The following is a 55,090-nucleotide window of genomic DNA, read 5'->3' as shown; positions in this document are numbered from 1 at the left end:
CCCGGTCGTCCCGCCGGCCGGTGCCGGCGCCGCCCACCAGGCCAGGTACGCGTTCGCCCCCCGGGTGCTCGCGGTGCTGTTCCTCAACTTCATCGTGTTCTCCTCGGTGTTCGCGACGCTGACCTACCTGGTGCCGTTCCTGCAGCGGGTCACCGGCATCTCCGGCGGCGTGCTGAGCGTGTTCCTGCTCGCCTACGGCGCGGCCACCGCGGTCGGCTCGTTCGGCGGCGGCAAGTTCGCCGACCGGAACGCCCAACTCACCCTGATCATCGGCTCGGTCGGCATCGCGGCCTCCCTGCTGGTGCTCTACTTCGTCGGCTCGATCGCCTGGCTGGTGGCGCTCGCGCTGCTCGCCTGGGGCCTGTCCTTCTACAGCATCGTGCCCTCGTTGCAGGTCCGGGTGATCAGCCTGGCCGGCCCCGGTGGCCAGCTCGCCCAGTCGCTGCCGGTCTCCGCGGCCAACGTCGGCATCGCGTTCGGCGCCCTGGCCGGCGGGTTCGCGATCGACAACCACAGCGCCTCCGCCCCCGTGATCACCGGTCTGATCCTCGGTGTGGTCACCATCGCGGTCGCCTGGGGGACCAGCTACCTGAAGCCGCCGGTGGTCGACGAGTCGTCACCGGCCGCCGTCCAGTCGGTGCCCGAGCCCGCGTAACCGTCCGTCGGACCGCTCCTCGCAGCTTTCGGAAGCACGGTGGTGACCACCCGGTCCCGTCACCACCGTGCTTCCGAAACGCGTGTCCGGCCGCCCGGGGAGGTGGGCAAGGAAGGAGTAGTGACGGCCCTGACTGCGGTGGGAGCTTGGGGACATCCCCACTTCACCGACAGAAAAGGTGTGCCATGAACGACTCGCAGGCGGCACCGGGTCAAGGCCCGACCACCGAGGTGACCCACCGGTTCGTGGAGACCAACGGCATCCGGATGCACATCGCCGAGCAGGGCGGAGGACCGCTGGTCGTGCTGCTGCACGGCTTCCCCGAGACCTGGTACTCCTGGCGCCACCAGTTCGCCGCGCTCGCGGCGGCCGGCTACCACGTGGTCGCCCCCGACCAGCGCGGCTACGGCCGGACCGACCGCCCCGAGGCGGTCGAGCAGTACTCCCAGCTGCACCTGGTCGGCGACGTCGTCGGTCTGATCGACGCGCTCGGTGAGGAGCAGGCCGTCCTGGTCGGCCACGACTGGGGCTCGCCGGTCGCCTGGAACACCGCACTGCTGCGCCCCGACCGGGTCCGCGGCATCGCCGCGCTGGGCCTGCCCTACCTGCCGCGCGGCCCGGTGAGCGCGCTGGCCGGGATGACCCAGGGGCTCGGCCCCGGCTTCTACATGAACCACCTGCAGCAGCCCGGCGTGGCCGACGCCGAACTGGCCCGGGACCCGCGGGCCGGTGTGCTCCGGGTCTTCCAATGGGGCTTCGGCGACTCGCCGCAGGTGGCGGCGCCCACCCTGCCGCTGGTGCCCGAGGGCGGCAGCTTCGCCGACCTGCTGCCCGAGGCGGGCGCGCTGCCCGACTGGCTGACCGAGGCCGATCTCGACGTCTACGCGGCGGACTTCGCCCGGACCGGGTTCACCGGCGGCCTGAACTGGTGGCGGACGATGGAACTGAGCTGGGAGCTCACCGCGCCCTGGCAGGGCGCGCCGATGACGACCCCGGCGGTGTACCTGTACGGCGAGCGCGACGGCAGCGTCCAACTCCCCGGCCTGGACCAGCTGATCGCCAACCTCCAGGTGTTCGTGCCGAACCTGACCCGCACGGTGGTGCTGCCCGGGGTCGGGCACTGGACCCAGCAGGAGCGCCCGGACGAGGTCTCCGCCGAACTGCTGAAGTTCCTCGGCGGGCTCTGACCCTTCGGCGGCGGACGTTCCGTACCCGGACCGGCCATCGGTCCGCGCCGTACGGCGACCACGCATTCCCGCGCGCATTCTCCGGGTGTTCCCCGCGCACCGGGAATCAGGGCCTCCGGGCTCGGCAATGTGGGAGAAGCCCACGGCTGCGGCGCCCTGTCAGAGTCGTTCCCAGCCGACGGTGAATCGCCGCCCAGCCGGACAGCAGGGGAGACCTGCGACACGATTCCGCGCGGATACCGCCGATTCCGGCGGGGTTCCACTCCACTCCACTTTCCTTTCCCTGTCATCGAATTGAGGAGCACAGATGACGATCAACGAGGCGACACCGCAGGCCGAGCTCGTCGGCCGGGCCACGGAGCTGATCGAGGTGATCCGGAAGCACGTCCCGTGGCAGGAGGAGCACCGGGTCCTGCACGACGAGGTGCTGCAGGCGATCACCGACGCCGGGATCATGAAGATGCGGGTGCCGGTGCGCTACGGCGGCGCCGAGTCCGACGTGCGGACGGTGTCCGCCGTGATCTCCGAACTCGCCCGGGGCGACGGCGCCGTCGGATGGACCATCAGTACGTTCACGATGGGCTCCTGGCTGGCCGGCCTGTTCCCGGACGAGGTGCAGGACGAGATCTTCGCCGACCCGGGCGTCCGGATCTGCGGCGGCGTCAACCCGTCGGGCATCGCCACCCCGACCGACGGCGGCGTGATCCTGAACGGCCGGTGGCACTTCGTCTCCGGTGCGCCGCACAGCCAGTGGGACATGCACTCGGTGCTGCTGGCCACCGAGGACGGCGGGTTCGCCCCGGCCACCATCGCGGTCCCGATGGCGGACCTGACCATCGTCGACGACTGGCACACCGCCGGTCTGCGGGCCACCGGCAGTGTGACCACCATCGCGAAGGACCTGTTCGTCCCGCAGGCCCGCGTGCTGCCGATGATCCCCGTGATGATGCACGGCGAGCACCTCTCGAAGCAGAACGCGGACTCGCTCACCTGGAAGCTCCCGTTCGTGCCGCACGCCACCGCGGTGACCAGCTCGTCGGCCATCGGCATGGCGAAGGCGGCCCGGGAGGCGTTCTTCGAGAAGCTGCCGAGCCGCAAGATCGCCTACACCCACTACGAGCACCAGGCCGAGGCCCCGCTCACCCACCTCCAGGTGGCCGAGGCGGCGATGAAGATCGACGAGGCCGAGTTCCACGTCCGCCGCGCCGCCGAGCGCCTGGACACCAAGGTGCGGGCCGGCGAGCAGTGGTCGCTGGAGGAGCGCGCGCTCTCGAAGATGGACGCGGCGATGGGTTGTCTGCGGGCCAAGGAGGCGGTGGACGTGCTCAACACCGCCAGCGGCGGCTCGTCCATCTACTCCGACCAGCCGATGCAGCGGATCGAGCGCGACATCCAGGCGCTCAACCTGAACGGTGTCCTGCACCCGAACACGGTCGCGGAGACCTACGGCCGGATCCTGTGCGGCCTGGAGCCGAACACCGACCTCCTGTAGGCCACGGACCGACCTCCGGGTCAGGTGGCCGGGGCCGGCGCCCCGGCCACCTGACCGGACCTCCCCGACGAAAGGCGGCAGGCCCGTGCAACCGTTCCGGACAGACATCCCCCAGGCCGATCTCGACGACCTGCACCGGAGACTGGAGAACACCAGGTGGCCGGGCGAGGTGGCGGGCGCCGGCTGGTCACGCGGTGTCCCGGCCGACTACCTGAAGGAGCTCGCGGAGTACTGGCGCACCGGCTTCGACTGGCGGGCGGTGGAGTCCCGGATCAACCGGTACCCGCAGTTCACCACCGAGATCGACGGCGCGAACATCCACTTCCTGCACGTCAGGTCGCCCGAGCCGAGCGCCCGGCCGCTGCTGATCACCCACGGCTGGCCCAGCACCTTCGTCGAATTCCTGGACGTGATCGGCCCGTTGACCGATCCCCGGGCGCACGGCGGTGACCCGGCGGACGCGTTCCACCTGGTGATCCCGACCATCCCCGGCTTCGGCTTCTCCGGCCCGGTCCGCGAGGCCGGCTGGGACCACTACCGGGTGGCGCGGGCCTGGAAGGAGCTGATGGCCCGGCTGGACTACCGGCGCTACGTGGTGCAGGGCGGCGACTGGGGCATGATGGTGTCGCTGGAGCTCTGCCTGGCCGACCCCGAGCACGTGGCGGGCGTGCACGTGAACTCGCTGGTGACCTTCCCGCCGCAGGACCCGGCCGAGCTGGCCGACCTCGACCAGGCGGAGCTGGCCCGGCTGGGCAGGCTGGGGCACTTCGACCGGGAGCTGTCGGCGCACCTGAAGCTGCTGGCCACCCGCCCGCAGACGGTGGCCTACGGCCTCACCGACTCCCCGGTCGGCCAACTCGCCTGGATCATGGAGAAGTACCGCGAGTGGACCGACTCCGACCAGGTGCCGGAGGACGCGATCGACCGCGACCTGATGCTGGCCAACGTCACCGTCTTCTGGCTGACCGCGACGGCGGGCTCCTCGGCCCAGCTGTACTACGAGTCGCTGGACCGCACCCTCCCGAACATCGCCGCCCGGCTGGGCGGCCCCTGGGAGTTGACGATGCCGGCCGGGGTGGCGGTCTTCCCGCACGACGCCGCGCTCCCGCTCCGCCGGTTCGCCGACCGGGTGCTGCCGACCATCACGCACTGGTCGGAGTTCGACCGCGGTGGCCACTTCCCCGCGATGGAGGAGCCCGACCTGTACGTGGGGGACCTCCGGGCGTTCGCCCGCACGCTCTGGAAGGACTGAACCACCGAGGACCGTTGCGCACGTGAAGCGGGGCCCGGGTCGGCAGACCCGGGCCCCGCTCGCGTTCGTGATCTCAGATCAGGTGCGTGCCGGGCTCCAGCCCGCACAGCACCCGCCCGTACAGCTCCAGGTTGGTGTCCGGGTGCAGGACGCCGTGCAGGCTGATGGTCTGGATGTCGCGCTCGATCCGCTGCATCGGCTGGTCGGAGTAGATGGACGAGCCGCCGGCGGCGGTGTTGAGCACGTCCACCGCCTCCTTGGCCCGCCGGGTGGCCGCGCCCATCTCCATCCGGGCCAGGGCGCGCTCCTCGATCGACCAGTCCTCGCCGTGGCGGACCTTGCCGTCCACCTGGTCGGCGGCGCGGCGGACGTGGAACTCGGCCTCGTCGATCTTCATCGCCGCCTCGGCCACCTGGAGGTGGGTGAGCGGGGCCTCGGCCTGGTGCTCGTAGTGCGTGTAGGCGATCTTGCGGCTCGGCAGCTTCTCGAAGAACGCCTCCCGGGCCGCCTTCGCCATGCCCAGCGGCACGGCGGCGGCACCGGCGGCGGTGATCGGCGAGAACGGCGCCTGCCACATCAGGGACCCGGCGTTCAGCTCGGAGCGGTGCCGGTTCTCCAGCACCAGGGGGATCATCGGCAGGATCCGCCCCTCCGGGACGAACAGGTCCTCCGCCACGGTCGTCACGCTGCCGGTGCCGCGCAGGCCCACGGTGTGCCAGTCGTCGACGACGGTCAGCTCCGCCGTCGGGACGGCGAGCATCACGGGGGTGAACTCCTCGTCCGGGCCCGCCAGTACGGCCGAGTGGATGAACCACTGACTGTGCAGCACCCCGGTGCTGAACGGCCAGCGCCCGTTCAGCACCACCCCGCCCTCGGCCGGCACGGCCATGCCGTTCGGGCTGACGCTGCTGCCGATCCGGACGTCGGGGTCGGCGAAGATCTCGTCCTGCACCTGGTCCGGGAGCAGCCCGGCCAGCCAGGAGCTGATCGTCATCGTGCTCACCGTCCAGCCCACCGAGCCGTCGCCCCGGGCGAGTTCGGAGATCACCTCGCACACCGTCCGGACGTCCGACTCGAAGCCGCCGTACCGGGCCGGCACCCGCATCTTCATCAGCCCGGCCTCGGCCACCCCCCGGAGCACCTCCGGGTGCAGTGCCCGGTGCTCCTCCTGCCAGGCCGCGTGCCGGCGGATCAAGGGGATCAACTCGGTGGCCCGGCGGACGAGCTGAGCGCTCGTCGGCGCCTCGATGGTCGTCATCTGTGCTCCTCGGAATACGATGGCAGAGACACGAAAATGGGGCGGCCCTCATTCGGCTCGGCGCCGATTCTGCATGGCCGCAGTCACTCTGACACGGGCCGGCAGCCGGGAACTTCTCCCACGTTGCCAGGCCCGGTGGACGGGACAGGGCGGTCCATCGGAATGCCCTCCGGGCAATTCGCCGGCGGGTGGACGATTTCCCGTCCGTGTACGGTCTTCGTACCCCCTGGTGTCCTGCGGGCGGACCGCCGGGAATCCGACTGGAGCCGACTCGGGTTCGCACGCCGCCCGGTACGATGCCCCGTCGCACTGCCGTCACCTCTCCTGGAAGGACCCGGCCCTGAACCCGCTGTTCGCCGAGATCCTGTCGGTCACCCTGCTCCTCCTCGTCCTGGGCTGTGCGGTCGTGCGGCCGTGGGGCTGGCCCGAGGCGGTGGCCGCCGTGCCGGCCGCCGGTCTGGTGATCGTCACCGGCGCCATCCCGCTCGACCACGCCCGGGCGGAGGCGGAGCGGCTGGGGCCGGTGATCGGCTTCCTCGCGGCGGTGCTGGTGCTCGCCCAACTCTGCGACGACGAGGGGCTGTTCCAGGCCTGTGGGGCGTGGATGGCCCGCACGGCGGCGGGCCGGCCGGGACGGCTGCTGGTGCAGGTGTTCGCGGTCGCCTCGGTGATCACGGCGGTGCTCAGCCTGGACGCCACCGTGGTGCTGCTCACGCCGGTGGTGTTCGCCACCGCCGCCCGGCTGGGGGCCCGGCCGAAGCCGCACGTCTACGCCTGCACGCACCTGTCGAACAGCGCCTCGCTGCTGCTGCCGGTCTCCAACCTGACCAACCTGCTGGCGTTCGCGGCCAGCGGGTTGAGCTTCACCCGGTTCGCGGCGCTGATGGCGCTGCCGTGGCTGGTGGCGATCGGCGTCGAGTACCTGGTCCTCCGCCGGTTCTTCGCCGCCGACCTGGCCGCCGGGGCCGAGGCCCCGCCCGCCACCGGGGCCCCCGAGCTGCCGCTGTTCGCCCTGGTCACCGTGGCGGGTACGCTCGCGGGCTTCGTCGTCGCCTCCGCGGTCGGCATCAGCCCGGCGTGGGCGGCGCTGGCCGGGGCCCTGGTGCTCGCCGCCCGTGCCCTGGCCCAGCGCCGGACCGGTCCGGTGACGATCATCCGCGCCGCGAGCGTGCCGTTCCTCGCCTTCGTCCTGGGGCTGGGGATCGTGGTCCGCGCGGTGGTCGACAACGGGCTCGCCGACGCGCTCGGACACCTCGTGCCGGGCGGCGACGGCCTGTTGGCGCTGCTGGGGCTCGCGGCGTTGGCCGCCCTGCTGGCGAACCTGATCAACAACCTGCCCGCCGTGCTGGTACTGCTCCCGCTCGCCGCCCCGGCCGGGTCGGGCGCGGTGCTCGCGGTGCTGCTCGGGGTGAACATCGGACCGAACCTCACCTACGCCGGATCGCTGGCCACACTGCTGTGGCGCCGGATCGTGAGCGAGCACGGCGCCGAGGTGGACCTCGGGGAGTACAGCCGGCTGGGACTGCTGACCGTGCCCGCCTCGCTGCTCCTGGCGGCGGCGGCGCTGTGGGGGTCCCTCCAGGTGATCGGCGGCTAGGGCCTGTGGTCGAACTCCCGTCGTCGCCCGGAGGGCGGGCCTGCGGCGTCCGGTGCGTGCTCTCGGCGTGCCGGGCGGGAGCCCGCGTCGGGTCGCACCTGGGCTTTCGTCCGGTGCAGTGAGAGTGCGTGCCAGGCGTCGTGGGGCAGGCGGGAGTTCGACGACGGGCCCTAGGACGGGCCGACGCACCGCGAGCCGCCGGGAGTGATGCGCGTCACTGTCCGGGCGGCCGGGGGCGGGCATGCGCGATCATGATCGGTATGGACGCTCGCTTCGTTGGTATCCCCGAGCTGGTCGAGGCCCCGTCGGTGGCGGTGGTGGTCGACGTCATGCGGGCCTTCACCGTGGCGGCCTGGGCCTTCGCCCAGGGCGCGGAGAAGATCGTGCTCGCCGGGTCGCTGGACGAGGCCCTGGCACTCAAGGAGCAGCACCCGGACTGGGTGGCGCTCAAGGACGGCCCGGCCGCCCCCGGGTTCGACCTGGTCAACTCGCCGGGCCTGCTGCGGTCGGTCGACCTCGGCGGGCGGACCGTGGTGCAGAAGACCACGGCGGGCACGGTCGGCGCGCTCGCGGTCAAGGACGCGTCGCTGGTGCTGTGCGCAAGCTTCGTGGTGGCGGAGGCGACGGCGCGGGTCCTGCGGGGGAGCGACACGGTCACCTTCGTGGTCACCGGCGAGGACGGGCAGGCCGACGAGGACCTGGCGTGCGCCCAGTACATCGCCCGGCGGGCCACCGAGGACGGGACCGACGTCGCCGGCTTCGTCCGGCGCGCCGCCGAGTCGCGGGCCGCCACCGAACTGGCGGAAGGGGTGCGCGAGGGAGTCCACCCCGACGACGTCGCGCTCTGCCTCGAGGTCGACCGGTTCCCCTTCGCGATGGTGGCGGCCTCGGACGGCCCGCTGATGGTCCTGCGTCCACGCACGGTCCCTCCGGTGACCGAGGAATCCGCCCCAGCGACACGCGCCGGCCGTCCGGCCTGCTGAGTCCGTCCGGGTGATCCGGTCATCCGGACTCCGTGTCAGGTGATATGACGGTGCGGAGCCTGGAGGTGGTCCCCTGATGACCCGGTACTGCGTCGACCCTGCGCGACTCGAACTGATCGCCACCTGGGGGAGCGGGACCGGCGATCTGGCCACCCGTATCGCCGTCCTCCCGGCCGGCACCGATGTCGGTGCGCTCACCCGACTGGCCAGCGTGCTGACCCAGTTGTCGGCGGCGGCCTGGCACACCTACACCCACCCCGCCAGCGCCACCGAGTCGTTGGAGCCCAACACCGAGGGGTGGCGCAGGGAGCAGGAGCGCAAGGCGTTCGACGAGGTCGCCCATGCCGTGGCCGATCCGAACGTCCCGCAGGGCGGTTCGATGGTGGTCGCCTACAGCCCGCTGGTGGAGAACGCCAACCGGGTCGGTCGGGCCCTCCTCGCCCTGGGCGTACCGGAGTTGACCGAGGCGGTCCGCGCCGAGACCGTCCTGGAGCTGGCGGCGGTGGAGGCGGCCGAGCTCGGCGACCTGACCGGCCGGGCCCAACAGGCGGTGCTGCTCAGCCGTGAGGGCGCCTCCCCGGCGCAGGTCGCGGCCGCCGACCGCCTGCTGGAGCGGGACCCGTTCGGCCCGGCCGCGCTGTTCTGCGACGTCGACCCGACGGCGGCGGCGGTCGCGGCGGCGCACTGGCTGCTGGCGGCGGCGGAGGTCGCCTCGGGAGTCTCCGGGCACGCGCCGACCGCGGTGGTCCAGGAGGCGGACGACATCGAGTCGTTGGCGCACGAGACACCGACGCTGGTCCTGGAGCTCCTGGACGAGGGCGCCTCCCCCTACGACGCGGTCACCGGTCTGGTCCGGCACGCCATGCGCGTCGCCGACGGCATCCTGCCCGACCCCGACGCCTTCCGCGAGCAGTTGGAGGAGGCGCAGGAGATGCTCGCCGAGTACGGCGACGACGAGGAGGAGATGGAGCTGGCGGGCCTGCGGATCACCCCGCTCGACCCCCAACGGCCCGCCCGCGACCTGCTCGAAGACCTCCTCGCGGGCATCCAGGGCTGCTGGCTCCTGCACGACCAGTACGTCGAATCCGACGACGAGGACGACCAGGACGAGGACGAGCCGACCGGCTCGGACGAGGACAACCAGCGGGCCGAACGGCAGCAGGAGCTCAGCCGCGAAGCCTTCGCCACCCTCGTCCGGACCACCGCCGCCCGGCACCGCGACCGCCTCATCTGACGTGGCTCAGGGCTTCGGCAGGGTGTCCACGAAGTCGGTGCCGGCGCCGTAGAAGCCGTCCACGGTCTTCTGGACGTCCGCGTAGGAGACGGCCGCGGCGTCCTTGTAGTAGAACCAGTTGATCTTCAGGTTCCAGGTCCGCTGTCCACCGAGAGACGGCAGCAGGTCGACGAACCAGTTGCTGAAGTGGACGTCCATCTTCTCGCGCGGCACGTACTTGCCGGTGCTGGTGAACAGCTCCTTGCCGTCGATCGAGTAGGTGGCCTTCCCGTCCACGGCGGTGACCATCATGATGTGCCAGCCCTCGAAGTGCTGCTTGTGCGGCTTGGTCACCCGGTCCGCCGGATCGGCCTTGAACCAGCTGGTGGTGTCGAGCTGCGGACCCGGCGTGCCCCAGCCGCCGTTCGGCATGTACTCGTAGTCGAGCTCGCTGTAGTTCGCCGAGTCGTCCGCGGGGGAGATCGGGAAGTAGGACTGGACGACGTGGTCGCCGTTCTTGCCGTTGGCCGGCTTGTCGCTGAGGTAGACCCGGGCGGCGAAGGTGCCGTTGAAGAGCTTGCTGCCGGTGCTCTGGATCTCGACCTGCCTGGTGCCCTTCTGGGTGCCGTCGGTGGACGCCTGCAGCTGCAGGGTCCGGCCCCCCTGGGCGGTGGTGTCGGCGGGGAAGCTCGCGCCGGAGTCGGACCAGGAGTCCTTGATCCCGGGGCCGCCCTCGCCGGTGCGGATCTCCCAGCCGTGCGCGGTGAGCGCGGGGTCGGTCGGACCGGCGTAGCGGAAGCTGTCGAACAGGGTCCCCGGCGGGCCGGTCGGGGTCGGCGAAGCGCTGGTCGCGGACCCGCTCTTCGCCGTCGCGGTGGGGCTGTCGCCGCCACCGGCCGCCGGACCGCTCGAACAGGCGGCGAGCACGCCCAGCAGGACCGGGAGGGTCAGCACGCTCGACGCGCGGTGACGACGGGTGCGGCGGGGCTGACTCACGCGGGCTCCTCGGGGCGTACCGATCGCACCTGCGCACTGATCGGATGAGGGGGTCATCCTAACGGGGGCCCGCAGACCCCTCCGGCCCGCTGGCCTCTCCGGTGCGCCTCCGTCCGAGGTGCGTCCCGCCGCATCCGGAGGGGCGGAGTCCGAGGTCAACGGCACGCATGCCTACTTTCCGGCACCCGCCTACCGGCATTGCGATCCGATTACAACCCCTCGCCAGATCAGGTCAAATCCCCCCATCGAGCCCAATTCGATCCAGGTGGTGCACTAGCGTTCGCTCTACGCTCACGTGGTCTACGTACCCTGCTTGAAAGGCGTCGCAAGGTGCGCCCAGTCACCACCCCCATCGAACCCGGATCGGCGTACCCACCGGTGCCTGACGTGCACGAATCAAGTCTTGAAGAGGCCGCTCCCGCACCGGTGTTCGTGTCCCGGTCGGGTCTGCGCGGTCGGCTGCTGCGGTGCTTCGGCTGGCCGGTCTCGGTGGTCGGCGCACTGCTGGCGGTGGTCATGGCCAGCAGCCTGGTCGGCATGCAGGCGGACGCCCCGGCGATGGGGATACCCGTGCAGTCGCCCGCCCAGTCGCCCACCCCCGAGGCGTCGCCGTCACCGGTTCCGTCGCCCACCCCGTCACCTTCACCGTCGGCGTCGTCCAAGACGCCTCCGCGCTCCGCGACCCCTTCGACGAAGACCACGTCGAAGCCGACGACCACCGCGCCGCGTGGCGCGACGCCTTCGGGCCAGTCGACCAAGCACCCCTGAACCGCCGCCCCACCCATCTCCAGGAGCGCCATTGTCCCGCCATCAGCGCCGCCGGCAGTCCCCGCGCAGGCCGCGCCGACTGGCCGCGCCTCCGCTGCGCTTCTTCATGCCACTGTCCCTGTTGGCGTGCCTGCTCGCGCTCCTGGTCCTGCGCGGCCTGGCGACCAACGAGGTGTTCCACGACACCCGGGTCGCCGACTCGGCCGACAAGACGATCGTGCCGGAGAACCTGCTCACGGGCGGCCCGATCATCGACGCGCGCGGCAGCAACAACGACCACCCGGTGAGCTACAGCATCCCGGACCGCACCGTGGTCCTGAGCTTCGACGACGGCCCCTCGGACGAGTGGACCCCGCGGATCCTGGAGATCCTCGAGTCCCGCAAGGTCCGCGCCGACTTCTTCGTGACCGGCGCCATGACCGCCCGTCACCCGGACCTGATCCGCAGGATCGTGGCGGACGGCCACGAGATCGGCCTGCACAGCTTCACCCACCCCGACTTCGCCTTCCAGTCGCACGCCCGGATCAGCTGGGAGATGGCCCAGACCCAACTGGCGCTGGCCGGTGTCGCCGGGGTGCACAGCTCGCTGTTCCGCCCGCCGTACTCCTCCAACTCGGCCGCCCTGGACGACTGGAGCTACCCGGTGATCCAGTACCTGGGTGCCCGCGGCTACGTCACCGCCTTCATCGACCACGACACCGACGACTGGAAGCGTCCGGGGGTGGACGCCATCGTCAACGAGGCGGTGCCGGCCGTCCCCGGCGCGGGCGAGCTGATCCTGCTGCACGACGCCGGTGGCGACCGCTCCCAGACCGTCGAGGCGCTCGGCGTGCTCATCGACAAGCTGCAGGCCGACGGCTACCGCTTCACCACCATCTCCGAGGCGCTCGGCGCCGGCAGTGCCACCACGCCCGTGAGCGGTTTCCAACTGTGGGCGGGCAAGGGCTACATCTGGGCCACCCAGCTGTCCCTGCACACCCTGCCGGCGCTGATCGGGCTGTTGGCCGTGGTCGGCTTCCTGAACTTCGGCCGGTTCGCGCTGATGCTGGTCCTCGCGCCGATCCACGCCCGCCGCTCCCGGCGGCAGGACGCCTGGGGCGAGCCCGTCACCCGTCCGGTCACCGTGCTCGTGCCGGCCTACAACGAGCGCGAGTGCATCGCCAACACCCTCAACTCGCTGGCCGCCAGTGACTACCCGATCGAGGTCATCGTCATCGACGACGGCTCCTCGGACGGCACCGCGGACATCGTCGAGGAGATGAACCTCCCGTTCGTCCGGCTGATCCGCAAGGTCAACGGCGGCAAGTCCAGCGCCCTGAACGTCGGCATCGCGGCCGCCTCGCACGACATCGTCGTGATGATGGACGGCGACACCGTCTTCGAGCCGGCCACCGTGCGCGAACTCGTCCAGCCCTTCGCCGACCCCGGGATCGGCGCGGTCTCGGGCAACGCCAAGGTCGGCAACCGCGACACCCTGATCGGGGCCTGGCAGCACATCGAGTACGTCCTCGGCCACAACCTGGACCGCCGGATGTACGACATGCTCGGCATCATCCCGACCATCCCCGGCGCGGTCGGCGCCTTCCGCAAGGAGGCCCTGCAGGCGGTCGGCGGGATGAGCGACGACACCCTCGCCGAGGACACCGACATCACCATGGCGGTGCTCAGCGAAGGCTGGCGGATCGTCTACGCCGAGCGCGCCCGCGCCTGGACGGAGGCTCCCGCCAGCCTCCAGCAGCTCTGGTCCCAGCGGTACCGCTGGAGCTACGGCTCGATGCAGGCGATGTGGAAGCACCGCCGCACCGTCGTCGCCCGTGGGCCGGCCGGGCGGTTCGGCCGCCGCGGCCTGCCGCTCGTCGTGCTGTTCGGCGTGGTCGCCCCGCTGCTGGCCCCGCTGGTCGACATCTTCCTGATCTACGGCGTGCTGTTCGCGGACGCCGGGCTGACCCTCACCAGCTTCGGCGGCTTCCTGGCGGTCCAGGGCGTGCTGTCCTGGTACGCCTTCCGGCTGGACCACGAGAAGCCCTGGCACCTTATCAGCCTGCCGACCCAGCAACTGGTCTACCGGCAGCTGATGTACATCGTCCTGCTGCAGTCCGCCATCACCGCGCTGACCGGCGGCCGACTGCGCTGGCAGAAGCTCCGGCGCACCGGCGAGGTCTCCGCACCGGTGGAGGCGTGACCGTTCCCCGGGTCCTGGCCGCACCAAGGGCATACGCGCCTGACTGGTGACGGCCCGGACCGGGGGGAACGGTGAGCGTGGCCGGGGCGACCGAGCTCACCCACGGGGGCAGGCTCACGGCTCCTGGTCCCAGCGCCTCCGCCGCACCGCCGGGACCGCCGGGGCTCGGCCGAACAGCGGTGCGCCGGTCAGCAGTTGGTAGCCGAGCCAGGCCGGTAGGCCCGGGCCGACAACCTCACCCACCGTCAGATCGACCTACGTCGACGAACCTCCACGACCTCAGCCGCAGTGAGAATCGAGCTGCTGTGCCGAGTCGTCGTCGATCTGGACGCCGACGCCCACCCGGGCGAGAGCCTGCTTGCTGCTTCGCTGCGTGAGTGGTGCCGCTCCGGATCTGAGGGTAAATCAAGCGTGCGGCGAAGGACTCGATTTCGCGCGCTTGCCGCAGTCTTCGCCAAAGCCGGGCCCCGGTACGCGAGAGCGCGTACCGGGGCCCGGGTGCAGGTGGGGGAGGCTCAGCAGTCCTTGGCGAATATCACCGAGGCGTTCTCGTTGTACGTGTTGACCAGGTTCCCGGAGTTGCGGTAGTTGAACGCGTCGCGCGGGCCACCGTAGTTGGAGTTGTAGAACACCGTGACCGTCATGCACACGTTGGAGACAGCCGATGCGGCGTTGTTCTTGAGCCGCTGCCCCTGGCCGTTGCCGGGGCTGGCGAAGGTGTACCCGGCAAGGTCGGGCACGTCCCGCACTCGCAGGGCGGTGTGGGAGCCCTGCTCGTTCGAGTTGTAGAAGAAACAGAAGGTGTTCTCCTCGCAGTCGCTCGCGTCGGCCTGCGCGGTGGTGGCGAGGATGGGGACGAGCAGGACAGCGCCCAGGGCTGCTGCGGTGAGCCTGAGGGTACGCTTCATTTCTTTGGGTCCTCTCTTGGTGGACGTGCCAGGCGTGGGCAATCCCCTTGTTATGCCTGGGGATTGGTGGGCGCGCCCGGACGGGGAAAAGTGTCGGCCCACTACTTCACTGATCGCGCAGCACGGCGTCGGCCTTGGCGAGTTGTTCGTTCTTCGCCGCGGACGCCGCCGTGAAGTCCGCCTGTTGCCGTGCGATCAATTCCTTCTGCAAGGAAGTCTCGACCGCGAACCAGGTGTCGGTCAGGGCCACTTGCTGCTTGCAGGTCACGTCTGCCGTCGCCACCTGGAGCTCCAGCGGTGTGGGTGAGTCCGCCAGGAAGCGGGGGTCGCTGATGGCATCCATCGGGTTGGGGTAGGAGTAGCCCCTGTCCTTCATGCAGCCGGACCACGCCTCGAATGCCTGGGTGACCTGCGGCACCGACAGACTGGCCTTGAAGGTCTGGAAGTCGGCCTGCTGGGCCACGTCGCTCGGGCCCAGGTCCCCCGAGCCGGCCAGGCCCCGCTTCGCCTCGTCGTAGCAGCCTCCGGGGGGTACCGGTAGGCCGTTGACCTGGAGCTTCGTGTCGTCCGTACCGGTCTTCCCCGGGAGGTGCCCGGTGAGCACCTGCTGCTGCTCGGGGGAGAACTGCGGCGGGTGGACCGGGTGGGTGCGCGGGTCGCGGTCGCCGAGATGGTAGCCGTTGGCCGCCGCCTCGGCCTGGTCCGTCACGCCGTACCGGCGGTCCATGAACGTGCGCGGTCCGGTCGGCGGGCCGGCGGGGCCGGTGTCGTAGTCGAGACCGAACCGCTGCAGGCACGCCTTGCGCAGCACGGCTCCCGCCCTGGCCAGCTTCTCCGTCTCCGCCTCGGAGAAGAGATACGTCTCGATCGGAAGATGCGGATCGGCACTCGCCGGGAGCGCGGACGGGGACTGCGCGGACGGGGACTGCGCGGACGGGAGCTGCGTGGTCGGCACCGCCTCGGCGGCTGGACCCCCGGACGGCGAACAACCTGCCAGGGCAAGGCAGATGAGCCCGGCCAGGCCCACTCCCACACCTCTGCCGGTCAATCGCTGATGCACGGCGGAAGTCATACGCCGACGGCCTCGGTCGCGGTCACCGTTGCACTCCTGGCCAGGTGCTTGCACATCTTCCGCATCTCGTCCTGCGTCCTCTTCCGGTCCGTTGGCAGTGGGCCGTCGGGTGAGCCCTCGGCCTGTGACGCCATCGTGGTGCGCGGAGGTATCGCAGTGGTCTCAGCCCCGTGATACCCGGCGGCGCCGGCCGCCCGAGTGCCTGGCCACCGTCCGTGCCGGTCAGGGCGGTTCGCCGCAGACATCCCCGACCGCGCGATGGAAGGTGGGTGGGGAGGGCGCGCGATGCCCGTTCCTACAGCCCTCAAGTGACTCGGCGTCAGCCCGGGCACGGGGCGAGGCGGCCGGATGGCCGGTGCTGGTACGCGATACCCCCGCGATACCTGCACGCGATCATGGTCGATTAGCGTCGCGGCGCAGGTCGCGCCACCGCCCGAGCCCGGGCGCCGCACGGACGCGGCCCCGTGCGAGGAGTTCTCATGCGCCAGCTCGTCCACCGTGCCACCACCGCCGTCGCGCTCGCGACCGCCGCCCTGGCCGGAGTGGTCCTCGTGCCCGGCTCGGCCGAGGCCGCCGTCTACAACGGCGCCTGCGGGAGCGGCTACACCGTCGTCGACGCCCTGGAGGTCGGCGACCACGGGACCATCTACCTCACCTACAGCCGGTCCACCGGCAAGAACTGCGTCGTGAACGTGCGCGACAACCCGGGCGCCCGGCTGTACATGAACGCACTGGTCCGGGTGTCCGGCTCGCCGGACTGGATCGGCAACTACGGCCAGTTCACCACCTACGCGGGCCCGGTGTACGTCTCCGCGGCCGGCACCTGCATCGACTGGGGCGGCGAGATCGAGACCGTCTACGTCTACCGCGAGAACGTCCACTGCGGCTGACCGCTGCGGAGCCGGGGGAGAGCCGCACGTCCGGTTCGGCAAGACGTCCGGGGAGACGGTGGGGGAGAAATTCCGGCACTGCCCCGGGCCTGCCCGGAGAAGTTCTGTTCCGAATTGTGCCCAACGGCCCTGGCCGCTCCGGTGGATGGCACACGTCGCCACTGGGTACGCTCGGGCCACCCGAAAATGATCAAGAACATGGGAAAGTCAATGCTCTTTGCTCGTAAGGCACTTGTCACTGCGTCAATGGCGGTGTCAGTCGTCGTCGGTACCCTTGCCGTAGCTTCTCCGGCGAGCGCAGGAATATCGACCGGCTCGTACAACGTCGGTGACTGTGACGCCCAGTGCCTGGTCCTCTACTACAACACCGGCTACGGCGGCTCGCACACGACCCTTGAGTCCGGCACCCCCAACGGTGGCGAGGGCGTGTACGACCTGGCGGGGTACACCTTCCAGAGCGACGGCGCCGGGCAGGGGGAGAGCCTGAAGAACAACGCAGCCTCGGCGAAGGCCCGGGTCTGGGGCATCGACGCCAGCGTGACGATTTACTTCAACAGCGGCTACGCCGGCCCCTGCGACAAGTTCCACAGGACCGAGTACCCGGTCGCCTGGCAGCTCTCGAACACGTACAACGAGAACGCGTCGGTGTACTTCCGGAACGTTCCGGTCAACCAGGGCTGCGTCAACTTCGGTTGATCGGAGTCATGAATTCGTGGCGGCCGCGCACCCACGCGGCCGCCATGTTCCTTGTGGAGAGAAGGGGATGACTGTGGGGAGACAGGGCTTGCCGACCGGGGCATCGCGCGCTCTTGTGTTCGTCGCGGCCGCGCTCATGGCGACGGCCGCCTGTTCGGCGACCAAGGACCGGACCGGTGGTGAGCCCGGCGGGCGGAGGGTGGACGTTCCTCCCTCGGCCGGGGCCTCGGGGCGCGGTGCCATGCCCATCGAGAGGTTCGCTCTCACGGCCGAGGAGTCCAGCGCGGTCGACCGGGCCAAGGTCCTCCTGGCGAACGAGTGCCTGGGAGGCTTCGGTCTGGACTACCGGATACCGGAGCGCCCGCCGCTGGTTGCCGAATCCTCCAGGCGCTACGGGATAGCGGACCGCGGGGTCGCCCGCGACCTCGGCTACCACCTCCCGCCACCGGCCGGTGGGGCGGGCGTCGCCAAGCAGCCCACCGAGGCGCAGGAAGCGATCCTGTTCGGAGCGACTCGTGCGGGAGTACCGCAGTCCACGAGCCCCGACGGCCGCCCGATTCCACCAGGCGGCTGCTACGGGGATGCCGAGGCCCGGCTGGACGGCGGACCGCGCCCTGAGTCCGACATCGCCGCCGCGGCGGCCATCGACAAGGAGAGCTTCAAGCAGTCCCGGCAGGACGCGACGGTCGTAGCCGCCTTCCGGACGTGGTCGGCCTGCATGGAACGCCAGGGCTACCGGTACCAGGACCCGATGGCCTCCGTGGGGGATCGGGCGTTCGACACCGCGGCGCCGACGGAGCGTGAGAAGGCCGTGGCCCTGGCCGACCTGGACTGCAAGACCGAGGCAGATCTGCTGCAGAGGTGGGGCGCCGTCGAGGCCGAGATCCAGACGCGCATGATCGAGGAGAAGTCCCCGGCCCTGAACAGGCTGAGCTCCTTCCAGAAGTGCAAGGTCGGCATCGCACGCGAGGTGATCGAACGCCTCGGAAACTGAGCAGTGCTCCCGACACCGCGGAGCCTGGCCGAACCGGTCGATGCACGTTCAGTGGTCGCGCTCTGCGGTCCAGGCCGGCATGTGCTCGAAGAAGGTCACGGCGTCCGCGCGCCAGCGGGTGCGCCAGGAGCCTGCGACGGCGGATGCCGCACGCGCGTAGCGGTGGGCGTCGGCCTGCACCGCGCGGTCGATGCCGTGCCGCCGTGCGATGGAGCGCACGCGGTCGAGGGTGTCGTCGTCGCCCTGCGGGTCGCCCAGGGCGGCGTCCAGGATCCTGCGCTCGGACTCGTCGGTGTCGGCGGCCAGCAGGGCGCGGAGGACGTAGCTGCGGCGGCCTGAGCGGAGGTCGGAACCGAGGGACTTGCCGACCACGGCAGGGTCGCCGAACAGGTCGAGCCAGTCGTCGCGAAGCATGTTGGCGATCCCCAACGCGCTGGAGTAGCGGCGCAGTTCGCGGTCGTACGGGGCCGGGTCGACCTCGGCGGCGAGCAGCCCGAGGCGCAGCGGGGCCAGGATGGAGTAGCGGGTGGTCTTGAACTCGGTGACCGCGTGCAGGAAGTCGAGGTCGGGGACGGGGCCGAAGTCGCGTTCCAGGTCGAGGAACTGACCGATGACCGTGGTGGCGCCGACGTCGGCCTGCTCGGCGACCATCGCTGCGGCGAGGCCGGGTGGCAGGTCGGAGGTGACCAGGACGCGCAGCGACAGGAAGGCGGCCAGGTCGCCCGCGAGGACGGCCAGGCCCAGGGCGGTGTCGGGCCGGTCCGGGTACTCGGCGCGGTAGGTCTGCGGGACTGACGGTGCGCCACGGCGCACGGCCGAGCCGTCGATGATGTCGTCGTGGATCAAGCCGTGGGTCTGGAGCAGTTCGAGGCTGATGGCGGCTTCCTCCAGGCCCGGCACCGGTTGGTCGGTGATCAGCGCGGCGGCCTCGTGGAGGACCGCCACCCGGAGGCGTTTGCCGCCGCGCAGTGACATGTCGCGCAGCAGGTCGAGTGCGCGCGCGGGAAACCGTCCGTGCTGCGGCCCGTCGAGGGCTCCGCCCGCGGGGTCGGTCAGGGTGTCGAAGTACGCCGCGAACCGGGCGTCGAACCGGCGCCGGTGCCCGGCCGCGCGCCGCAGGGCGGCAGTGATCATGTGGTCCACCGGCCCAGACTTCCACCCACCTCGCCGGGAGCGCCAACTCGGGGGCCGTCTCCGGGGCGAGGTCCAGCGTCCCTGTCGGGTTCGGCACCGGGCCCGTGGCGGTGTGACAGCGGGGTTATCCGGCTGATACGCGCCCTTCCTAGGGTGGTTCCCGAAGTGGACCGGTGCCGCCGATTCCGGGCCGGAGCTCTGCCGACGCGAGGCTGACGTTCCAGCCCGACGGCAGGGTGATCGACCCGAAGCATCGCGACACCCACAACCTCCGCCGCGCCACGCCGTTGCGCGGCCGCCTTTCGGAAGGACCCTCGTGACACCCAGCAAGTCCGGTCGCTCCACGGCCCGCAGGCGCCTTGTGCGCGCCGCCTTCGTAGGCACGGCGATCGCCAGCGCGATCGGTCTGACCGCCACCACCGCGTCGGCCGCCGCCTTCGTCGCGAACTTCACGCTCTCCCAGTCCGACTGGACCGCCGGTGCCGGCGTGGGGGCGGACAACGGCATGTCGCAGTTGGTCTTCCAGTCCGACGGCAACCTGGTGCTCTACAAGTTCACCGGAGCCGACAGCTACCCGGTCTGGGCTTCGGGGACCAAGGGCGACGGCGTCGTGCGGGTCGACTGGTCGCGGTCCGGATACGTCAAGCTCCTCAACTCCTCCGGCGGCATCGTCTGCACCCTGGGCGCGCTCAACCCGGCGCCCGGCGGCCACGCCGAGCTCCGGAACGACGGCAACCTGGTCTTCCTCAACACCAGCGGCACTGCCACCTGGTCCACCGGCACCTCCCAGGGGACCGGCAACCTCAACTACTGCTGGACCTGATCGGCCGCATCCGCCGGACACCTCCGCGACACCCACAGGGCGCCGCCCCGGGACACCTCTGGTCCCGGGGCGGCGCCCCCGTGCGTTCCCGGTCTTCAGTACATCCACCCCCTGTGCAACAATCTGATGATCAGTCATCTGGTGCGCGTTACACATTGCTGCAGGTCAGCAGTGGGGCCGACGGGTTCGCAGCAGCGAGACCGGTCACGGCTGACGGCAACAGAGCTGAAGGGGTTCCGGGGATGTCCGTACCGACCATGGGCGGCGAAGGGGAGTCCGATGCCCCCTAGGCCACGACCACTCGACCCCGATGACGGCCCACTGCAGGCGTTCGCCTACGAGTTGAGGTGCCTGCGGCAAGCGGCCGGGAACCCGACCTACCGGGCGCTCGCAGGAACCGCGGGCTTCAGTGCCACGACGCTGAGCGACGCCGCCGGCGGCGTGCGCAGGCCCACCCTGGACGTGACGCTGGCGTATGTCGGCGCCTGCGGTGGCGACGTCAAGCTCTGGGAGAAGCGCTGGTACGCACTCGACCGGCGGCTCGCCGGCAGCGCCGGGGCCGACGTGCGGGCCCGGGAGTCGAGTGTCCAGGCCGCACTGACCGTCTCGGAGGTGATCGAGCCGACGGAGGCGGACGCCGAGAACCGCGTCCCGGTGGTGGACACGTTCCGGAAACCGGGCTTCGAGCCCGAGCCGGTCGACGGCGAGGAGCCGGGAGCACGGCATCGGCGCCTGTGGCGGTCGCGGGCGTGGCTGCCCGCCATGGCCGTCGCCCTGGTGCTGGTGCTGACCGGCCTGCTCGTGGGTCTCAAGCGCGGGTCCGGCGACACCCACACGGTCTCCGGAGCCGGCTGTCCGGCCGCCCCGGCCGGCGGAACGACGTTCCAGGGCCTGACCTACAGCGGGAGCACCCGGGTCCGCAGCAGCGCCAGCCGCAGCGCACCGGTGATCGACCAGATCCCGCCCGGGTGCACGGTCCAGTTCGTCGGCTTCTGCATCGGTGACGCCGAGCTGGACGTGACGGGCGGGACTCCCGATGTGCGCTGGTTCAAACTGGGCAGCGGCGGGCTGGTCTCGTCGGCGGTGGTGCACGGCAATCCGCCGTGGGAGTTGCGGCCGGACCGCTGCCCGGGTGAGTTCCCGGCTCCCTCGTCGATCTCCCTGGCGGTCGTGCCACGGCCATCCGATCCCGAGGCCGTGGAACTGCGCGCCAGCGGTTCCTACCTCGGCATCGTGGGGTTCGCCGGATACTTCTCCGACAGCGGCCAAGCCGTGCCCGTGCCGCGCTGGCACCAGCTCGGCCTGATCGGCGTCGGCGTCGACGGATTCGTGCTCCCCTGGCGGATCGCGAAGCCGACGGCCGATCAGAGCCCGATCCAGCTGGTCGCCGTCGCCTGCCTGGGCGGAGACGGTCCCACCGATGTGCTGGACGCGCTGACCCTCCCCCCTGCGACTCCGACCCAGGCACAGCCACTCTCGCTGGGCGACGGCGACCGGAGCACGGCCGAACGGACCGCCTGCCGCTACCCCGCCTAGACCCCGCCCACAGCCAGGACCTGGGGAATCGCGTGACCACAGCCCGCGGCATCCCGCAGGATCCGTGGGCTGCTCGACCGCGAAGGGCAGCGGGGAGTGGGCGGCCGGGTCGGCGCAGCGGCGGGGCGTGGACGGACGGGTGCCTCGGGCTCCGTCCGAGCCCTGCGCGGCCGCCCCGGCGGGTCGGCGGCCGGCCTGCAACAGCCGCTCCCCGGGGGACCGCGGCGAGGCCCTCGGGCGATACGGCGGCGTTACGCGGCTGCGCCAGCATGGTCGACGTTCGACCGACCATCGATGATCCGCCTCAGACAGGGTTCCGTATGCACGTCCTCCGCCGAGTCCTCGCGGCGTTCGCCGGCCTGGCGCTGCTCGCCGGTGTCAGCCTGTTCGCGTCCTCCACCGCGCAGGCCGCCACCTCCTGCTCCGGCACCGTCACGTACGACCAGAGCGTCTCGCACAACGGCAGTGTCATCGGCGAGTTGGTCATCTACTACAACAGCGACAACGGCGGCACCAACAGCGCCTGCTTCTACCACCGCGGGGCGTCCTACGGCGTCTCGGCGACGACCAGCGTCGAGATCTACCGGTGCCTGCAGAGGTCCGGTACGGGCGGCGGCTGCACCGTCGACGTCTCGTCGCGCATCGACAAGGGCTCGTACGCGTACAGCGCCGGACCGGTCGGCGTGACCGGCACGGCGAACCACTGCGTCTACGCCTACGGCTACGTCAACTGGGCCGGCCACGAGTACTCCGTGTCGAGCGGGACCCGGGGCTGCTGAGAGCCCTGCGTCCCGCCCCCTCGACGGGCCGCGGGAACGCCCCCGAGGTCCCGTCCCGCCTCCGGCGGGCCGGCCGGAGCCCGGCAGATCCGCATTTCCGACCGTGTCGAACCACTGGTGTTCGGCGCAAGAGAGGTTTTTTCCGTGCGCAAGAAGCTCGTCTCCGTCCTCGGCGCCCTCGCGATGGCCGGAGCCGCCACCGTGATGACCGCGCCTGAGGCCTCGGCGCTCGCCGCCTCGCCGGCGGAGGTCTGCGGCCCCGGCTACAAGGTCGTCGACTCCGAACAGCTCATCAACCGCGACGTGTGGGTCTACCTGACCTACAACAGCTCCAACGGCTACAACTGCGTGGTCACCGTCCGCGGGAACGCGGGCACCCCGGTGCACATGTCGGCCGGCCTCACCGTCGAGGGCAGCGCCCAGAAGTCCGACACCGGCTACTACGGGTCCTACGCCGGCCCGGTCTACGCCTACGCCGCAGGCAAGTGCGTCAAGTGGAACGGCTGGTTCAGCGACAACGACCAGAGCTCGTACGAGAGCCCCTGGAGCCACTGCGGCTGACCCCCGCCGACGACGGCCCCGCCACCGGACCCGGACCCCGCCCCACAGCGGTCCGGCCCGGTGGCGGGGCTTCGGCGTTCCCCTCCGCCCGATGCCGCCGCAGCCCGCTGATCCGGCCCGCCGGGTGCGACGGAGAAGTTACAGCGCGCGCGAAGAATGTCCCGCGCGGCGCGGTCGGCTGCCGGACGGCACCGCCGGCCGCGCCGCGCCATGTCCTGTCCTTCCCTCCCGAGGAGAATGGTGAATCACCGTCACCTTCCGGGCCTGGTCCGGCGGATAGCCGGCGCCACGGTCGCAACCGTGGTGTTCGCTCTGCTGAACCTCGCCCACGTCACCACCGCCTCCGCCGCCACGGGCACGGGCGCCGCTGCGCTCGCCGCCGCCAACATCGACAAGACGGCCGGCACCTGCGCGAACAGCCCGACCCACAACAGCCTCGGTGGCGCGCAGTTCGAAACCAGCTGCTCCGGCGGGGGGTCGGGAGGTCCCGAGTACTGGTGCGCCGACTTCGTGCAGTGGGTCTGGCAGAACTCCGGCTTCTCCACCGGTGGGTTGGATGCCGATGCTGCCGGCTTCTACGCCTACGGCCGGGACAACGGCACCCTGCACACCTCGGCCTCCTACCAGCCGCAGCCCGGTGACGCGGTCGTCTACGGCAGTGTGAACGACACCGAAATCCATCACGTCGCCATCGTGACCTCCGTCAACGCCGACGGTTCGATCACCACCGCCAACGGCGACTGGGGAGGGACCCCGGGCACCGGCTCGATGGCCGACTTCGCGGTCAGCTCCCGGGTGGCCGCCCTCACCATCTCGGCCGGCCAGAAGAGCGTGGGCAGCGTACCCGGGACCGTGGACCCCGCGGACGGCTACACCATCGTCGGCTACACCACCCCCACGACCACCGGCAGCACCAACCCGAACACCCCGACCGCGATCTGCGGCACCGGCTTCAAGGTGATCGACTCGCACGCCCTCGGCGGCGCGGTCGTCTACCTGCTGTACAACGGCTCCACCGCTCAGAACTGCGTCACCACCGTGGCCACCGACCCGGGCGGCAAGGTGGCGATGGACGCGACACTGGCCGCGCAGGGCGGCTCCTCGGCCGGCAATCCGGGCAGCTTCACGTACTACGCCGGCCCGGTCACCCTCGGGGCGGCGAACGTCTGCGTGCAGTGGGGCGGCTCCTACGCGGGCACCTCGTGGACCAGCGGCTGGAGCCACTGCGGCTGACCCCTGCTCGTGTGGTCGGCCCGTTGTCCGGCTGTCCAACGGTCCGTTCGGACGTTGTCAGGGCGTTGTCAGGACGTTGTACGGACCCTGTCAGGACAGCGGAACGCCTGGCGCTTGTACGGGATTGACCGCCCATCACCGGCTAGACGCCACCTGGCAACCAGCCGTCGCCTTAGATCTCGTCCGTCAGCACGGTGCGCCCGGCAAGCCCGGGCGCACCGTTCGGAACACCGACGGCGCAGGAGAACAGGCGAGTGGAATTCGGGATCCTGGGGCCCCTTGTGATCAGTGACGGCGTGCAGACCCGCACCGTCCCCAGCGGCAGGCAGCGGGCGCTGCTCGCGGCGCTCCTGATCCGGCACGGGCAACCGACGTCGGCGCAGTTCCTGACGGAGGCCATCTGGGACGAGCACCCGCCCAGGAGTGCCGCCGCCGCCCTGCGCAACTACGTGATGCGGCTGCGCAAGGCGCTCGGCGCGGCGGGTGAGCGGATCGAGACCACCGCCGGCGGCTACCGGATCGACGTCGACGCGCAGGAGTTCGACCTCCAGAGGTTCACCGTCCTGCGCGACGAGGGCATCGCCGCGCTGCGCCGACAGGACTTCGAGGGCGCCGCCACCCGGCTGGACACCGCCCTCCAGCTGTGGCGCGGGCCCGCGCTGGCCGACATCCCCTCGGACGCGCTGCTCCGCAAGGAGGCCGGGTGGCTGGCCGAAGCCCGCCTGGACGCCGTGGAGGCGAGGCTGGAGGCGCAGCTGCGGCTGGGCGGCGACGTCCGGGCGCTCACCGCCGAGCTCCAGGCACTCACCACCGAGTACCCGGAGCGGGAGCTGCTCTGGGCCCAGCTGATGACGGTGCTGTACCGCAGCGGGCGGCAGAGCGAGGCACTGGCCGTCTACCAGCGGGTGCGGCAGACCCTGATCGAGGAGATCGGCGTCGAGCCGGGCAGTGAACTGCGCGAGGTCCACCAGCGGGTCCTGCGTGGTGACCCCGCCCTCGACGGGCCGGCCCGGCCCCGCCCCGAGCCGATCGGCATCAGCTCCGCGAGCGCCGGTGCGGCGGCAGACCCAGGAGCCGACGAGGGGTCCGGAGCGGGCGCGGCCGGGCACCCGGTACCCGACCGGACCGCGGGCGGTCGGCCGGCGTTCGCCGTGACGCCATGTCAGCTACCCGCGGCGCTGCCCGACTTCACCGGCCGGGCAGGGGAGACGTCCCTGCTCACCGGCCGGCTGACCGCCGTGGACCGCACGGCGCCGTTCACCGCCGTGATCTCGGGCCAGCCCGGCGTCGGCAAGAGCGCGCTGGCCGGCCAGGTCGCCCACGCCACCCGGGCCGCGTTCCCGGACGGCACACTGCACGCCGAGCTCGGTGGGACGGGCGACAGTCAGGCCCTTCCCGCTACCGTGCTCCGGACCTTCCTGATCGCGCTCGGCGTTCCCGCCGACCTGGTGCCGGTCGGACTGGAGGACCGGATCTCGCTCTACCGCTCGCTGCTGACCGGCCGTCGGATCCTGGTGGTGCTGGACGACGCCCGCGACAGCGCCCAGGTCCGCCCGCTGCTGCCCGGCGACCCCGGCTGCGCGGCGCTGGTCACCAGCCGCTACCGACTCGCCGACCTGGCCGGGGCGCTGCCGCTCGAACTGGACGTGCTGTCGGCGGCGGAGGCCGAGCTGCTCCTGCGGCGGCTGGTCGGAACCGCACGGTCGGCAGCCGATCCGCAGGCGGCCACCCAGGTGGTGGCCGCCTGCGGACGGCTTCCGCTGGCGCTGCGGATCTGCGCGGCCCGGCTGGGCGCGCGCCCTGGCTGGAGCATGCGGCACCTCGCGGACCGGCTGGCCGACCAGCTGATGCTGTTGAACGAACTGCGGGTGTGCAGCCTGGACATCAGGGCCAGTGTCGAGCCCAGCTACCGGGCACTCGAGCCCGCCGCGGCCCGGGCCTTCCGGCTGCTCGCCACGGCCACGGACGGCCCCCTCTCGACCGTACAGGCGGCCCGGGCACTGCACCTTCCGCTGCCGGCCGCCGAGCACTTGCTCGAACGGCTCGTCGACGCACACCTGCTGCTTACCGACGCGCCCGGCCGGTACCGCTATCCGGCTCTGTTGCGGGCCTTCGCCCGCGAACAGGGTGGCCTGCGGCCCGGGGCGGTGCCGGCCCAGCAGGACAGGCGCGCCGCCGCCGAACGGCTGGCCGCGCCGCCGACTCCGGGTGTGCGCTGGGCCACCGAGGTCTGACGCGGCGTCCGGCTGCCGCGCCAGACCTCGGTGGCCCAGCTCGGCAGTGGAACACCGGGCGGCCTGGGTCAGGGCCGGCGTGCCGGAGAGGCTGCCGGCCTTGACGCTGACGGCACGGTTCTGCCCGGGAGGGGCAGGTCGGATCGCCGACCACCACGCGAGCATGGCGACTCCGCGTACCGCCGCCGTCTCGGACCGGTATCGCGACCCGACCCGACCGCACGAGCTACAACTCCGGCTGCCCGCAAGGGTTTTACGGCCCGGGAGTACCTGATGCGCCGTCATGTCCGTGGTCAGAGGCTGAGTTACCGACCAATGACGGGGGTGATACGCGCCGCCTGGAGGATTCCCGTGGATTCGCGACCAGCCGGCCGCCGCACCGCTCCAGCTCATGGAGGACCGTGGGCATGCACGCCCGTATCCGCACGAAGCCCGTCCGCACTTCCCCTCCGCTCCTCGTGGTGGCCACCGCGGCGCTGGGGACACCCGCCCTCCCGCGGCCGCCGCCACGATGTTCGGCGCCAAGGCCGACCTCGACGGCCGTGACGGGCCGTCATTGAACGCCAACACCGTTTCGCACAACGGCTGTTGCCGACCGTCCGGCGGATTTTGCGAAGCCGGTCGCGTCCATCGAGCAGGACCGGTCCCCGAGCTGTCACCGGAATTCGTACCGCTCACCCGGCTTCGCCGGGCAGCGGCGAGCGCGCCCGCGCATGCGCCGCCCTTCTCCGCAGCAACCACGTCAGCGACGGCCGCACCCACCAGCGGTGCCGCTGAGCGCTGCCCGCTGCCCGCCGCCCCAGCCGGGACCCCTCCCTCAGACCTCTCGCCCGCCGGTGCCCGACAGCGGGACGAGTTCAGGGCCGATCTCCACCGAACAGAAGGAACCACCACATGGCATCCGCCATCAGGACCCGCACCACCGCAACCCGACTGCTCACGGCCGTCGCCGTCCTGAGCGGTCTGGCGCTGAGCGCCGTACAGGCCCACGCGGCACCCCCGTCGCCCCGCACCGAGGCGCCGGCGGCCGTCGCCGCCGCGCTGCCCGTGGTGGACATGGAAGCCACCGTCCTGGCCGCCCAGATCGATCCCCGACGCCCCGACAGCACGCTGACCCCGGGGGCCAAGGACTCGGTCCTGGCCGTCGAGCGGGCCCTGCAGGCCCGGAACCTCCTCGACGCCCGCTGGGTGGACGGGTACTTCGGCACCACCACCATCACCGCGTACGCCGCCTTCCAGCGCTCCCTCGGCTACAGCGGCCTGGACGCCAACGGACTGCCGGGCTCCTCCTCCCTCACCGCGCTCGGCCAGGGCCGGTTCACCCTCACCCACCAGATCGCGGCCGGCGCGAAGGTGCAACGCGACGGATACACCGTCGACACCCGCACCCAGACGATGCTCACCGAAGCCGAACGCCTGCTGGGCTTCCATCTCACCCTGGACCAGGGCTCCTACAACCCCGGCGGCGATCCCACCTCGGCGGGCACCCACGACGGCGGTGGCGTCGTGGACATCAACGTCGACGGGATGACCAGCACCACCCGCACCGCCCTGGCCCGGGCACTGCGCCAGGTCGGATTCGCCGCCTGGGTCCGCAACCCCAACCAGGGCGACTGGCCGTGGCACATCCACGCCGCGGCGATCAGCGACACCGATCTGGCCACCCAGGCCCAGAACCAGGTCGGTGACTACTACCTCGGCCTCAACGGCCTGGCCAACCACGCCGCCGACGACGGCCCGCGCATCCCCATCCAGACCTGGGAGGAGTACCAGCGCACCCACTGACCGCGCACGGCACCACCCGAGCACGACCCAAGAGCCCCTTGATGACACGTCACGAAAAGAGCAGGCCTTGAAGAACATACGCACCACGCTCACCATCGCCGGCACCGCACTGGCCATGGCCGTCCCCCTCATCGCCACCACCTCCGCCCCCGCCTTCGCCGCCTCCCGCGACGGAGTCTGCGACTCCGGGGAGTTCTGCCTCTACTACAACAGCGACCAGGCCGGCTCGATCTCCGACTTCACCGGCTCCATCAGCGACTACGGGGCCACCCAGCCGAGCTGCTACGAGTTCAAGAGCGCCGGCAGCGGCCAGGGCGTCTGCGTCAAGAACAACGCCGCATCGGTGTGGAACCGCACGGGGCAGACCGTCCGCGTCTACTTCAACAGCGACTTCGGCGGGGCCGGCCAGGACTTCGCCTCCGGCGCCAAGGGCAACCTCAACTCCACCCTGAAGAACAACGAGGCCTCGCACCAGTTCCTCAGCAGTGGCGGCGGTGGCAACGAGGGCACCACCAACGACTTCGACCACGGCACCCGCGGCTTCGCCGCCGACAACTGCACCGCCTTCGCGGCGTTCCGCATCGCCGACCGTCTCGGCGTCCCGAACTTCAGCAACTCCTGGGGCGGCACCACCTGGGGCAACGCCGGCACCTGGGACGACGCCGCCCGCCGCGTCGGCGTCACCGTCAACACCACCCCCACCGTCGGTGCCATCGCCGTCAACGACACCCACAAGGTCGGCCACGTCGCCTACGTCAACGCGGTCTACTCCGACGGCTCCTTCGACGTCGAGGAGTACAACTGGAACAACCCCCTCGCCTACGGCACCCGCAGCCACCTCCGGGTCAGCAGCGCGGAGTCCTCCTTCCAGTACATGCTCCACTTCTGAGCAACCACCAGCAGGACACCGGCACACCCGCGCCGAGGGCGGCTTCACAGCCGGGATGATCGTGTGAAGGTGCAGGCCCCGGCGGTGTGACGACGGCCGCCGGAGCCGCAGCGGTGCACAACGAAGCCCCGTCGAACGGAGGCGGCCTGGAAAGGCCACCTTCCCGACGGGGCTTCGACCTGCCACCTGGGACTGGTCGATCGGTGGTTGCGGACCTCCGGGCGCCGGCCGCTCGACGTGGTGCCGGTGATGGTCAGTTCGGCGTGAGGCGGCCGCGCCAGGCTCCGGTCTCGTGGCTGCGGGCCTCGATGAAGGTCTTGAAGCGGCTCAGGTCGCCCTTGACGCGCCGGTCGATGATGCCGAGGGCGTCGGCGGCCCGCTCCGTGATGGTCCCGGGTTCGAAGGCCATCGTCAGGCTGACCCGGGTGCGGGTCTCGCCGAGGGGCTCGAAGGTGACGATGCCGATCTGCTGGACCTCGCCGCCCACGGTCTGCCAGGAGACCCGTTGGTCGGGCACCTGGTCGATGATCTCCGCGTCGAACTCACGCTCGGCGCCCGCGATGGAGGTCCGCCATTGGGTGTGCCGGTCGTCGATCTGGCGGACCTCCTCGACCCCCTCCATGAAGTGGGGGAACTCCTCGAACTGGGTCCACTGGTTGTAGGCGGTGTGCAGGGGGACATCGACGTCGACCGACTGCTCGACCGTGCTCATGGCGGGTGCCTTCCCGGTTGGCGGGCCGGGCCCTGCCGGTCCGGCCGTGCCCCGCGCCTGCCCGGGCCCGGTGAGTTCATGCCCTCGTCATCCCGGTTCGCGTGCCCTCGTACCCGCCGCCCGGAGGTGCCCACCTCCTCCTTCACGCGGGCCTCGACCTTGCTGCAGCAGAGGATTGGAGCCGCCGGAGATGATCATGTCCTTCCTGTGGTCGACGAGGGCAGGGGACACGCGCGGCGATCACGCTCTGCAGCCACTCGGTCTTCCAGGACCCGGCCTCCGATCGACCGTGACGGGGCTGGGTCAGTCGCTGGCCTCAAGGGCCGAGAGGTAGGCGCCGGACTGGCCGGCTGCGGTCGGGTGGAAGGACTGGCCGACAGGCCAGTTGAGAGCGTTGAGGGCGGCTCGCCTGGTCGGGCTGATCCCTGGACAGAAGGAGCTGCCGAGGTCGTAGAAGCGGGGGTAGCCGAGGATCACGACGTGGGCGTTGACGGCGCGGGAGCGGATGCTGCCGTAGACGGTGTCGAGTCTGCCGGGGAGCTCGGTACGGGCTGTGTTCGCCGCGGAGGCGACGGCACCGTGGCAGTCGGCGTCACTGCCGAGCAGGCAGGAGCTCAGTACCTCACGCAGGCCGATGTCGTTCCCGCCGATGGTCATGCTGGCCAGGGTGGTGCTGGAGGTGAGCGGGGCGAGTTGGTGGTTCAGGACGTCGGCGGTGGTGGCGGCGCCGCAGGCCTGGAAGCTGAAGGTCGCCGGTGAGTTGGCCTGGGCGAAGAGGTAGGGGTAGGCGTTGGTGCTCCGGTTGCAGCTGTTGAGGTACGTGGTGGATGATCCGCCGCCCGCGGAGTAGGAGTCGCCCAGGGCCACGTAGTTGATTGTGGCGGCCTGGGCGGCGCCGGTCGTGCCGGTCAGGCCGCCGGCAGTCAGGGCGAGGAGTGCGGCCGCAAGGGCGGCGGGGCGGGTTCGGGTCATCGGTTGCCTCCTTGCCGGGGCGGTTCGGTGGTCAGGTCGGCCAGGGTGTCAGCGGGCGTGGGGGCGGCGCGGGCGCAGCGGAAGCCGGCGTGGCCGCTGGAGCTGTCGGGGGTGTTGGAGCTGCGGGCGGCGACGCGGTAGCGGTTGCAGTAGGACTGGTGGCACAGGTGTGAGCCGCCGCGGATGACCTTGGATGTTCCGGTGGCGGGCCCGGTGGGGTCGGCCAGGGGACGAGGTGGGTGATCGGTGGTCCACCAGTCGGCGCACCACTCCCAGACGTTGCCGGACATGTTGTACAGGCCGAAGCCGTTGGGGTCGAAGGCATGTACGGGGGCGGTGGCGCGGTAGCCGTCGGTGGCGGTGTTCTTGGTGGGGAAGGTGCCGCGCCAGATGTTGCAGCGGTGGGTGCCGTCCGGGTCGAGTTCGTCGCCCCACGGGTAGCGGGCCTGTTCGAGTCCGCCGCGGGCCGCGTACTCCCATTCCGCTTCGGTGGGCAGGCGTTTGCCGGCCCAGGTGGCGTAGGCGTGGGCGTCGTTCCAGGAGACGTGGACGACGGGGTGGTCCGCACGGTCGGTGACGGTGCTGCCCGGGCCTTCGGGCCGGTTCCAGGCGGCTCCGGTGACGGCGCACCACCAGGGGGTCCGTTCCACGCGTGCGGCGGTGCGGCGCAGGGCCGCCGGGAGGAACCCGGCGAAGACGTAGGACCAGCCGATCCGTTCGGCCTCGGTGCGGTAGCCGGTTGCGGCGGTGAACGCGGCGAACTGCTCGGTGGTGACGGCGCAGGCGTCGATGAGGAACGGATCCAGTCGGACCCGGCGCACCGGGCCTTCGCCGTCGTCGGGGAAGCCTTCGCGGTCGTCGGTGCCCATCAGGAACTCCCCGCCGGGCAGCAGGACCATGCCGTGCGACGTCCCGTCGGGACGTCGCGGCGCCGGCGCGGGTGTGAGGGTGAGCGCACTGCTCGGCCCGGCCTCGCGCGAGGGGGTGCAGCAGGGGGCCGGGGCTTGGGACATGGTTTCTCCGGAAGGTGTGGGCGGGCACGGCTCGGCGCCGGGTCCGGGTCGGCCGGGTGTCAGGCCAGGGCGTGTTGGCGTCTGAGGTCGAGTTCGCGCTGCACGCGCTGCACGTCCTCGGCGTAGGGCCGGTGCAGGAGGGTGAGGAAGGCGCCGTTGACGAGCATGAGGACCACCAGGACTGCCAGGAAGACCGGTTGCAGTCCGTACGTCTGGCCGAGGAAGCCGGCCCCCAGGCCGAAGGCGGCCCAGGCGACGGCTTCGAAGACGGAGACGTAGACGGTGAAGGCGGTGGCCCGCAGTTCGGGCGGGGTGACGGCCATCACCATCGGGCGGTTGACCGCCGGGTTGACGCCCTGCGCGATGCCCATCAGGCAGAAGAGCAGGGCGTAGGCGCCGATGCCGCTGTAGTGGACCTGGGTGCCGAGGAAGGCGAGGACGGCGAATGAGATCTGGGCGCCCTGGAGCACACCGGGGAGTCCGTGGCGCGGGCTCCTGCGGGCGGCCCAGTCGGCGAGGAACCCGCCCGCCAGGGTGCCCAGCAGGTATCCGATGCCCAGCGGCATCAGGACGACGGCGGCCCGCTGGGTGGTGAAGCCGAACACGTCCACCAGGTAGACGACGGCGAACGAGGAGAGCAGCAGGTGTCCGGAGAGCAGCCGGGACACCAGGAGGATCGCGAAGCTGGGGATCCTGAACAGCGAGACGACGGTGGCCACGTCGATCTTCGTCCGGGCCTCGCGGGTGGCGTGGTCGAGGTCGGCGAGTTGGTGCTCGGCCGCGCCCCGGCCGGGGTCGCGCAGGCACAGCAGCAGCACCACGCCGACGAGGATGTTCAGGGCGCCGACACCCCACAGGCCCCAGCGCCAGCCCTCGCGGAAGCCCGCGAGCTGTCCGATGAGCGGGCCGAGCACCGAGCCGGCCAAGGCGAGGGAGCCGTAGAGGGCGCCGACGGCGCGGCCGCGCGACGCCGAGTCGAACAGGTCGCCGACGAGTTCGGAGACCAGCGGCTGGGCGGCCGCGTAGCCGGCGGCGAGGACCGTGACGAAGAGCAGCAACTGGGCGAAGTTCCGGGAGAAGCCGGCCGCCACCCCCCACACCCCCCACAGGCCGGTGGACACGACCAGGACGCCCTTGCGGGACCAGCGGCGGGCCGCCCACACCCACAGCGGGGCCGCGAGCACGCCGATCAGCTTGCCGGCGGCGGTCAGGACACCGAGCGCGCCGAGGGTGAGGTCCAGGGCGTGTCGGATGACCGGGAACAGGCCGGTGACCAGGCCGGCTTCGGTGCCGTCGACCAGCATCGCGCCGCCCAGGAGCGAGAGCTGGCGCCAGCGGCCCCTGACGGGAGGCGGTCCGGTTCCCGTCGTGGGCTCCGTGGCCGCTTCGATAAGGTCGGACATGCGCGACTCCGTCTCATGCATCGTTCGTCAAAGGGGCAGTGCGGGGACCCGAGCGGGTCGTGCGTCGCCGGTGACGGGGTTGCCGCCCCGTCACCGGCAATTCGTCGGTGGGCCGGTCAGAGCGCGGAGAGTTCCTCGGCCACCCGGTGCAGGGCGGAGACGTCGGTGAGGGAGCCGGCCAGGGCGGCGACGTCGATCAGCGGAGTGGGACCCAGGAACTGCAGGAACTCGGAGTCGACGATGCCGGGCAGGTGACGGCGCATCACCTCGACCGCGACCGGGTCGGAGATCAGGGCGAACACCGGGGTGCGCAGCGAGAAGCGTCCCTGGGGGTAGTCCTCCGGACGGGGCAGCGGCGCGGCCGTCCTGGTGGCGTGTTCGCGCTGGGCCCGGACCAGGAGGTGCTCCGGTCCGACCGGGCCCACGGCTGGCAGGCCGAGGCGCTCGTACTGGCTCGGCGGTGCGTCGCTCTCGCGCAGCAGCTCGACCAGCAGGTTCGCCATCCGCAGTTCGGCGGCGTCGTCGACCAGCGGGGTCCGCTGCTCGGGGTCGCTCTCCAGGTCGAACAGCAGGGTGCCGTGCTGGTGGGGGTTGATGAAGGTACGGCCGGGGATGCGCAGTGTGCGGACGCCCTTGGTGAAGGTGAACGGCTCCGCGAGCCGAAGGTCGGACAGCTCGGCCGGTGAGAACCGCCCGCGCATGTGGGTGGGCATCAGGGTGTGCTCCAGCAGCGGCGCGTTCTGCTCCGTGGCGGGGGCGCGCATGTAGACGAACCGGCCGTCGGTGACGTTGACGTGGCCGCCGTGGGCGCCGAACAGGGCCGCCTCGCGCACTTCGGTGTCCCCGGAGACGGGCAGGGGCCGCCCCTGCATGTCCGCGGGGACTTCGACGCCGAAGTGGTCCAGCAGGGTGGGGGCGAGGTCGATGGTCTGCACCAGCGCCTGCCGCCGTTCGCCCGCGGCGCGCACCCGGGGGTCCCAGACGAACAGCGGCAGGTGGACCAGCTCGTTGTACCAGGGCTGGACGACCTTGCCCCACCAGCCCTTCTCGCCCAGCAGCAGCCCGTGGTCGGTGTTGACGATCAACAGCGTGTCGTCCCACAGGTTCTCCTCGTCCATGAAGTCGAGGACCCGGCCGAGGGAGTGGTCGCACATCGACAGCAGCGCCGCGTACTCGTAGCGGGCGTGCTCGACCTGCTCGTCGGTCTCCACCACGCGCTTGTAGTCCGGCCAGTCGAAGTGCGGGCCGTCGTAGTCGTGCGGGTAGAGGTCCTTGTACCGCTGGTGGCTGAAGAACGGCTCGTGCGGGTCGAAGGTCTCGATCTGTACGAACCAGTTGTCGGCGTCCCGGTTGGTGCGCAGGAACTCCAGTCCGGCGTCGAAGGTCAGGGTCTGCGGGTGCTTGTCCTCGGTGGTCAGGTACGGGCGGTTGACCCAGTCCTGCCGGTAGGCCTCGAACCGCAGCTTCTTCAGGTCTGCCGGGATCTCGGGGTCGGCGACCTGGCCCTTCCAGGGGTCGCCCTCCTGGCCGCGGAAGAACTCCCAGGTGTTGTACCGGCCGTGGTAGGTGGCGCCGCCGTCCTCCCAGTAGTGGGGGTGGTCGCTGACCAGGTGGGTGTACACGCCGTTCTGCTTGAGGAGTTCGGGCATGGAGTCGTCGAACGGCTCCAGCGGGCCCCAGCTGCGGTGCAGGAAGTTGTAACGCCCGGTGTGGAGTTCGCGCCGGGCCGGCATGCACGGCATCGACCCCGCCCACGCGTTGTCGAAGGTGGCCGAACGCTCCGCCAGCCGCGCGAAGTTCGGCGCGTGCGTCCAGTCACCCCCGTAGGGCGGCAGCAGATGCCGGTTGAGACTGTCGAACATCACCATGATCGCCTTCATCGGGCGTTCCCCTCTCCGGCCGGCGGCACCTGCGGCCCCGGCTGCCACTGTTCGAGACGCCGGAGCATGTGCTCCAGCCAGTCCACCCATGCGTCCACCGCGCCTGTGCCGTACCGGTGCAGCTCCTCGTAGACCTCGCGTGCCAGGTCCTGGTCCAGCTCCGGTAGCGGGTCCTCGAAGCTGACCGTGCGATCGCGGGGGCGGTTGCGGGCGATCTGCGCGCGCCGGTGGTCCAGCTCGGTGCGGATCAGGCGGATCGCGGCCGCCCGGTCCAGGGCCGCGGCGAACGCGAAGCGCGCCATGAAGTCCGCGTCCTGGAACCGGCTGGGCGGCTCGTACGGGGAGCGCACCCACTCCAGCAACGCCTCACGCCCCACCGGCGTGAGCCGGTACACCTTCGCGTCGGGGCGCCCTTCGCGCGGATCGACCTCGAACGCCACCCAGCCGTCGGTGACCATCCGTCCCAGCAGGCGGTAGATCTGGCTGTGATGCGCCCGGGAACGAAGGAACTGGCCTTCCGTCTCGACCCACTTGCGCAGGTCGTACCCGCTCAGCGGACGGCCGGCCAGCAGGGCGAGCAGGACATATTCGAACTGCATCGAGGCCCCTATGTGTGGAATGACTTATGTGCTGAGTGTTCTATCGACGGCTCGCGAAGGCCGTCAACACACAGGGGAACGACTTGTCGAACCGTTCACAGGGGTTCACGGTGATTCACAGTCCCGCAGCACCGTCGCCTGCCCCGCGCTCCGGGCTGCGGGCGCCCCATCTCCCGGTGGAGCTCCATCCGCTGCGCCGGGGGCAGGGGGGCGGCGACGCCGTCCTGGGTGCGGGCTGTGCAAGGGCCCGGCGCTCACCGGGGGGTGCGACGCTTCGGACCCGCGATGCGGACCAGCCTGATTCCCACCACTCGCCGACCGGCTCCGTGCGAGAGCCGTGCATGGAGAGCAGGCGCACGGTGACCTCCGGGCCGAGGTCGTGGGGCAGGACGGCCCTGGTGGCGGCGATGTCGGTCCGGGCCATCGCGTTCGCTGCGTGCGCAGTCCTGCGAGGTCAAGGTCCCCGGACAGAAGGTGGCTGTGGGCAGCTGGTCGAGGAGAGTCATGGCGGTGAGGGAGACGCTGGACGCCGACGACCAGTCCCATGTCATCTGGGTCGACGTGCTGCGCGACCGGGAGTTTCAGGGCCACGCCGCCCGACGGCCTATTATCTCTTCCTGGGCCTGCGGACCTGATCCCGGCTCACCAGGTACGGAGAAGCGTCACCGGCCTGCTGCCGAGGCGTACCCGAGGAAACACGTGAGCACTGTACAGTCCATCCCCGTCCCGCAGGTCCTTCGTGAGGCCGGCCGCCGACGGACCTTCGCTGTGATCAGCCACCCGGACGCGGGCAAGTCCACGCTCACCGAGGCGCTGGCGTTGCACGCGCGGGCGATCACTTCTGCTGGTGCGGTGCACGCCAAGGGTGACCGGCGCGGCGTGACCAGCGACTGGATGGAGTTGGAACGCGAGCGTGGTATCTCGGTGACCTCGGCCGCCTTGCAGTTCGGCTATCGCGGCCACGTGATGAACCTGGTCGACACCCCCGGCCACGCCGACTTCTCCGAGGACACCTACCGGGTGCTGGCCGCCGTCGACTGCGCGATCATGCTGGTCGACGCGGCCAAGGGCCTGGAGGAGCAGACCCGCAAGCTTTTCGCGGTCTGCCGCCATCGCGGCGTCCCCGTGATCACCTTCATCAACAAGTGGGACCGGCGCGGCCAGGATGCACTCGCCCTGCTCGATGACATCGAGACGCACCTCGGGATCACCCCCGTCCCGGTCGTGTGGCCGGTGGGCAGCGCGGGCAACCTGCGCGGCCTGGTCGAAGCGGGGAACCCCGAGCAGATGCTGCGCTACACCAAGGTGCCGGCCGGCACGCACGCCGCCCTCGAGGAGCAGCTGACCTCCGAGCAGGCCACCGAGCAGGAAGGCGAAGCCTGGACGACCGCGCTGGAGGAGCTGGAGCTGGTGCTCTCGTCCGGCCCCGGCTACGACCAGGAGGCCTTCGAGGCCGGCCGGATCAGCCCGGTCTTCTTCGGCGCCGCGCTGACCAACATCGGTGTGAAGCTCCTGCTGGACGCCGTGGTCGACCTCGCTCCGGCTCCCGGGCCCCGCCCGCTGGCCAAGGCCGGCAGCCGCGAGGTCGGCGAGGAGTTCTCCGGCCTGGTGTTCAAGATCCAGGCGAACATGGACCCGGCCCATCGCGACCGGATCGCCTTCGTCCGAGTCTGCTCCGGCGTCTTCGAGCGCGGCATGCACGTCACCCGGGCGGCCAGCGGCCGCTCGTTCGCCACCAAGTACGCGCACACCGTCTTCGGAGCCGAGCGCACCGTGGTCGACACCGCGTACCCCGGCGATGTGGTCGGCCTGATCAACGCGAGCGCGCTGCGGGTCGGCGACACCCTCTTCACCGGCAAGAAGGCCGAGTTTCCCCCGCTGCCCGCCTTCGCCCCCGAGTACTTCGCGGTGGCACGGCCCAAGGACATCAGCCGGTCCAAGCAGTTCCGCAAGGGCATCGCCCAACTCGACGAGGAAGGCGTGATCCAGGTGCTGGTCTCCGACCGGCGTGGCGACCAGGCGCCGGTCATGGCTGCGGTCGGCCCGATGCAGTTCGATGTGATCCTGCACCGGATGGAGCACGAGTTCTCTTCCCCCATCGCTCTCGACCAGCTTTCCTACCGCTTGGCCCGGATCACTGACGTCGCCGGCGCTGCTGTCCTGAACAAAGCCCGCCTGATCAACGGCGAGGTGCTCACCCGCCGCTCGGACGACGCACTACTGGCCTTGTTCGCCGACAAGTGGCAGCTGAACGCCTTCCAGCGCGCCCAACCCGACATCCTGCTCCAGCCGCTGATCGCCACGGCGGACTGATCGCCGACCTCTCGGCCCGGGCTCGGCGCCTGGCCCGGCGGACGACGACGGCGCAGGTGCGGACCCTGCCGAGGGTCTTTCGGGGGCACCGCCCCTGTGGGTGCCGACAACTCTGTCCGTGCAGGTCATGCCGCATCTCGGTACTCGTGGAGGGTGCAGCAGCTACGAGGCATGGCCTTGGCGCGAGCGCCGCAGCTTGCCGCGCTCGCGCCGGGCGGCGCCGAGGGTGGCGCGAAGGGCGGGCAGGTCGGCGAGGGTGGCCTGTTCGGCGAAGCGGGCCAGGAGTCGGCGAAGGGCCCGTTCGTCGCGGTCGTGGACGGCTTCGGCGAGGGCGGTCAGCAGGGAGTCCCTCGTATGGGGGGCGGGTGTGCGCGCCGCCGACATGCTCCTGGTCTCCTCCACCGTTCACCCTCCTGCGCGTTGTCCCTGGTCACGCGCAGTGTGTTCTGTCGCGCGCGCGGGGCGAAGACTACCTTCTCTTCGAACATCGAAAAATCTGTGCTGGCCGGAGTAGACATTGGCGTGGGGTGTGGTTAGTGTTTCTCTCGTAGCAAGCAGTCGGCAGGGCCCGCCAGACACGAACTGGCGGGAGTAGTGCAGGTAGTTCGCAGGTCGGCGCGGTTGTGGGGTTCTGAAGCCAGGGTTGGTGCAGTGCGGCGACGGGACCGGCGGCCGGGTCGGGTGGCCCGCAGTGATCAGGGGCTGCCATCAGCGGTACCGCAGTGAGTGGAAGCAGTGCAGGTAGTTCGCGGGACACGCCGGGCTGGTGGGCGTGGAGCAGTGACGCAACAAGGTGGTGCGGCAGCGGAGTTCCGGAGCCAAGCGCAGGTGTTGGACGGCGACGGGGCTGGCGGCCGTGCCGGGTGGCCCGCAGTGATCAGGGGTCACCGAAGAGCGGTATCGCAGTAAGTGCAGGTGATTCGCAGTCACCAGTGGTTGATGTGTGCAGGTTCTCAGCAAAGGCGCCGGACTGCGGGCGCGCGTGCTGGGAGGTCCGGGCAGTGGGGTTCCAAGCCGAGTGGTTGAGCAGGGCAGGCGACGGGGCTGGCTGCCGGACAGGTGGGCCCTCACGGACACCGGAGCGGTACCAACGCAGTTCGCAGTTCCAAGCAGTACAGGTGTGAATCTCGCAGTATCAGCAGGTGCAGTACCAGCAGTTCGCAGGATGTCCAGTGATGTAGAGGAAGAAACGGAGGGCGCTAGCGCCATCAGGATCGCCCGGCCCGTGAGATGAGCAGTTCTCGTCCGGGCGGACACCGCAGACCCCTCAGAGTACGAAGGACGGTGGTTTCCGGTCACGCATACGCGATCCCCGCAGTCCTCCTCCCCCGAGGAGTTGCGGACACAAGGACCGGCCCAGGGCCGGTAGATGGTGAAGTTCCCCTTCGGGGCCCCGGAGCCGCAATGGCGCCGGGGCCCCTCCACGCGTTCCCGAACAGGCAACAGGAAGAGGTGCAGTGACCACGACCACCAACCGACCCACCACCACAAGCAGCTTCGACGACGACGACTACCCCGCCTACACCATGGGCCGCGCCGCCGAGATGACCGGCACCACGCCGGGGTTCCTACGGGCCCTGGGCGAGCAGGGCCTCATCACCCCACTGCGTTCCGAAGGCGGCCACCGCCGCTTCTCCCGCTACCAACTACGGATCGCGATGCGCGCCCGCGACCTCGTCGACCAGGGCACGCCCATCGACGCCGCCTGCCGCATCATCATCCTCGAAGACCAACTCGAAGAAGCCCTACGCATCAACGAAAAACTCCGCAGCAACGCCACTGCTCCGGACCCCACCGCCGACACCTGACCCACCCCCCCCTCCCCGGCTCCCGGTCCGCGGTGAGCGCACACTCACCGCCGACCGCCCGGCACCATCCCACAGGACCGGCACCGGCACCGTCACCGAGCTGACCCGATCGGGAGACCTCCCACCGAAGAGCGCAGCGCTTGGACGGGGATGCCGTCGGATGTGAGCATTTCGGTTGCAGCCAGGAGGCACACGTAGCCAGCCACGGCGGCAACGGGCATGGTTCCGGTGTCCGCCTTCGTCTGCTTCACCGACCCCTCGCCGGCTGCGTTGCGTGGGGCGCTCCTGCCTGTGGCCGTGTCGGGCGAACAGCGCGACAGTGGAGGGAGACCTTCTTCGGAGGTAGTCGTGATCGTCCTTGGAGTCATCCTTCTCGTCATCGGGTTCGTCGCCGGCATTTCCATCCTGTGGACCATCGGCATCGCCCTCGTCGTCATCGGACTCGTCCTGTGGGTCCTGGGCGCGGTCGGCCGTGAGGTCGGAGGCCGCAAGCACTATTGGTGAAGCCCCCGCGCGTGCCGTGCGACGACTGCTACCGGACGCATCAGGGCCGGGGCAGCGGGGCGCCGTCCGGTTCCTGCGGCATCGAGTCTGCCGGGCCGCTGCCCACCGCAGAGACGAAGGAACCCGACGGGGTGAACCGCGCCCGCAGGCCACCGCCCGCTGCGTCCGCGCCCCAGTGGGTAGTTCAGCCGTAGGCGGTTCCTCATCGTCCATGAGTGAAATCCTGACCGCACTCCAGCTTCACGCACGCCGAAGACACCTGTTCGCTGCCTGGTGCCCGATCCGGGCTTCGGGCGCGCCCTCCCGGGCACACACAGGATTCGATGCCGCGACGTCGTTACACTCCGCACCCGCTGGGCCGGGGGCCAGGGCTTCGGCGGCCTCGCCCTGGGGCCAGGCGTAGAACACAACGGCGGCCGTGACCGGGTCGACCGCGTCCCCGGAGCGCCCGCTCGACAGCTCCCGGCCGCGGACCAGGGGGCGTCGGAACCGGTCACTCCGTAGCTTGCCGCCTCTTGGCCGCGGTGCTCCACGGTGCGGCCGGCGTGAGCGAGGCGGAACGGGACCAGGAGCGGAGCGCGGGGCCGGGCGCCGGGTGACCCCGGGCCCGCACCTTGCTACTCGATGCCGTCGCACGCCACCACGCTCACCTGCGCGCCGCCCAGTTCCTCGCAACGGGCGCTTCGGGCGTCAGCGTCGGCCGCCGCCTACGCGGCGGTCGTCGGCCAGTGCGGTCAGGGGGCCGTACTCGCAGGCAAGCTGGTTCCACGTCAGAACCTCGCCACAGCGGGCCGGGAAATCCTTCGGGTTGAACTCGGGCATGGTCCAGGTGCCGGTGCCCCGGTCCCGCAGCCACAGGTCCCCGTCACCGTCGACCACAGTCGGCGGGGCCGGTACGGGCTCGGCCTGGTCGACGGGCTCCCAGGTGACCCGGCCCGGGTGGGAAACGCGGCGCAGCTCGGTGGTGGCCAGCCGCGCGGCCAAGTCACGGGTGGACTCTTCGGCGTCCTTGACCGACGCGAGTCGGAATGCGTCGTCAAGTACGGGCAGGGCTGGATTCTTGCTGCGCTTTGAACTCATACGCTGACTACCTCCGGTGGGGGGCGTCACATCCGTTATGGCACCCCGTAGAGGAACACGATATCCGAGCCGGGAGCCGGGCCGGCTACGACCGCTGTCCAGGTGGAGGCACTGGAAGACACCGGACGGTGGGGCTGGGTGGCGAGCTGATCCCGGACGTGGCGCAACCCGCGGTGGTAACGCCAGGACCTGGCGGGCCGGGTCTGAGAAGGTCGGGCCGCCAGGGCGAGCGGGCGTCGGGCCGGGTCGGCTGCGGGCGCGGTGTCGCCGGGCGGCTGGCGGAAGTCGGCGCCCGGCTCGACCGGCAGCAGCCGGTGCCCGCCGGGTCGGGCGGGCACGGGAGCGTCGGAGAAGGCGGGCAGAGAGAGGTCGGCCATGATCCCCGATCGCGCAGCCATGGCCCTGCGGGGTAGGACCAGATCGCTGTCAGTGGTGCCAGTGCCCTGTCGGGGCTGCTGCGGGCTCGGGCCAGGGGCGCGGCCGGCCGACCGCGCCGGCCGGCCTGGTCAGTTGTGAGGCCACTGGGGGCGGTTTCGCGGCAGGCAGGGCGGGCATCCGGTCGAGGCGGCCGGTCGGGCGCGCTCGGTGTTCTCGGCGGGTGGGGGTGTGCGATGGCTCGGTCGTCGGACGGTGGACCGTGGTGGCGGGCGCTGCGGCGCACGCCGCAGACGATGTGGAACGACGACGTCACCGACTTCGCGGCGGCCCTGACGTACTACGCGATCCTGGCCGTCCTGCCGGCGCTGCTGGCCACGGTGGTGGGCTTCGCGCTCATCAGCCCAGCGGCGGCCCGGGACGCGGTCGCGCACCTGGCGGGGCTGGTTCCCGGCCAGGCCGGTACGGAGCTGGACGGCGTACTGACCCAGGCACTGGGCAGCGGTTCGACCGGCTGGACACTGCTGGCGGCGGGCGCCGGCAGCGCGCTGTGGTCGTGCTGCAGTTACCTGGCGGTGTTCCGGCGCGCGCTGCACCGGATGCACGGCACCACCGACCAGCGCTCCCCGCTGCGCCAGGCCCCACGGATCGTGGCGACAGCGGCGGTGCTGCTGGTGCTGCTGGCGGCGAGCGCCCTGGCATTGATCTTGAGCGGTCCCGTCGCCGAGGGCGCGGGCCGGGTACTGCACCTGGGCGGGACGGCCCCGCTGGTGTGGTCGGTGGTCCGCTGGCCCGTGCTGCTCGTGGTGGTGGCGATGCTGGTGCTGATCGTCTTCCGGACCGGCCCCGAACCGGCGTGGCGACGGCGCACCAGCCTGCCAGGCGGTGCTCTGGCGGCCGCGCTCTGGCTGGCCTTCTCGGCGGGCTTCGCGCTGTACACCAGCGCCCTGGGCACCTACAGCCGCCTGTACGGCTCGCTCGCGGGGGCGGTGGTGTTCCTGATCTGGCTCTGGCTCTCCAACCTTGCCCTGCTGACGGGCGCTCAGTTCGCGGCGGAACTACGCCGTGCCGCGGTCACGCCGCCCGGCACAGCCGAGCTCACCGCTCAGCCGCCCACCACTGGTCCCCGCCCGGTCGAGGGCTGAAGGCCGATCCGCAAGCCTGAGCTGGTGGGCCGGGGCGGCCTGCGACAGTCCGGGCACTGGTAGGGGAGCCGGCACGGACAACCCGCTCGGCAGGACGGCGGATCGCCACGAGCTGCGGCTGTTCCTCAGGGCGGGCTGACCTGGCTGGGGAGGCTCCGCCCGTGGCGCTCGGGCGGCGTGCCTGCCGTACCGCGCGCCAATAGCCGCCCGTGGCACGGCGCGACGGCGCTGCGATTCATGCCGCCGAGGGCGGCCGGGGCGACCGCGATGTCCGGGCTGGTCTCCATCTGGGCAGCGGAGGAGAGGCGCTTGGGTTTCGTCCTGGTCAGCTGGTCCGGCTTGTTGGCCCAGCGTGCGTCACGTCGCGGGTCCGGACGCGTGAGTCGTCGGCGATCCCGGCACGTACGGGGCGGATGGCCATGGGGCGGCGCAGGGCCCGGCCTTGGCGGAACCACACCGCTGCTGACCGGGTCTGGCACCCCAGAGCGCTCCACGCGCCGGCCGCGTCGCCATCTCGCCGACGTCGTGCGACAGGGTGGGTGCCAGGCCGGCTCCGCAGCGGGTGCGGGTAGTGCGGCGCGCCGGCTCCGGGTGATGTCTCCAGGTGGGTCTGTGCAGGCAAAGGCGGGGCGCCGCGTGGTCGCGAGCGCCCCGCCTCGGGTCTGGTGCCCAGGGCTGGTTACCAGCGGTACCAGCGGTGGCGGCTGCCGGAGGAGTGGGTACCGCGGGCGACGAAGCCGACCAGCCACAGGATGAGGACGATGACCGCCACCCACCAGAGAATCTTGATGGCGAAGCCGGCGCCGAACAGGACGAGGGCGAGCAGAAGGACGAGCAGAAGGGGGACCATCGTGACCTCCGTAGTCGGTTGACAGAGATCCTGCTGCCCCGGTCGGCGGCGGATATTCACAGGAATCTTTCGGACAGGGGGCGGGCAGGCGGGGCGGTGACAGAAGTACGGCGTATCGAGTGTGAGGAGATCACGATGAGCGCGGGCGACAAGATCGAGAACACCGGTGACAAGCTCAAGGGCAAGGTCGAGGAGACCGTCGGCAAGGCGGTCGGTAACGAGCGTCTGGAGGCCGAGGGCACGGCGGACCAGGCCAAGGGCGACCTGAAGCAGGCGGGCGAGCACGTCAAGGACGCGTTCAAGCGCTGAATTCCTCTCCGGGCGGGGGGGGGGCCCCCGCCCGGGGGGGGGGGGCCCCCCCCCCCCGGGGGCCCCCGGGGGGGGGCCCCCCGGCGGGGGGGGGGGGGGGGGGGGGGGGGGGGGGGGGCCGCCCCCCGGGGGGGGGGGGGGGGGGGGGGCGCCCCCGCCGGCGCCAACTTTCCGCGGGCGCCCGGCCAGTCTTTTCGCGCGTACCGGGTTTTTCTGGGGGGGGGGGGGGGCCCCCCCCCCGGGGGGGGGCCGCCCCCCCCGCCCGGAGCTGCTCGTCCGATCATTTCGCCCGAGCTGCGGCACGGTTGGGTCCGTGCGGCGTCGCGGGAAACCCGCCCGGGCGAGCCGGTGATCGGAAGGCCCTGCTGGAGATGCCGGCAGGGATGGCAAGCTGGGGAGATATGGATATCCGCCAACGGAACAACGTCACGGTCGCCGGCCCTCCGGACGGCCCGGCGCTCGTGCTGGCACACGGTTTCGGCTGCGACCAGAACATGTGGCGTCTGGTGCTGCCCGCGCTGACCGCGGAGTTCCGGGTGGTGCTGTTCGACTACGTGGGCTCCGGCCGCTCCGACCTGTCGGCCTGGGACGAGCAGCGTTACGGCTCGTTGGGGGGATACGCCCGCGATGTGCTGGAGGTTTGCGAGGAACTGGACCTGCGGGACGCGGTGTTCGTGGGGCATTCGGTCAGTGCGATGGTCGGCGTGCTCGCCGTGGCGGCCGCACCCGAGCGCCTGTCCCGGCTGGTGATGGTTGCCCCGTCCCCCTGTTACATCGACGGCGACGGGTACCGGGGCAGGTTCAGCGCCGAGGACATCGACGAGCTTCTGGAGTCGCTGGAATCGAACTACCTGGGCTGGTCGGCGGCGATGGCTCCGGTGATCATGGGCAATGCGGACCGGCCGGAGCTCGGCGAGGAACTGACCGCCTCGTTCTGCGCGGCCGACCCGGACATGGCCCGGGTCTTCGCCCGCACGACGTTCCTTTCCGACAGCCGCGCGGACCTCGGCACGGTCACGGTGCCGACACTGGTGCTGGAGTGCCGGCAGGACGTGATCGCCCCTCGTGAGGTCGGCGCCTACGTCCACGCGGCGATTCCGGACAGTAGGCTGGTGACCCTGGAGGCGACGGGGCACTGCCCGCAGCTGAGCGCCCCGCAGGCCACCGCGCAGGCCGTCCTCGACTTCATCCGGGCGACCGGATGAAGTGCCGCACGGGCCAGGACCCGGACGGGGAGCAGGAAGCGGACACCACCGACGCCGCGTTCACCACCCTGCTCGAGGACAGCGCGGAGGAACTGTACGAGCAGGCTCCCTGCGGCTATCTGTCGACGCTGATGGACGGCACCATCGCGAAGATCAACGCCACCCTGCTGGAGTGGCTGGGACTCCCCCCGACCCAGGTGGTCGGGCGGATGCGCTTCGCCGACCTGCTCACCGTGGGCGGCAGGCTCTACCACGAGACGCACTTCGCGCCGCTGCTGCAGATGCGGGGCGAGGTCAGCGGCGTGGCCCTGGACCTCCGAGCGGCCGGTGGGCAGCGCATGCCGATCCTGGTCACCTCGAAGGTGAAGACCAGCGTGGACGGCGAGCCGCTGCTGGTCCGCACCACCGTCTTCGACGCCCGCGACCGACGCGCCTACGAGATGGAACTGCTTCGCGGCCGCCAAGCTGCCGAGGAAGCACACCGCCTTGCCGAAACCGCACGCCGGCAGGCCGTGGCCGACCGCGCACGGCTACAGGAGGCGCTCGCCGTCCTCCAGCAGAGCCTGCTGCCCACCGAACTCCCCGCCGTCCCGGGCCTGGAGGCCGCCTCGCACTACCACACCGCCTCCCCGGACCTCCTCGGCGGAGACTTCTACGACCTGTTCCCCCTCGACGCCGACCGGTGGGCGTTCTTCCTCGGAGACGTGTGCGGCAAGGGCCCCCAGGCCGCCGCCGTCACCTCACTGACCCGCTACACCCTGCGGGCCGCAGCCCTCCACGACCCCGACCCCGTCACCGTGCTCACCACCCTGAACACCGTGCTCCACGAGCGGTACGACAGTGGAGACGCCCGCTACTGCACCGCCCTGTTCGGCATCCTCCAACCCGGCAGCGGCCACGTCAGCGTCCACCTGGCCTCCGGCGGCCACCCCTCCGCACTGATCCAACGCGCCGACGGCACCACCCACTACCTCCCCACCCCCGGCGGCATGCTCATCGGCATCCTGCCCCGCGTGCACTTCACCCCCGCCAGCACCGAACTCTTCCCCGGCGACACCCTGCTCCTCTACACCGACGGCCTGACCGAAGCCCGCATCGGGCCCGAGCGCCACCTCTACGGCGAGGCAGCCCTGAGCACCTTCACCGCCACCCAACCGCCGGCCGGACCCAAGGCCCTGATCACCGCCCTGACCAGCTTGCTCGCCAGCTTCGGCGATGGACTCGACGACGACACCGCGCTGCTCGCCCTCGGGGTTCTTCCCTTTCCCGGTCCCGAGAGCGGAACCTGAGATGAGCCCGCTGACGATCACCTCCTTCCAGGCCGCCACCGGCCCGGTCCTGGAGATCACCGGCGACCTCGACTACGCCACGGCGCCCGAACTCCGCCAGACGGTGGACAGCCTCAACCTGGCATCCGGGCAGCTGCTGGTCCTGGGCCTGGCCGGCCTGGATTTCTGCGACTCCAGTGGCATCAGCGCCCTGCTGGCCGCCCGCAGCACCGCCACCGGACGCGGTGGGGACATCGCCTTGGCCGCAGTACCCGCCAACGTCATCCGCATTCTGCGTATCGTCGGCCTGGACCAGGTCCTCACCGTCCACCCGGACGTCTCGGCCGCCACCGCCCCCGGCCCCGCGACGCGCTGATCCCGTCGGCCGGAACACCCGCCGGGGGACTCCGCATCGGGTCGGCCGGGCGGGGTTGGTTCAGCGGGTGCTACGGGTCCGCGTCGCCTCGCCCTACCCGCAGGCCGGAGGGAGATCCTGCGGGGCCGATCCGAGGGTTCCCACCGTCAGCACGGCGCAGCGCGCCGCCATCGGTAACGTCAGCCACCGGCCCGCCGCTGATCTCAGGCACTGCGAAACGGGCAGCGGCAGGCCCCGTGTCCGGCGGGCCTGCCGTGTGCGACGTCGCAGATTCTCCGGGTCCGATGCCCCGGCCGTGCGCCGGAGCAGCAGCTCCGTAGTCGGCACGCGGCCCAAATCCTCTGGGCATGGCCGGGGGGTGCCCACCGGGGACTCCGGCTCGCTCAGGCGGCGGTGGCGAGGCTGGCACGGCCGAACAGGAGCGCGTAGCCGGCGGGGAGTTGGGCGATGAGGCGGTCGGTGAGCGGGGTGCCGACGTGGTCGGCGAGGACGGCCAGGACGGAGGAGGTGTCCCAGCGGGCGGAGGCGGTGGTGGTGTTCAGGGTGGTGGCGATGGCCGCGACCAGGGCCGGCGCGTCCAGGGGCTCGATGTGGGGGATCTGCGCGACCAGGATTTCCCGTGCCCGGTCGGGCAGGGCCGCGGCGAGGTCGCACCGTTCCTCGCCGACGAGCTGGCCGCCGAAGGTGGCGAGGACTGCTTCCAGGACGCGTTCGGCTTCCCTGCCGCTGTCGTAGCGGCCGTATTCGCGTACCTGCTGGACGAGGTGGTTCCAGGTCATGGCGGGTTGCCTTCCGGGTGCGGGCTGTTGGCCCGGGGACGGTTCAGGGGTGGCGTTCTGGGCCGGGCCGGCCGAACAGCAGGTCGTAGCCCGCGGGCAGCTGGAGGAGGGCGCGCTGGGTGAGGTCGTTGCCGACGCAGTCGGCGACGGTGCTCAGGACGGCGCCGATGTCCCACAGGGCGGTGTGTTCGGTGGCGCCTTCGATCCACGCGGCGGTGGCGCGTACGAACCGGTCGGGACTGAGAGGTTCGGCGGCCTGCAGCGGGCTGAGCAGGATCAGTGCGAGGTGTTCGGGCAGGCGGGCTGCGAGGTCGGCGCGTATGGAGCCGACCAGGTGGGCGCCGAGCAGGGCGAGGACGACGCGCGCTGCTCGTTCCGCCTCTTGGGGTGTGCCGTATTCGCCGCGTTCCTGGACCTGTCGCAGGAACGTCTCCCATCGAAGAGTCATCGTGGGCCTCCCATGCCTTCACTGCGTCGGTGGTCCGGGCGGCAGCGAAGCGGGTGGGTCGAGGCCGGCCGGGCTGACTGGAGGAAGTGCCGGCCGACGGTCACCGCCTGGGGTACGAGGCCGGGATGGTGCTTCGTGCAGGGGTGGTTGGTCGTCGGCCCGCCGGGGTGGCCGTCCCGCACGGCCCCGGGGGGATTGAGTGGTGCGGGACGGCAGCTCCGGGGAGCGGGGTCAGGCCTTGATCTGCTTGCGGTCGCCGCTGCGGCTGATGGCGATCTTGCGAGGCTTGGCCTTCTCGGCGACCGGGATCCTCAGGGTCAGCACGCCGGCGTCGTAGTCGGCGCTGATGCCCTCGGGGTCGAGGGTGTCGGTGAGCATGATCTGGCGGGAGAACACGCCGAGGGGACGCTCCGTCAGCTCCCACTTCACGCCCTCGGCCTCGCGGCGGGGGCGGCGCTCGGCCTTGACGGTCAGCATGTTCCGCTCGACGTCGATGTCGATCGCCTCCGGGTCGACCCCGGGCAGGTCGAAGCAGATCACGTACTCGTCGCCGGCGCGGTAGGCGTCCAACGGCATCGGGGTCGGACGCGACCAGGTGCCGGTCGAGTTGATGAACTGCTGGGTGAGTCGGTCCAGCTCACGGAACGGGTCGGTGCGCATCAGCATGGGGAACACCTCCAGGTGGTTGGGCTTTGGCAGCCAGTGCGCTTCACCTGAGACTTTTGTAGCATGTCATCCATCCGATGACAAACACTCAGGTCGCCAGGAGAGTGACGCGATGAACCCCAGTCCCGGGACGCCCCCGCCGAGTGACAGCGCACCCGCCGCTCCCGCCTCCTTTCCCGCGGCGGCCGCCGCCCTGACCGCCATCGACGACGCCGTCCGCGCTGCCCAGAGCCCGGAGCCGAAGGGCCGTACGCCCTCAGCGGGGGGCTCCGGGCCCGGGCAGGCCCTCGACGCCCTTCAACTGCTGCGGGAGCTGCGGACCCAGCTCGCGGGCTGGGAGGCGGGCCTGGTGGAGAACGCCCGGGACGCCGGGGCGACCTGGGCGGACCTCGCCCAGCCGATGGGCGTGGCCAGCCGACAGGCCGCCGAGACCCGCTACCTGCGCCTGCGCCCCGCCGGCACCCGCCGGACGCCGGCCACCGGTGTCGAGCGGGTGAAGGCCGTCCGTGACCGCCGCGCGGCCGAGCGCACCGTCACCGCCTGGGCCCGCGACAACGCCGCCGACCTGCGCATCCTCGCCGCGCAGATCGCCGCCCTCACGGACCTCGCCCCCGCCGCCCGCCCCGGCCTGGCCGCCCTGCGCACCGCGCTCGCCTCGACCGATCCCGCCGAACTCATCGGCCCCCTGGCCGCCATGCGCTCCCATCTCGAGGCCGGCCACCCTGATCTCGGCACCCGACTCGACGCACTCAACCAGCACACGGACCAGCTCCGCGATGACAGTAACCACCGCCGCACCTGACACCACCACGCCGGGTGCCGTCGCGCCGGACGACGGCGCCCGGGAGCGATGGGAGCGCCTTCAGGACCAGCTCGTCCAGGTCGGGCTGCGGATGCTGCGTGAATCGGATGTGGCAGTCGCCGCGCTGGACGCCCGCCTCGCCCGCCTGGACACCCTCCGCCAGGAGCTCGCCGACCTGAACAAGGGCGAGCCCCCTTTTCGTGAAGGCGGTGGGAGCCCCGACCGGGGGGCGTGCTGACGGCGGCTGCGGGCACCGACCGCTCCCCGGGGAGTGCCCGGCGCAGGGCGGGGCGATCGGTGAGGGAGGTCTGTTCGGCGAAGTGGGCCAGGAGTCGGCACCGGCACGCTGGTTCACCCGCGTGGCCGGATCGCGAGTCGTCGCCCGGACTTCCGGCACGGACCCGGGGCGGACGGCGCCGATGGCGGGCCCAGGGCTCCGGGTTGCTGGTCGGGGCCCGCACCTGGTGGGCGGGAGCACCACGGGCGGAGGCCACGTCATAGGCTGCCGCTATGTCGAACACGCCCACCATCACCCCGGACGACGCCTTCACGATGCTCATGGCAGGAAACGGCCGGTTCGTCACGGGCCTGCCCGAGCATCCGAACCAGGATGCCGCCAGGCGCACCGAGACCGCCCCGGGCCAGAACCCGTTCGCGGTGCTGTTCGGCTGCGCGGACTCCCGGCTCGCGGCCGAGATCATCTTCGACCGGGGTCTGGGCGACCTGTTCGTGGTGCGGACCGCCGGTCAGGTCGTGGGGCCGGAGGTGCTGGGCAGTATCGAGTACGGGGTTGCCGTGCTGGGCTGCCCGCTGGTGGTGGTGCTGGGCCACGACTCGTGCGGTGCGGTCGCCGCGACCCGCGCAGCGGTCGAGGAGGGCACGACTGCGCCGGGGTATGTGCGGGACGTGATCGAGAAGGTCACCCCGAGCGTGCTGGCCGCCCGCGCCGCCGGCCACACCGAGGACGGGGAGTTCATCGCCGAGCACATACGGCAGACCGTCGACCTGCTCGTCGACCGCTCCCGGGTCCTCGCCGACGCCGTCGAAACCGGACGCGCCGCAGTCGTCGGCCTCTCCTACCGCCTCGTCGACGGCAGCGCCCACCTGATCGCAGCACGCGGCATCAGCACGAGCGCGGTGCCGATGTAGGGCGAAGCTCGGTGGCAGCGAACCGACGGGTTCGGCCGAGACGACTACCGGTCCTGGGCGCCGAAGGCCACCAGGTCGGAGGGCGCAAGCACCACCGGTGAGAGCCCATTCCTGCGGTGCTGTCCGCTTGGGGGGCTCTACAGGTGGGTTTCGGTTGTCACCCACGAAGAATCTCCGTGACCCTGCGGCGTAGGACATCAACCCCGGGCTCCGAACGGCTCCGGCAGGCTGCGGCCGTCAAGGCGTCGATGCACCCCCCCGCACCTCTCTGTGAGCCGGAACGGGGGGCGGCCTTCGCCGGAGCCGTTACTCGCGCGCGCTCGGGACCTGGAGCGGGTCGCGCGGGGCGTCGTCCTTGGCCGCTTGCATCTGCTCGCCGAGCTCGGTGAGGCGGTTGCGGCCCATGGACTTGCGGACCTCGGGGAACCAGTCCTTCTCCTCCTCTTCGACGTGGTGGCGGACGTTCTCCATCAGCACCGTCATCTTGGCGTCGAACCGCTCGTCGGCCGGGTCCAGCCCGGCGAGTTCGGACAGCATCCACAGCACCACGTGGTGTTCCTCGATGCTTTCCAGCACGTGGTCCTTGGTGTCGGGGGCGGCCTCGCGTGCGGCCGGGTAGAAGATCTTCTCCTCGATCCAGGTGTGCACGGTGAGTTCCTCGATCACCTTGTCGGCGAGGTCCCGCTTGTGCTTGTGCGCGTTCTCGCCGGCCTTCTCGAACTCCTTGAACAGCTTCTCGACGGTCTTGTGGTCGTCCTTCAACAGCACGATGGCATCCATCGGGGCCCTTCCGGTTGCGGTGAGAGGGGGACAGGCGATCGGGGGTCAGGTGGCGGGGACGGGCCAGGGGCGGCCGGTGAGCGCTGACGCGACGTGGTGCAGGTTCGCGGCCATGGTGCGGCCGGTTTTGTGAGCCCACTCGTGGCCGCGCTGCTCGTCCAGGTAGTCCGGACCGGGGCCGGGGCCCAGGTGCCAGTACGTCCACGCCTGGGCGGGAACGGTGTAGCCGATGTCGACCAGGCCGCCGCTGATCTCGCTGATGACGTGGTGGGCGCCGTCCTCGTTTCCCGTCACCACCACCCCGGCCACCCGCCCGTACGCAACGGGTCGGCCGTCGTCGTCGGTCTCGGAGATCATCGCGTCCATCCGCTCCAGCACCCGTTGTGCGACCGAGGACGGGCGGCCCACCCAGGTCGGGGTGGCGACTATCAGGATGTCCGCGGCCAGCAGCTTCTCGTGGACGCCGGGCCACTCGTCCCCTTCGCCCTGGTCGGTCTTCACGCCCGGCAGCAGGTTGAGGTCGACCGCGCGCACCGTGGCGACCTCGACCCCGCGCGAGGTCAGCTCCGCGCCCACCACGGACGCCAGCGCCTCGGTGTTCGACGGCTCGGGGGACGGCTTCAGAGTGGCGTTGATGATGAGAGCTCGCATACGGGCCCGGCTACCCCGTCAGCCGAGGACAACCCACCCAGAGACGCGGAACCTCGTCCCAATGGCCCTGCCGTTTCTCCCGATTGGCCCAGTGGCCGGAGGGCTCGGCCGCACTGGCGTGGCCGGACCCACCGCCCTGGTAGGAGAGGAGGAAGACGTAGTGGCACCTCGACGGGCTGGACAGGCCGACAACCTGCCCGGCCTGGGCAGCGGGTACGGCCGGGCCGCCCTCTTCCGATCCATCCGCCGGTTCCTCCGATTGGCCCCGCCCAAGCGGGGCAGGCGCCTGGCACGGGAGCGGAGAGTCCGCTTCGGAGCGTCCGAGGAGGATCAATGAGCAAGGTCAAGGAGTCGATCGACGTCGACGTCCCGCTGCACACCGCTTACAACCAGTGGACGCAGTTCGAGGAGTTCCCGAAGTTCATGGAGGGCGTCGAGGAGGTTCGTCAGATCGACGACCGCCGCACCCACTGGCGCACCAGCATCGCCGGCGCGGAGCGGGAGTTCGACGCGGAGATCGTGGACCAGCTGGCGGATGAGCGGGTGTCCTGGCGGACGGTTGGCGGTGAGGTCCAGCAGATGGGCACCGTCACCTTCCACTCCATCGACGCCGACCACACCCGGGTCAGCCTAGCGATGGATTTCCAGCCGCACGGGATGGCGGAGAAGGCCGGCGACATGCTCGGCATCCTCGACCGCCGTGTGAAGGGCGACCTCAAGCGCTTCAAGGGCTTCATCGAGGAACGTGGCCAGGAGAGCGGCGGCTGGCGGGGCCGGATCTCCCCTGCCTGACACCCGCGGCCTTCGCGGCCTCGGTTTGGCTGATCCGATGCTCAAGGCGCCACGCGGCTGACCGGGGCGGGGGGGGGGGGGGGGGGGGGGGGGGGGGGCCCCCCCCCCCCCCCCCCCCCGACAGCGTCCGGCCCCAGGATCGGTAGCTGGCCGGTCGGCCACCGGCAGGCCGCTCGGCAGCGGCGTCCGGTCAGGCTGTCGCGACGACCGTGACCAGTGTGTCGTCGAAGGCGCGCAGGTCGCCCGGCTCACCCCTGCTCACCAGGTCGGTGTACACCCGGACCTGTTCGTCGGCCCACTGGGCGCCGGTGTTGACCAGACCGGTGCGCAGGCTCGGCCAGGAGAGGAGGCTGCGCCCGCCCACCACATCGGCCTCGACCAGGGTCCACGGGCCGTGGCAGGTGGCAGCCGCCGGCTTCCCGGTGTCGAAGTCCCTGCGCAGAGCGTCGGGATCGGCGACGCCGCCGGGCGGCACGAGTGCGTCGCAGTCGGCCACCGAGGGGCCGGCGACCACGAGCCACCTGCCCGGCCCCGGGCCGGCGCGTGCGGCCGCACGCAGCGCACTGCGGCCGCCGCGCACCTGTCGGATGAACAAGCCCGTTCAGGTGAGAGGCGTCCGTGCGCCGGGAGCTCCGGTCAGCGCAGCAGGACGGCGAGGAGTTCGGCGAGGGTGGGGCCGCTGTCGGCCGGGTGTCGGAGCGGTTTGCCGTCGATGACGCTGTAGTGGTTGCTGCGGCCTTCGCGGTGGTGGCTGAGGTATTCGGCGGCTTCGAGGTCGGCGATGATCCGCTGGACGGCGCGCTCGGTCAGCAGGCAGCGGGTGGCGATGTCGCGGACTCGGATGCCGGGGTCGCGGGCGATCTGGACGAGTACCCGGGCGTGGTTGGTGAGGAAGGTCCACTGCCGTCCGGGCGCCGCTGAGTTGTCCATGGACCAAGGATAGGTTCTCCCGTTTCACGACAGCAGAAGCACGACATCCGTTTCATGTAAACCTTGACATCTCCTGCGCGGCGGGCGAACAGTTGAGAGGTCCTTGCTCGAACGGGCCGCCTGTTGGCGGCTGCTGACGGAGGTGGTTCGATGACACGTCCCACTCCCGACGGCTCGACCGGGCGCGGCAGGGCCGTCACGGTGCTGGCCATCGATGGCCCGCTGGAGGTCAGCGTCTCCGGTGGCGCGGAGCGGGCGGTGGCGCACGTCAGCGGGGAGATCGTCTTCGACAACGCCGGCCGGCTGCTCAAGGTGCTGAGCCAGGCCGCCCTGGCAGGCCCGGCCGGGCTCGATGTGGACACCACTGCGGTGACGTTCGCCGACAGCTCCGGTCTGAACGCCCTGCTCGAACTGCGCTCCCGGGCGCTGGCCGCCGGCCGGCAGCTCACCCTGCGGCCCGGCGGGTGCGTGGGGCGTCTGCTGGACCTCACCGGCACCCGCGAGGTGTTCACTCCCGCCCCGGGTGCGCCTGCCGTCGTGCCGAACCTCGGGTCCTGACCAGACGGGACGGGCGAGTACCGCGAACGACGAGGGGTGCGGGGGACGCCGGAGGCGATGACGCTGGGGCGACGCGCGACCAGTGACCCGCACCGCCCCGGCTGGAAGTCCCGCCGGAGCCGCCGGTTCAGCTACCACGCGACCCCCGGCGGCACACCGGTGCGCGATGCCGCGCGGAGCTGGCGCGGATCAAGGCACTGGCCATCCCGCCCGGCCCCGCGGCCACGCCCTGAGCGGCGCCGTGCCGGAGGTGCGGGGTGAACACTCCGCACCATGAGGAGCTCGACCAGCCGCAGGCAGCCTCGGCACCGTGGACGACAGGGTCACCCTGGACGACCTGGATCGGGCCCGAGGGGTCCTGCGGCAGATGACGGCCGGCAGCACCACCCACCTGAGCGCCCAGGAATTCCGCAGCCCCTCCTGCGTTACCCTGCGTCCGCGGGCCGAGCAGCTCCGGGAGAGCCTCGGTCTTCCCCCCCCCCCGCCCGAGACCGCTCGACGATCAGCGGCCCAGGGGTGTTCCAAAGTCCCGGTGATCATGTGAGTCTGCAGGCCACAGCGGTGCGAGGGGTGGGGGTTGGCCCGTCACGAACGCAACGAAACTCC

General features: G+C 71.3%; 55 protein-coding genes (1 of these 55 cut by a window edge). 33 read left to right on the top strand and 22 right to left on the bottom strand.

The window, feature by feature from the left end; genetic code table 11:
- The 4 genes from ACIRPK_RS29275 to ACIRPK_RS29260 all read left to right on the top strand — a co-directional run.
- On the top strand, window positions 1–655 hold the 3' portion of the coding sequence (locus tag ACIRPK_RS29275; RefSeq protein ID WP_403043794.1) for an MFS transporter. It extends 569 nt beyond the left edge of the window; only the last 655 of its 1,224 coding nucleotides appear in the window; the start codon falls outside the window, past its left edge; it ends in the stop codon at window positions 653–655.
- Between the two features lie 185 nt (window positions 656–840).
- Window positions 841–1,842 (top strand): alpha/beta fold hydrolase, encoded by a 1,002-nt coding sequence (locus ACIRPK_RS29270; RefSeq protein ID WP_403043791.1) that lies wholly within the window; start codon window positions 841–843, stop codon window positions 1,840–1,842.
- Window positions 1,843–2,149: 307 nt separating this feature from the next.
- Window positions 2,150–3,334, top strand: a complete 1,185-nt coding sequence (locus tag ACIRPK_RS29265; RefSeq protein ID WP_403043788.1) for an acyl-CoA dehydrogenase family protein — start codon at window positions 2,150–2,152, stop codon at window positions 3,332–3,334.
- Window positions 3,335–3,419: 85 nt separating this feature from the next.
- Window positions 3,420–4,586, top strand: a complete 1,167-nt coding sequence (locus ACIRPK_RS29260; protein ID WP_403043786.1) for an epoxide hydrolase family protein — start codon at window positions 3,420–3,422, stop codon at window positions 4,584–4,586.
- A gap of 73 nt (window positions 4,587–4,659) precedes the next feature.
- Here ACIRPK_RS29260 and ACIRPK_RS29255 read toward each other — a convergent pair whose 3' ends face one another.
- Window positions 4,660–5,844 (bottom strand): acyl-CoA dehydrogenase family protein, encoded by a 1,185-nt coding sequence (locus tag ACIRPK_RS29255; RefSeq protein WP_403043783.1) that lies wholly within the window; start codon window positions 5,842–5,844, stop codon window positions 4,660–4,662.
- A 340-nt stretch (window positions 5,845–6,184) separates the two neighbouring features.
- Between ACIRPK_RS29255 and ACIRPK_RS29250 the strand changes: the two genes are divergently transcribed.
- The 3 genes from ACIRPK_RS29250 (at window position 6,185) to ACIRPK_RS29240 (ending at window position 9,658) form a co-directional block, all read left to right on the top strand.
- Window positions 6,185–7,441, top strand: a complete 1,257-nt coding sequence (locus tag ACIRPK_RS29250) for an SLC13 family permease (protein WP_403043853.1) — start codon at window positions 6,185–6,187, stop codon at window positions 7,439–7,441.
- A 260-nt stretch (window positions 7,442–7,701) separates the two neighbouring features.
- Complete coding sequence (locus ACIRPK_RS29245; protein WP_403043780.1) at window positions 7,702–8,424, top strand: 2-phosphosulfolactate phosphatase; 723 nt, start codon at window positions 7,702–7,704, stop codon at window positions 8,422–8,424.
- A gap of 76 nt (window positions 8,425–8,500) precedes the next feature.
- Window positions 8,501–9,658: a hypothetical protein gene (locus ACIRPK_RS29240; RefSeq protein ID WP_403043777.1), complete on the top strand. Its 1,158-nt coding sequence runs from the start codon at window positions 8,501–8,503 to the stop codon at window positions 9,656–9,658.
- Between the two features lie 6 nt (window positions 9,659–9,664).
- Here the strand turns inward: ACIRPK_RS29240 and ACIRPK_RS29235 are convergent, their stop codons facing one another.
- On the bottom strand, window positions 9,665–10,633 hold the full coding sequence (locus ACIRPK_RS29235) for a glycoside hydrolase family 16 protein (RefSeq protein WP_403043774.1): 969 nt from the start codon (window positions 10,631–10,633) through the stop codon (window positions 9,665–9,667).
- A 387-nt stretch (window positions 10,634–11,020) separates the two neighbouring features.
- On the opposite strand from ACIRPK_RS29235, the gene ACIRPK_RS29230 reads away from it, so the two are divergent.
- Together ACIRPK_RS29230 and ACIRPK_RS29225 are read left to right on the top strand one after the other, a co-directional pair.
- A complete protein-coding gene (locus tag ACIRPK_RS29230) occupies window positions 11,021–11,401 on the top strand; it encodes a hypothetical protein (protein ID WP_403043771.1) in 381 nt (126 codons plus the stop codon).
- A gap of 31 nt (window positions 11,402–11,432) precedes the next feature.
- Window positions 11,433–13,583 (top strand): bifunctional polysaccharide deacetylase/glycosyltransferase family 2 protein, encoded by a 2,151-nt coding sequence (locus tag ACIRPK_RS29225; RefSeq protein ID WP_403043768.1) that lies wholly within the window; start codon window positions 11,433–11,435, stop codon window positions 13,581–13,583.
- 114 nt (window positions 13,584–13,697) lie between these two features.
- Here ACIRPK_RS29225 and ACIRPK_RS29220 read toward each other — a convergent pair whose 3' ends face one another.
- The 3 genes from ACIRPK_RS29220 to ACIRPK_RS29210 form a co-directional block, all read right to left on the bottom strand.
- Window positions 13,698–13,826 (bottom strand): hypothetical protein, encoded by a 129-nt coding sequence (locus ACIRPK_RS29220; RefSeq protein ID WP_403043765.1) that lies wholly within the window; start codon window positions 13,824–13,826, stop codon window positions 13,698–13,700.
- A gap of 272 nt (window positions 13,827–14,098) precedes the next feature.
- Window positions 14,099–14,491 (bottom strand): peptidase inhibitor family I36 protein, encoded by a 393-nt coding sequence (locus tag ACIRPK_RS29215; RefSeq protein ID WP_403043762.1) that lies wholly within the window; start codon window positions 14,489–14,491, stop codon window positions 14,099–14,101.
- Between the two features lie 106 nt (window positions 14,492–14,597).
- Window positions 14,598–15,446, bottom strand: a complete 849-nt coding sequence (locus ACIRPK_RS29210; protein ID WP_403043760.1) for a hypothetical protein — start codon at window positions 15,444–15,446, stop codon at window positions 14,598–14,600.
- 596 nt (window positions 15,447–16,042) lie between these two features.
- Here ACIRPK_RS29210 and ACIRPK_RS29205 point away from each other — a divergent pair.
- From ACIRPK_RS29205 to ACIRPK_RS29195, 3 genes are all read left to right on the top strand, one after another.
- Window positions 16,043–16,453 (top strand): spore-associated protein A, encoded by a 411-nt coding sequence (locus tag ACIRPK_RS29205; protein ID WP_403043757.1) that lies wholly within the window; start codon window positions 16,043–16,045, stop codon window positions 16,451–16,453.
- A gap of 246 nt (window positions 16,454–16,699) precedes the next feature.
- Complete coding sequence (locus ACIRPK_RS29200) at window positions 16,700–17,149, top strand: hypothetical protein (protein WP_403043754.1); 450 nt, start codon at window positions 16,700–16,702, stop codon at window positions 17,147–17,149.
- Window positions 17,150–17,390: 241 nt separating this feature from the next.
- Window positions 17,391–18,143 (top strand): hypothetical protein, encoded by a 753-nt coding sequence (locus ACIRPK_RS29195; RefSeq protein ID WP_403043752.1) that lies wholly within the window; start codon window positions 17,391–17,393, stop codon window positions 18,141–18,143.
- Between the two features lie 48 nt (window positions 18,144–18,191).
- On the opposite strand, the gene ACIRPK_RS29190 is transcribed toward ACIRPK_RS29195, so the two are convergent.
- The gene (locus ACIRPK_RS29190) at window positions 18,192–19,277 is read right to left on the bottom strand and encodes a polyprenyl synthetase family protein (RefSeq protein ID WP_403043749.1); all 1,086 of its coding nucleotides are present in this window, start codon (window positions 19,275–19,277) and stop codon (window positions 18,192–18,194) included.
- Between the two features lie 316 nt (window positions 19,278–19,593).
- On the opposite strand from ACIRPK_RS29190, the gene ACIRPK_RS29185 reads away from it, so the two are divergent.
- The 8 genes from ACIRPK_RS29185 (at window position 19,594) to ACIRPK_RS29150 (ending at window position 29,117) form a co-directional block, all read left to right on the top strand.
- Window positions 19,594–20,100 carry a hypothetical protein gene (locus tag ACIRPK_RS29185; protein ID WP_403043746.1) on the top strand — a complete coding sequence of 169 codons (507 nt, stop codon included), beginning with the start codon at window positions 19,594–19,596 and terminating at the stop codon, window positions 20,098–20,100.
- Between the two features lie 279 nt (window positions 20,101–20,379).
- Window positions 20,380–21,636: a hypothetical protein gene (locus ACIRPK_RS29180; protein WP_403043743.1), complete on the top strand. Its 1,257-nt coding sequence runs from the start codon at window positions 20,380–20,382 to the stop codon at window positions 21,634–21,636.
- Between the two features lie 320 nt (window positions 21,637–21,956).
- A complete protein-coding gene (locus ACIRPK_RS29175) occupies window positions 21,957–22,415 on the top strand; it encodes a hypothetical protein (RefSeq protein WP_403043740.1) in 459 nt (152 codons plus the stop codon).
- Between the two features lie 144 nt (window positions 22,416–22,559).
- Window positions 22,560–22,976, top strand: coding sequence for an acetyltransferase (locus ACIRPK_RS29170; RefSeq protein WP_403043738.1), 417 nt, complete (start codon window positions 22,560–22,562; stop codon window positions 22,974–22,976).
- Window positions 22,977–23,276: 300 nt separating this feature from the next.
- The gene (locus tag ACIRPK_RS29165) at window positions 23,277–24,209 is read left to right on the top strand and encodes a CHAP domain-containing protein (RefSeq protein WP_403043736.1); all 933 of its coding nucleotides are present in this window, start codon (window positions 23,277–23,279) and stop codon (window positions 24,207–24,209) included.
- A gap of 254 nt (window positions 24,210–24,463) precedes the next feature.
- Window positions 24,464–26,443, top strand: coding sequence for a BTAD domain-containing putative transcriptional regulator (locus ACIRPK_RS29160; protein ID WP_403043733.1), 1,980 nt, complete (start codon window positions 24,464–24,466; stop codon window positions 26,441–26,443).
- 894 nt (window positions 26,444–27,337) lie between these two features.
- The gene (locus tag ACIRPK_RS29155) at window positions 27,338–28,228 is read left to right on the top strand and encodes a peptidoglycan-binding protein (protein ID WP_403043731.1); all 891 of its coding nucleotides are present in this window, start codon (window positions 27,338–27,340) and stop codon (window positions 28,226–28,228) included.
- A gap of 67 nt (window positions 28,229–28,295) precedes the next feature.
- Window positions 28,296–29,117 carry a CHAP domain-containing protein gene (locus ACIRPK_RS29150; RefSeq protein ID WP_403043728.1) on the top strand — a complete coding sequence of 274 codons (822 nt, stop codon included), beginning with the start codon at window positions 28,296–28,298 and terminating at the stop codon, window positions 29,115–29,117.
- A 253-nt stretch (window positions 29,118–29,370) separates the two neighbouring features.
- Here the strand turns inward: ACIRPK_RS29150 and ACIRPK_RS29145 are convergent, their stop codons facing one another.
- The 6 genes from ACIRPK_RS29145 to ACIRPK_RS29120 form a co-directional block, all read right to left on the bottom strand.
- Window positions 29,371–29,829, bottom strand: a complete 459-nt coding sequence (locus tag ACIRPK_RS29145; RefSeq protein ID WP_403043725.1) for an SRPBCC family protein — start codon at window positions 29,827–29,829, stop codon at window positions 29,371–29,373.
- Between the two features lie 303 nt (window positions 29,830–30,132).
- A complete protein-coding gene (locus tag ACIRPK_RS29140) occupies window positions 30,133–30,801 on the bottom strand; it encodes an SGNH/GDSL hydrolase family protein (RefSeq protein WP_403043723.1) in 669 nt (222 codons plus the stop codon).
- Window positions 30,798–31,814 carry a formylglycine-generating enzyme family protein gene (locus tag ACIRPK_RS29135; protein WP_403043721.1) on the bottom strand — a complete coding sequence of 339 codons (1,017 nt, stop codon included), beginning with the start codon at window positions 31,812–31,814 and terminating at the stop codon, window positions 30,798–30,800. The genes ACIRPK_RS29140 and ACIRPK_RS29135 overlap by 4 nt, the downstream gene beginning before the upstream one ends.
- 59 nt (window positions 31,815–31,873) lie before the next feature.
- Window positions 31,874–33,217 carry an MFS transporter gene (locus ACIRPK_RS29130; RefSeq protein ID WP_403043718.1) on the bottom strand — a complete coding sequence of 448 codons (1,344 nt, stop codon included), beginning with the start codon at window positions 33,215–33,217 and terminating at the stop codon, window positions 31,874–31,876.
- A 116-nt stretch (window positions 33,218–33,333) separates the two neighbouring features.
- A complete protein-coding gene (locus ACIRPK_RS29125; RefSeq protein WP_403043716.1) occupies window positions 33,334–35,097 on the bottom strand; it encodes a sulfatase in 1,764 nt (587 codons plus the stop codon).
- The gene (locus tag ACIRPK_RS29120) at window positions 35,094–35,696 is read right to left on the bottom strand and encodes a PadR family transcriptional regulator (protein ID WP_403043714.1); all 603 of its coding nucleotides are present in this window, start codon (window positions 35,694–35,696) and stop codon (window positions 35,094–35,096) included. The genes ACIRPK_RS29125 and ACIRPK_RS29120 overlap by 4 nt, the downstream gene beginning before the upstream one ends.
- A gap of 699 nt (window positions 35,697–36,395) precedes the next feature.
- On the opposite strand from ACIRPK_RS29120, the gene ACIRPK_RS29115 reads away from it, so the two are divergent.
- The gene (locus ACIRPK_RS29115) at window positions 36,396–38,009 is read left to right on the top strand and encodes a peptide chain release factor 3 (RefSeq protein WP_403043711.1); all 1,614 of its coding nucleotides are present in this window, start codon (window positions 36,396–36,398) and stop codon (window positions 38,007–38,009) included.
- 162 nt (window positions 38,010–38,171) lie between these two features.
- Here ACIRPK_RS29115 and ACIRPK_RS29110 read toward each other — a convergent pair whose 3' ends face one another.
- Window positions 38,172–38,411 (bottom strand): hypothetical protein, encoded by a 240-nt coding sequence (locus tag ACIRPK_RS29110; protein ID WP_403043709.1) that lies wholly within the window; start codon window positions 38,409–38,411, stop codon window positions 38,172–38,174.
- A gap of 1,055 nt (window positions 38,412–39,466) precedes the next feature.
- On the opposite strand from ACIRPK_RS29110, the gene ACIRPK_RS29105 reads away from it, so the two are divergent.
- Together ACIRPK_RS29105 and ACIRPK_RS29100 are read left to right on the top strand one after the other, a co-directional pair.
- Complete coding sequence (locus ACIRPK_RS29105) at window positions 39,467–39,817, top strand: MerR family transcriptional regulator (protein WP_403043706.1); 351 nt, start codon at window positions 39,467–39,469, stop codon at window positions 39,815–39,817.
- Window positions 39,818–40,165: 348 nt separating this feature from the next.
- Window positions 40,166–40,321 (top strand): DUF6131 family protein, encoded by a 156-nt coding sequence (locus ACIRPK_RS29100; RefSeq protein WP_403043851.1) that lies wholly within the window; start codon window positions 40,166–40,168, stop codon window positions 40,319–40,321.
- Window positions 40,322–41,011: 690 nt separating this feature from the next.
- Here the strand turns inward: ACIRPK_RS29100 and ACIRPK_RS29095 are convergent.
- Window positions 41,012–41,401, bottom strand: coding sequence for a hypothetical protein (locus ACIRPK_RS29095; protein WP_403043704.1), 390 nt, complete (start codon window positions 41,399–41,401; stop codon window positions 41,012–41,014).
- Between the two features lie 611 nt (window positions 41,402–42,012).
- Between ACIRPK_RS29095 and ACIRPK_RS29090 the strand changes: the two genes are divergently transcribed.
- The gene (locus ACIRPK_RS29090) at window positions 42,013–42,921 is read left to right on the top strand and encodes a YihY/virulence factor BrkB family protein (RefSeq protein WP_403043702.1); all 909 of its coding nucleotides are present in this window, start codon (window positions 42,013–42,015) and stop codon (window positions 42,919–42,921) included.
- Window positions 42,922–43,600: 679 nt separating this feature from the next.
- On the opposite strand, the gene ACIRPK_RS29085 is transcribed toward ACIRPK_RS29090, so the two are convergent.
- Window positions 43,601–43,771 (bottom strand): hydrophobic protein, encoded by a 171-nt coding sequence (locus ACIRPK_RS29085; RefSeq protein ID WP_403043699.1) that lies wholly within the window; start codon window positions 43,769–43,771, stop codon window positions 43,601–43,603.
- Between the two features lie 135 nt (window positions 43,772–43,906).
- Between ACIRPK_RS29085 and ACIRPK_RS29080 the strand changes: the two genes are divergently transcribed.
- The 4 genes from ACIRPK_RS29080 to ACIRPK_RS29065 all read left to right on the top strand — a co-directional run bounded on the left by ACIRPK_RS29080 (window position 43,907) and on the right by ACIRPK_RS29065 (window position 46,929).
- Window positions 43,907–44,080 carry a CsbD family protein gene (locus ACIRPK_RS29080; protein ID WP_403043696.1) on the top strand — a complete coding sequence of 58 codons (174 nt, stop codon included), beginning with the start codon at window positions 43,907–43,909 and terminating at the stop codon, window positions 44,078–44,080.
- 401 nt (window positions 44,081–44,481) lie between these two features.
- Window positions 44,482–45,285: an alpha/beta fold hydrolase gene (locus ACIRPK_RS29075; RefSeq protein ID WP_403043693.1), complete on the top strand. Its 804-nt coding sequence runs from the start codon at window positions 44,482–44,484 to the stop codon at window positions 45,283–45,285.
- Window positions 45,282–46,574, top strand: coding sequence for a SpoIIE family protein phosphatase (locus ACIRPK_RS29070; RefSeq protein ID WP_403043690.1), 1,293 nt, complete (start codon window positions 45,282–45,284; stop codon window positions 46,572–46,574). The genes ACIRPK_RS29075 and ACIRPK_RS29070 overlap by 4 nt, the downstream gene beginning before the upstream one ends.
- A 1-nt stretch (window position 46,575) precedes the next feature.
- Entirely contained in the window at window positions 46,576–46,929 is a 354-nt protein-coding gene (locus ACIRPK_RS29065; RefSeq protein ID WP_403043688.1) for an STAS domain-containing protein, read from the top strand.
- A 383-nt stretch (window positions 46,930–47,312) separates the two neighbouring features.
- Here the strand turns inward: ACIRPK_RS29065 and ACIRPK_RS29060 are convergent, their stop codons facing one another.
- The 3 genes from ACIRPK_RS29060 to ACIRPK_RS29050 all read right to left on the bottom strand — a co-directional run bounded on the left by ACIRPK_RS29060 (window position 47,313) and on the right by ACIRPK_RS29050 (window position 48,822).
- Complete coding sequence (locus ACIRPK_RS29060; protein WP_403043685.1) at window positions 47,313–47,708, bottom strand: DUF2267 domain-containing protein; 396 nt, start codon at window positions 47,706–47,708, stop codon at window positions 47,313–47,315.
- Window positions 47,709–47,751: 43 nt separating this feature from the next.
- The gene (locus ACIRPK_RS29055; protein WP_403043682.1) at window positions 47,752–48,156 is read right to left on the bottom strand and encodes a DUF2267 domain-containing protein; all 405 of its coding nucleotides are present in this window, start codon (window positions 48,154–48,156) and stop codon (window positions 47,752–47,754) included.
- 231 nt (window positions 48,157–48,387) lie between these two features.
- Entirely contained in the window at window positions 48,388–48,822 is a 435-nt protein-coding gene (locus tag ACIRPK_RS29050) for an Hsp20/alpha crystallin family protein (protein ID WP_403043679.1), read from the bottom strand.
- 112 nt (window positions 48,823–48,934) lie between these two features.
- On the opposite strand from ACIRPK_RS29050, the gene ACIRPK_RS29045 reads away from it, so the two are divergent.
- The 3 genes from ACIRPK_RS29045 (at window position 48,935) to ACIRPK_RS29035 (ending at window position 50,773) form a co-directional block, all read left to right on the top strand.
- Complete coding sequence (locus ACIRPK_RS29045) at window positions 48,935–49,624, top strand: type III effector protein (protein WP_403043677.1); 690 nt, start codon at window positions 48,935–48,937, stop codon at window positions 49,622–49,624.
- Window positions 49,599–49,862, top strand: coding sequence for a hypothetical protein (locus tag ACIRPK_RS29040; RefSeq protein ID WP_403043674.1), 264 nt, complete (start codon window positions 49,599–49,601; stop codon window positions 49,860–49,862). Before ACIRPK_RS29045 ends, ACIRPK_RS29040 begins: the two co-directional genes overlap by 26 nt.
- A gap of 272 nt (window positions 49,863–50,134) precedes the next feature.
- On the top strand, window positions 50,135–50,773 hold the full coding sequence (locus tag ACIRPK_RS29035; protein ID WP_403043671.1) for a carbonic anhydrase: 639 nt from the start codon (window positions 50,135–50,137) through the stop codon (window positions 50,771–50,773).
- Between the two features lie 306 nt (window positions 50,774–51,079).
- On the opposite strand, the gene ACIRPK_RS29030 is transcribed toward ACIRPK_RS29035, so the two are convergent.
- Window positions 51,080–51,553 carry a hemerythrin domain-containing protein gene (locus tag ACIRPK_RS29030; protein WP_403043669.1) on the bottom strand — a complete coding sequence of 158 codons (474 nt, stop codon included), beginning with the start codon at window positions 51,551–51,553 and terminating at the stop codon, window positions 51,080–51,082.
- A 45-nt stretch (window positions 51,554–51,598) separates the two neighbouring features.
- The gene (locus tag ACIRPK_RS29025; protein WP_403043667.1) at window positions 51,599–52,204 is read right to left on the bottom strand and encodes a flavodoxin family protein; all 606 of its coding nucleotides are present in this window, start codon (window positions 52,202–52,204) and stop codon (window positions 51,599–51,601) included.
- Window positions 52,205–52,537: 333 nt separating this feature from the next.
- On the opposite strand from ACIRPK_RS29025, the gene ACIRPK_RS29020 reads away from it, so the two are divergent.
- A complete protein-coding gene (locus tag ACIRPK_RS29020; protein WP_403043664.1) occupies window positions 52,538–52,996 on the top strand; it encodes an SRPBCC family protein in 459 nt (152 codons plus the stop codon).
- 190 nt (window positions 52,997–53,186) lie between these two features.
- On the opposite strand, the gene ACIRPK_RS29015 is transcribed toward ACIRPK_RS29020, so the two are convergent.
- Together ACIRPK_RS29015 and ACIRPK_RS29010 are read right to left on the bottom strand one after the other, a co-directional pair.
- The gene (locus tag ACIRPK_RS29015) at window positions 53,187–53,510 is read right to left on the bottom strand and encodes a DJ-1/PfpI family protein (protein WP_403043661.1); all 324 of its coding nucleotides are present in this window, start codon (window positions 53,508–53,510) and stop codon (window positions 53,187–53,189) included.
- A gap of 122 nt (window positions 53,511–53,632) precedes the next feature.
- Window positions 53,633–53,926: a helix-turn-helix transcriptional regulator gene (locus tag ACIRPK_RS29010; RefSeq protein ID WP_403043659.1), complete on the bottom strand. Its 294-nt coding sequence runs from the start codon at window positions 53,924–53,926 to the stop codon at window positions 53,633–53,635.
- A 150-nt stretch (window positions 53,927–54,076) separates the two neighbouring features.
- Here ACIRPK_RS29010 and ACIRPK_RS29005 point away from each other — a divergent pair, with 150 nt between their 5' ends.
- A complete protein-coding gene (locus ACIRPK_RS29005; protein WP_403043656.1) occupies window positions 54,077–54,484 on the top strand; it encodes an STAS domain-containing protein in 408 nt (135 codons plus the stop codon).
- The last annotated feature ends 606 nt before the right edge of the window (window positions 54,485–55,090 follow it).

The sequence above is a fragment of the Kitasatospora sp. NPDC101801 genome (assembly GCF_044766665.1).
Taxonomy (GTDB): domain Bacteria; phylum Actinomycetota; class Actinomycetes; order Streptomycetales; family Streptomycetaceae; genus Kitasatospora.
The sequence above is the reverse complement of the archived record's forward strand: the minus strand, read 5'-3'. Positions and strand labels throughout refer to the sequence as shown.

Bases quoted from the DNA above. Each gene is read 5' to 3' on its own strand.
- ACIRPK_RS29050 (WP_403043679.1), bottom strand. From the start codon at position 48,822: ATGCTGATGCGCACCGACCCGTTCCGTGAGCTGGACCGACTCACCCAG.
- ACIRPK_RS29135 (WP_403043721.1), bottom strand. From the start codon at position 31,814: ATGTCCCAAGCCCCGGCCCCCTGCTGCACCCCCTCGCGCGAGGCCGGG.
- ACIRPK_RS29245 (WP_403043780.1), top strand. From the start codon at position 7,702: ATGGACGCTCGCTTCGTTGGTATCCCCGAGCTGGTCGAGGCCCCGTCG.
- ACIRPK_RS29215 (WP_403043762.1), bottom strand. From the start codon at position 14,491: ATGAAGCGTACCCTCAGGCTCACCGCAGCAGCCCTGGGCGCTGTCCTG.
- ACIRPK_RS29080 (WP_403043696.1), top strand. From the start codon at position 43,907: ATGAGCGCGGGCGACAAGATCGAGAACACCGGTGACAAGCTCAAGGGC.
- ACIRPK_RS29140 (WP_403043723.1), bottom strand. From the start codon at position 30,801: ATGACCCGAACCCGCCCCGCCGCCCTTGCGGCCGCACTCCTCGCCCTG.
- ACIRPK_RS29120 (WP_403043714.1), bottom strand. From the start codon at position 35,696: ATGCAGTTCGAATATGTCCTGCTCGCCCTGCTGGCCGGCCGTCCGCTG.
- ACIRPK_RS29030 (WP_403043669.1), bottom strand. From the start codon at position 51,553: ATGGATGCCATCGTGCTGTTGAAGGACGACCACAAGACCGTCGAGAAG.
- ACIRPK_RS29155 (WP_403043731.1), top strand. From the start codon at position 27,338: ATGGCATCCGCCATCAGGACCCGCACCACCGCAACCCGACTGCTCACG.
- ACIRPK_RS29205 (WP_403043757.1), top strand. From the start codon at position 16,043: ATGCGCCAGCTCGTCCACCGTGCCACCACCGCCGTCGCGCTCGCGACC.
- ACIRPK_RS29025 (WP_403043667.1), bottom strand. From the start codon at position 52,204: ATGCGAGCTCTCATCATCAACGCCACTCTGAAGCCGTCCCCCGAGCCG.
- ACIRPK_RS29175 (WP_403043740.1), top strand. From the start codon at position 21,957: ATGCACGTCCTCCGCCGAGTCCTCGCGGCGTTCGCCGGCCTGGCGCTG.
- ACIRPK_RS29095 (WP_403043704.1), bottom strand. From the start codon at position 41,401: ATGAGTTCAAAGCGCAGCAAGAATCCAGCCCTGCCCGTACTTGACGAC.
- ACIRPK_RS29040 (WP_403043674.1), top strand. From the start codon at position 49,599: ATGACAGTAACCACCGCCGCACCTGACACCACCACGCCGGGTGCCGTC.
- ACIRPK_RS29070 (WP_403043690.1), top strand. From the start codon at position 45,282: ATGAAGTGCCGCACGGGCCAGGACCCGGACGGGGAGCAGGAAGCGGAC.
- ACIRPK_RS29190 (WP_403043749.1), bottom strand. From the start codon at position 19,277: ATGATCACTGCCGCCCTGCGGCGCGCGGCCGGGCACCGGCGCCGGTTC.
- ACIRPK_RS29200 (WP_403043754.1), top strand. From the start codon at position 16,700: ATGGCGGTGTCAGTCGTCGTCGGTACCCTTGCCGTAGCTTCTCCGGCG.
- ACIRPK_RS29125 (WP_403043716.1), bottom strand. From the start codon at position 35,097: ATGAAGGCGATCATGGTGATGTTCGACAGTCTCAACCGGCATCTGCTG.
- ACIRPK_RS29265 (WP_403043788.1), top strand. From the start codon at position 2,150: ATGACGATCAACGAGGCGACACCGCAGGCCGAGCTCGTCGGCCGGGCC.
- ACIRPK_RS29255 (WP_403043783.1), bottom strand. From the start codon at position 5,844: ATGACGACCATCGAGGCGCCGACGAGCGCTCAGCTCGTCCGCCGGGCC.
- ACIRPK_RS29085 (WP_403043699.1), bottom strand. From the start codon at position 43,771: ATGGTCCCCCTTCTGCTCGTCCTTCTGCTCGCCCTCGTCCTGTTCGGC.
- ACIRPK_RS29145 (WP_403043725.1), bottom strand. From the start codon at position 29,829: ATGAGCACGGTCGAGCAGTCGGTCGACGTCGATGTCCCCCTGCACACC.
- ACIRPK_RS29010 (WP_403043659.1), bottom strand. From the start codon at position 53,926: ATGGACAACTCAGCGGCGCCCGGACGGCAGTGGACCTTCCTCACCAAC.
- ACIRPK_RS29005 (WP_403043656.1), top strand. From the start codon at position 54,077: ATGACACGTCCCACTCCCGACGGCTCGACCGGGCGCGGCAGGGCCGTC.
- ACIRPK_RS29270 (WP_403043791.1), top strand. From the start codon at position 841: ATGAACGACTCGCAGGCGGCACCGGGTCAAGGCCCGACCACCGAGGTG.
- ACIRPK_RS29130 (WP_403043718.1), bottom strand. From the start codon at position 33,217: ATGTCCGACCTTATCGAAGCGGCCACGGAGCCCACGACGGGAACCGGA.
- ACIRPK_RS29180 (WP_403043743.1), top strand. From the start codon at position 20,380: ATGCCCCCTAGGCCACGACCACTCGACCCCGATGACGGCCCACTGCAG.
- ACIRPK_RS29055 (WP_403043682.1), bottom strand. From the start codon at position 48,156: ATGACTCTTCGATGGGAGACGTTCCTGCGACAGGTCCAGGAACGCGGC.
- ACIRPK_RS29045 (WP_403043677.1), top strand. From the start codon at position 48,935: ATGAACCCCAGTCCCGGGACGCCCCCGCCGAGTGACAGCGCACCCGCC.
- ACIRPK_RS29035 (WP_403043671.1), top strand. From the start codon at position 50,135: ATGTCGAACACGCCCACCATCACCCCGGACGACGCCTTCACGATGCTC.
- ACIRPK_RS29075 (WP_403043693.1), top strand. From the start codon at position 44,482: ATGGATATCCGCCAACGGAACAACGTCACGGTCGCCGGCCCTCCGGAC.
- ACIRPK_RS29090 (WP_403043702.1), top strand. From the start codon at position 42,013: ATGGCTCGGTCGTCGGACGGTGGACCGTGGTGGCGGGCGCTGCGGCGC.
- ACIRPK_RS29060 (WP_403043685.1), bottom strand. From the start codon at position 47,708: ATGACCTGGAACCACCTCGTCCAGCAGGTACGCGAATACGGCCGCTAC.
- ACIRPK_RS29195 (WP_403043752.1), top strand. From the start codon at position 17,391: ATGCCCATCGAGAGGTTCGCTCTCACGGCCGAGGAGTCCAGCGCGGTC.
- ACIRPK_RS29240 (WP_403043777.1), top strand. From the start codon at position 8,501: ATGACCCGGTACTGCGTCGACCCTGCGCGACTCGAACTGATCGCCACC.
- ACIRPK_RS29020 (WP_403043664.1), top strand. From the start codon at position 52,538: ATGAGCAAGGTCAAGGAGTCGATCGACGTCGACGTCCCGCTGCACACC.
- ACIRPK_RS29065 (WP_403043688.1), top strand. From the start codon at position 46,576: ATGAGCCCGCTGACGATCACCTCCTTCCAGGCCGCCACCGGCCCGGTC.